Origin of the sequence: Cryobacterium glaciale, assembly GCF_004402535.1 — a bacterium.
Lineage (GTDB): Bacteria > Actinomycetota > Actinomycetes > Actinomycetales > Microbacteriaceae > Cryobacterium > Cryobacterium glaciale.
In genome coordinates this window covers 115,344-171,452 of record NZ_SOEY01000008.1, presented here as the reverse complement: position 1 = coordinate 171,452, position 56,109 = coordinate 115,344, and the positions used below count along the sequence as shown (strand labels likewise).

Here is a 56,109-nt window from a genome sequence, read left to right as displayed (position 1 = left end):
GGTGGGCCAGCGCGCTGTCCTTGAGATCGGCGTTGATCTGCTCGATGATCGCGTGCTGCCGGTGGGTTTGATCGGCTGTGACGGTGTCCAGGTCGCTGGTGGTGAAGAACGCGTGAAAGCGGTGCGTGTCGAAGAGGGTCGGCTGCCCTTCGCCCGCTTTCTGGTTCAGTTCGGGGATCCGCCGCACGATCAGACGGCCCTCGATGCGTTCCGCTTTCCGGCGTGAGCTGAACGCGGTGAAGGTGACTTCGGCGACCTCGGCGGACGAGATCCAGGCGCCGCTTTCCTCGTCTCGGATCGCGTCGGTGTAGTTAATCGTGGTCCACTGGTCGGCGCCGATCGTGGCGATCGCGCGCTTGACGGCGGGGTCCATCCGAGCGGTGATGGACACTTTCGCCCCAGCCCGATTCGCGGCGGCGACGACGGCGTGGCCATAGAACGCGCTGTCCGCGCGCAGCAGCACGACGCCGGTCGCCGTTTCGCTGCGGAGACGTTTCACGGTGGCGAGTACGTCACCGACGAATTTGCCCGCGCCGCGGGGAGAGCCCGTCGATCCTTTCCGCAGCCGAGATCCGATGATGATCGGTGCGGCCGTCGGTGTGGAGACGATGCCGATCAGAGCGTTCAGCCCGCGCACCCCGGAGTACCCGTAACCGGAACCTTGCTTCTGGTAGCCGTGGACTTCTTTGATGGTGTCGTCGATGTCGACCAGGGCGTAGTCGTTGATTCCCGCGACGATCGGGGTGTGGGCGGCGACGTTGACCAGCCACCGCCACGCGATGGAGTCGAGCTGACGGACGTGACCAAACGTGAACGCGCGGAGGAAGGACCCCAGCGTCGAGGGGGCGTACGTTCCGACGAAGAGTTTCTTCATGCCGCCGTGCCGCAGCAGCGCCATGTCATCAATGGAGTCGGCCCCGGCAAGCATCCCCGCGACCAACGCGGTGACTTTCAATCCGGCGTTCGCGCCGAAGTATCCGGGCAGGCTCAGCCGCGCATCAGAGAGCTCCCCAAGACCTGTTTTCACCGCCAAGGCCAGCGCGGGCACGAGCCCTACGGCCGACACGAGATTTGTGTCATCGAAGGTGGCTGACAAGCGCTTCGAAGTATGGAAAAGTTGCATCTACGAGATGCCTCTCGAATCGGTCGAAATGAACCCTAAGTAAGTTCTATTTTTCCTGATCCGACAGGCATTCTCGGTTTAACGCGCCGTCACCACCTCAACTCGACCGGTGGATCGAGGCTTAGTCAGCGCCCACGTCGTGCCGATGGTGCACGATGTCGTGCAGAAAGTAGGCCCCGAACGTCGCCACGGTGAACGACGGCCCGTCGCTGCGGCGGGCGGTGCGCTGGCGGGCATCCCCTGGTACGGCGGCGAAGCTCTCGGCCACGCTTGAAGCGGCTGCCACGAGCTCGCGTCCCACGGTCTGCGGATCCTGTAGGTCGTACCGCTCCGCGATCGCCGTGGCGTCCTGGTCCCAGTTCGCCAGCAGCGGGTCGTCGTCGTCGAGGATGAGGCGCAGGCGCTCGTCGAACAGGCGGCAGACGTCACGCACATGGGCCGCGTATTCGAGGGCTGACCAGGTGTGATCGTTCGGACGCACCGCAGCATCCGTTCGCGTCAGCACGACCGGCCAGGCTGCGGCGTTCGCGCGGATCAGGCCCGGCAGGCTCTCGAAGTCCACCTCGCTCGCCCGAAATCCACAGGCGGGGCAGGGGCGTTCGAGCACCCAGGTCCAGTCAGACGTGTCAGGAATAATCGGCATGGCTTCATGGTAGCAACCGCGATTTGCGCGCCGTCGGCCGATGGCGCGGCCGTCGTAGACGAACGCGCCACCCGGGCGCCGAAGCGACTACCGGGCGGCGCGTCGATGCCAGGTCGGGCTTAGCGCTTGCTGATCTTCCAGATGCCGTCAGCGAGCGCCTTGTCGGGGTGCTGCACGCTCACGAAGAGCTCCGTCGGGTTCTTACCGAAGTAGATGCCGGTCGTCTCGGCGCCCTGATCCGTCAGCGAAGCGAAGAGCTCAACGTTGATGGAGTTGCCGACCGTATTGGTGCGCGTGCTGGCCCGGTAGACATCGCTGAAGCTGTTGTCTTCGACGATCCACAGGGCGCCGTCGGGGCCCTCCGCCAGGTTGTCGGGGTTGTTGAATCCCGTGATTCCGGCGGCCTGGTTCTCGACCGGCACGTTGACCCCAGCCTGCACGAAGGTGCTGAGCGCGCTCTTCTGCAGGTCGATGGCGATGACGCGGTCTTCCGAGGTGTTGGCCACGTAGAGCGTGTGGTCGATGATCTCGACGTCTTCGGGGCGACCGAATTCGGTCGCGACGACCGCGTTCGACGCGACGTCGGCATCCACTTCGACCTGATTCTGGTCGAGGGCCACCCAAGTGAAGGCCCCGACCTTGTTCGCGAAGGTGCCCGCGTTCCAGAGTTGGTCGGCATCGACCAGCCCGGTCAGCTTGAGCGCGTAGAGCTGGCCCGCCGCGAGGTTGCCCTTCTGGGTGGGTACGAACTTGTAGATCGAGCCACCGTTGAGCTCGTCGATGACGTAGACGTTGCCGTCTTTGTCTATGTCGATGCCCTCGTGGCGCAACACGCCGAGCGCGATTCGCTCTTCGATCTTGACGACCTTGGTGAGGTCCTTCTTATCGAAGAACAGCTCGTAGACCTTGCCGCCCGCCGTCTCCTCGGTGATCAGCAGGGTGCCCCACGGCGTCCAGCGGATGCCATCCAGCCGGTTCCAGTCGGCTCGCTGGGCGATGACCGAGGTTGTGCCGGTCTTCAAATCGGTGACGGCCACAGCGCCGTTCGCGCCAACCTCGTAAGTGTTATACAGGTAGCGTCCGGCTTCGCGACCGGTCTCATTCTGGGTATTCATGTCGTGCAGGTCATCGACGCCGGGGTAAACGTCGAGCACGGTCTCGTCCTTCACCAGGGTCTGCGTGAAACCGGCCGGAACCAGGTACGGCACGGTCCAGTCGCTGCTGGCCTGACCGTAGGCGGATGCGGCGAGGGGCTCAAAGGCGAACGGGCCCTGACCGTGGTCGCTCGGACCCGCCGGAGGGCCGGCCGGATCTGCGTGGGCGGCCCCGCCGAGGCTGAGCAGCAGGGAGACGAATACAGCGCCAGTTGCAATCTTCTTGATCATGTCAATCTTTCTGAGTCGATGGCTGAGAACTCCTCGAGACTATTTGCCGTGGGTGAACAGTCGGCAACGCCCATCCCACGTTTTGGTGATCATCCCGGCGTGTCCATTTCGGCACCGAAGCCAGCTAGCGTTGTCACTGAGCACAAGGAGAATGATGACGGTACTCATTGCCGGATGCGGTGACCTCGGCACCGAGGTGGGCCTGCGGTTCGCGCGGCTGGGCCATACGGTGGTCGGGCTCCGCCGCAACGCGAGCGTCCTTCCGGCTGAGATCACCGGCCAATCCGTTGACCTCAGTACTACGAAGCCGGTCATTCCAGGCGATACCGAGTTCGTCGTCGTCGCCATCTCCGCCGGCAGCCCCACCGTCGACGCCTACCGCGCCGCCTACCTCGACGGCCTGGGAAACCTGCTCGACGCCCTCGCCACTCATGACGAGAACAGTGCCAACGTCACGCCCCACCGCGTGCTGCTGGTGTCATCCACGGCCGTCTACGACGTCAACGACGGCAGTCGGGTCGACGAGCAAACCCCCGCCAACCCCAAGCCGGGCACCGATTCCATCGTGCTTGACGCCGAGCGGATGCTCCACCAGCGTCTCCCCGCCGCCACCGTACTTCGCCTGGCCGGCATCTACGGCCCCGGGCGTGAACGGCTGATCAAGCAGGTACGAGGCGGCGCCGCGCTCTCCACCCAGTCACGCCACACCAACCGCATACACCGGGACGACGCAGCCGCCGCGATCGTTCACCTGCTGCTGCGCCCGGAACCGCCCGCACCGCTCTATCTCGGCGTCGACAACGCACCGGTGACGGCAAACGAGGTAGTGACCTTTCTCGCCGCCGAGCTCGGCCTGCCAGCACCGACTCTGAAGCCGACCCCGAAGCCAGCGCCGAGCGAGCCGGAATCCCACGAAAGCCAGCGTGGCGGTGACAAGCTCCTCAGCAACAAGCTCTTACGTCAAACCGGCTTTGTGTTCAGCTATCCAACGTATCGAGAGGGCTATCGTGCTCTTCTCTCCGGGCGAGGCACTCGGCACTCCTAGGCCCGTCTCTGCCGACAGACCTACGTTGTTGGCCCGGCCGGGGTGGCCTCGGAGTCCGATGCGATGATGACTGCCATCGAGGTCAACAACGACCCGAGCCGAGTCTGGTCTTCCGGCGTCACGTTGCGTGCGGCATGAGCGAAGAGCACTTGAAATTCGTTTTGGAGTCTCGCCGCAGTTACTTGCGCAGCCGGGGTCAGTTCCAACAGCAGGCTGCGCCGGTCGTGCGGGTGCGGCACGCGGGTAAGCATATTCAGAGCCACGAGGTGACTTGAAATCGCGGTCACGGCGCCCGTTGTCATCTCCAGGGACTTAGCGAGCAACTTCGGGGTGATGCTTCCAGCTTCGGCTACCCGCGACAGGGCTCGCAATTCACTGCTGGACACGCCGATCTCGGCCGCGACCTGACTGCGGTTGTGGTCCATAGCGCGAAGAAAAACGAGAGCCGGTATCGACAGGCACTCCTGGGTGCGTACCAAGTTGTTTGCGTCGTCCATGCATTCCTGACCTCTGGTCGTTATTGATTCCCCGCGCTGCAGGTCCGTGTTGGTGCCCGTATCAGGACTCTGTGTTTCGCCAGTGTATTGGAGCAATTAATTTCGAAAGCTTCTCACAACTTGAATAGTTAACTGTTTAAGTTACTTGCCGTATATTTGACAATCCGGTGAGTCCGTGGGCCCCCACCTGGGGCTCGCAGATCTGTGCGCCCATGAGCTCACCACAATGAAATGGATCAGCTAATGCAGAGCTACCGGTTGACGATCAATGGAGACTGGTTTTACCTGTCGAACGAGTACAACATCGCAGATTTAAAGGCGACCCTGGCCGCCGCGGTGCATAGCGGCGGTGGCTTCGTGGACATCGTCAGCTCCGTGCAGACCCACGTGTCCCTGCTGATCACGGCCTGTTCGGTAGTGAAGCTCGAGACCATCGTCGAGAAGGACCTGCCTGACGTCGCCGAAGGTGTTCCAACCGTCGGCCCGACCTACGTCGATGGTGACTATTGGCTCGACTGAGGGTTGCACTGCCGGCACGGGCGAATTCGCTGGCCTGCAGCCGCTGCTCGGGATTGTCGACAAATCGTTGATTTCGCGCCATTGACGAGAAGCGGGCACATGAGTAAATTCACGCGAACGGCATCCGCCCGTTTCGCGTACGTCTACTGAAAGGCAGTCTCATGAGTTTCCTCGGATTTCTCTTACTCGGTCTCATCGCCGGCGCTATTGCGAAGGCGATCTTGCCCGGCCGGCAAGGCGGGGGCTGGTTCATCACCCTGTTGCTCGGAGTCATCGGAGCTTTCCTTGGCGGATGGCTGGGCGGGCTCTTGTTCAACGTCAATCTGGGGGAGTTTTTCTCCTTGACGACCTGGATTCTCGCGATCGTCGGATCGCTCATCGTTCTCCTCATCTACGGCGCGATCACTAACCGTCGCAAGGCCTGACTCGCTCCCAAACCGCGAAATACAGCGCGCCGCCCATTTCGGGTGGCGTGCTGTTTTGTTCTCCGCCCAACAAGATTGCCCTAAACAACAAGATCAGGGCCACAATTAGCACCAATCCGAAGCAGATGGAGCTCCGAATACAAAGCAACCACGGGTTAGCCGTGAATCACCTAGGAGGCACCTGAAATGCGCACATCACCCAATCGCCTGATCGCCACCGTCTTCGGCGCGGTCTACGTTCTCGTCGGATTACTCGGCTTCGCCGTCACCGGCAGCGTCGGCTTCATCGCCACAGAGGGCGGATTACTTCTCGGCATTTTCGAGGTCAATCCACTGCACAACGTCGCGCACCTCTTGATCGGAGCAGCCCTGTTGCTAGCCGGACTCTCCAACGCCATGGCGGCCAAGGCCACCAACAGCACGATCGGTGCCGTCTACCTGCTCCTCGGCATCGTCGGATTTTTCATTGCGGGCACCTCGCTGAACATCCTGGCGCTCAACACGGCTGACCACTTCCTGCACCTCGCCAGCGCGATCGTGCTCCTCGGTGTCGGCCTGACCGCTGACAAGACTGTTCGCAGTCACGCGACGGTCTAAGCACCCCACTCCATCCCTTCGCAGCAGCAGATCCATCCAAGGAGCATCATGTCCCCGGTTCTTCGAACCTGGCTCGGCTTCGCCGCACTCGGCGCCGCCCTGATCCATCTGGCCGTGGGCGTGACCGCTCCGTTTCCCCTGTCGGTTCTCCTGGTCGGGTTCGGCATTGCTGAACTCGGCTGGGGAATCGCCACCCTTGCCGCGGGCCGCGTGATCGGGCCCCGCGTCGTCGTGGGCGCGGCTCTCATCCCGGTCTTCATCTGGGGCGCCACCGCAGCCCTCGGCAGTGGGCTCGGCATCACGAGTGCCCAGACCGGCCTGCCGCTGTACCCGATGGCCATGGCGTCATGGTTCAACGTTTTCCTGGCCGCCACGGTGGCCATCGCACTTCGGCATGCATCGAACGGGATCCCTACACCCGCCAGTGCATCAACACCCGGTGCCGCTGCACCCGGTGCCGCTGCACCCGGTGCCGCTGCACCCGGGGGCTGGCGTTTTCTCACCGGCCTCGTCGTCGGAGGGTTTCTACTCTCCGCACTGACCACTCCGGCCCTCGCCGCCACAGAGGTCGGCTCCCACGCGGTACCGCACGGTTCCCACGGAGTGACGGAGGTCACCGTGCCGGACTCGGACGGCCACGGGTCACATTAGAGTCCCTCGCAGAGCAGTCAGGCCGGGTCGGTCGCGCTCAGCCCCGACGCGTCGAGCCCTGCCAGATCGGCCACCGGCGGCACCACCTCAATGTTCATGAACCGTTTGACGTTTTCGTCAACGATGATGTCGCTCGGTCGCAGCGGGCGGGTCAGGTACAGCCCGTCCAGGCTGGTCAGCCGGCTCAGCGCCACGTAGGTCTGGCCGGGGCTGAACACCCGAGCGCCGAGGTCGACGATCGCCCGCTCGTAGGTGGCGCCCTGCGACTTGTGGATGGTGACCGCCCAGGCCAGTCGCAGCGGAAACTGCGTGAATTCCGCCACGACATCCCGGCTCAGCTTCTTGGTCGCGGCGTTGTAGGTGTACTTGTATTTCTCCCATACGGTCGGCTCGACCTCGTGCACGTCACCGTCGATGTCGACGAACACGGTCGAGGTGACCTTGGTCACCGTGCCGATACTGCCGTTCACCCAGCGCGGGCCACCGTCGAGTGGTGAATCGTTGCGTAAAAACATCACCTGCGCGCCCACTTTGAGCTCGAGCACCTCGTCAGCCGGAAACTGCTTGCCACCGAAATCCCCGGTGATATCGGCCTTCGCGGTGAGCGATTTGCCCGACAACCTTTTCAAAGCGGATGCGTTGATGCGGTTCACAGCATCATTGCGCGTCGCGAGGGTGATCACGCCCTCACTCGGCGGCGTGCGCGCACCGGCCCCGTTGAGCGCACCGCCAATCTCCGGGGTGACCTGCCCGTGGCGGACGGCGTTGAGCATGAGTTTGAAGTCGTTGTCGCGCTGGCGGTGAATCTCGGTGAGCTCGAAGATGCGCAGTTCGGCGTCACGCCAGACCTTCGCATCGAAGAACCACATCGAGCGATAGTGGTCGGCGAAATAGGCGCGCTCGTCGGGGCCGCCTGGCACCGGGGCCAGCTGGTACGGGTCGCCGAACAGCACGATCTGCACGCCGCCGAACACGTCGAACGGCCGCTGCCTGGCCTGACGCAGACTACGGTCGATGGCGTCCATGAGGTCGGCGTTGACCATGGAGACCTCGTCGATGACGAGGGTGTCGATGGTGTTCAGGAGCTTGCGCACCTGGTCGTTCTGGTCGATCGGGCTGTCGGCGATCACGCCGATCGGCAGGCGAAAGAGCGAGTGGATGGTCTGGCCGCCCACGTTCAGTGCGGCGACCCCGGTGGGAGCGGCGATCACGATCTGCTTGCTCGTGTTCCACGACAGGTGGTTCAGCAGGGTGGACTTACCCGTCCCGGCCCGTCCGGTGACGAAGACGTTCTGCTTCGTGCCCTCGATGGCCGCGAAGATCAGCGCCTGTTCTCGGCTGAGCGGAATCTCGGACACGGCACACTTTCTCTGGCAGGCGAATGCTGCACGGTGCTATCAACACTGGTGTTATTGACAGAGGGGACATCCCACTGTAACCGCCGGCAGCGCGCGTGGGGGCGGGACCGGGCACTGGCCCCCTGACCGGCGCACCCCCCCATACAATATTGAAGTGACCATTCCGGCCGAGCAGAAGCGGGCGAGCGGGCGCCGCGGCAGTATGCTCCGGGCCGTTCTCGCCATCGTGGTGGTCGCCGCGCTCCTCGCGGCCGGCCTCGTGGCCACGATCGGAGCCCTCAACCGCACGGTGTACAGCGCCGGCGGCTTTGCCCGGCAGTACCTCGACGCCCTGGCCCGCGGCGACACCGTTGGCGCCCTCGCCCTCGACGGCGTCATGCCCGACACAGCCGACCTCGCGGCCTGGGGACTGACCGACGAGGCGGCCCACGATCTGCCCAAGACGCTGCTGCGGGCATCCGTACTTGGCGGCCTCGACAATATTGAACTCGCGAGCGCGACCGCCACAGCAGCCACCGACGACGGAACCGCCCAGACCGTCGTGTTCGACTTCGATTTGAACGGCACCGCGTCGAGCATGGTCTTCACCGTCGAGCGCGCCGGCACGTTCGCGGGAGTTTTCCATGCCTGGCGGTTCACCGCCAGCCCCCTCGCGGTGCTGCAGGTCTCGGTACTGCACGAACGATCATTCACGGTCAACGGCCTCACCCTCGACACGCGCGCCCACAGCGCAGCGGATGCCCCAGCCACGTTCTCTACATCCGCCGCCTATCTCGCCTTCGCCCCGAACCGCTACGTGTTCGAGCACGAGTCGGCCATGCTCACCGCCAAGAAGGCCACGGTGCGCGTCACAACGGCCGGCCCGACCGCCGTCGAGGTCGACGCCGTGCCGAACGAGGCCATGGTGACCCAGGTGCAGTCGGAGTTGAACAAGTTCCTCGACGCGTGCGCCACCCAGACGGTACTGCAACCGACCAGCTGCCCGATGAGCTTTCCCGTCGATGACCGCATTGAGGGCGCACCAGCCTGGTCCATCACGGCGTATCCCCCCGTCACCCTGACCGCCGGCGACTTGTCATTCGAGATGGTCGCCACGGACGGGCTGGCCCATATCGTGGTCGAGGTGCAGTCCCTATTCGACGGTGACATCAACATCCGCGACGAAGACGTACCGTTCACGATGGGGCTCAGCGTTGTCGTGCAGGCGAGCGGCGCCCTGGCCATCCAGCTGCATTAGCGCCGTCCTAAAGGATTGATGGCAGAGATTCGATCAAGACTTCGAATCGTGCAGACGAGGCAGCAGATCTTCCAAGCAGAAGAACGCACCACGGCTTAATATATAGGGGATTCGGCTGGAACTCGTGGTTCCCAAGCGCCGAATTGTCCAATTTCTATTCAGTACTTTTCTTGAGTTTATCTCGCTTTTATGTTCGATTGCGGTAGAATTGGCGTCAAGGAGGCACTGGCGCCCATGTTCATGGAAAACCCTGACAGCACCGGCTCGAATGCCGCCATTGTGGCGGTGGAGCAGGCCAGGGATCTGTTGCTGGCGGCGTTGGGCGGGGTGTCGTTCGGGCTGCTCGGCGACGAAGAATCCCTGACCATGTTGCTCGCCCTGGAGAGTGTGGGCCGGGTCGTCGATGGAGCCCGGGTGCTCTCCACGACCGACGTGCTGCGCCGCTCCGAGTACTTCGATGCTTCAGCCGCGAAGAATGCCGCAGCTCAGGCCGCCGCTGTCCAGACTGCCGCTGTCCAGACTGCCTCTGTCCAGACTGTCGCGGCGGAGGTCGCCGGTGCGGAGTCAGGCAGGACGGAGTCAGGGAGCACGGAGTCAGTCATCCCTGAGGGCGCCACGCCGAGTGCGGCGGCTCTGGCCGCGCCGACGTTGGCGCGCCGGCTGGGCTGCCGCAGCGGCGTGGATCTGGTCTGCACCCTGGCCCGGCTTTCCCGCGCCGAGGTGCGCCAGCGTGCCGCGCTCGGCGAGAAAGCCGGCGAGCGGATGCTGCTCGGCCGGCCCCTCACCCCCACCTATCCTGTTCTCGGCGAAGCACTGCAGGGCGGAGCAGTCGGGGTGGAGCAGGCCCGCGTGATCGTGAAAGTGCTCGACGGCCTGCGCTCCTCCGTGCTGATCGAGGACCTCGACCGGGTCGAACGCTCCCTGGTCGCGAGCGGCTCCGGCGCGATCACCCCCGAAACCGAGGGCCTTCCCGGAGCTGGCATCGCCTTCGCGCCGGAGTTGCTGCGGCAGCAGGGCATTCAGTGGTGAATGGGCGTCAGCTAATGGGCCGGAATCTGGCACAACCGGCTTCTCGGAACTCCCAAGAATCGATCTCGCACCGCCCACGACCATGAGGACTCACTCATCTAGCCGGGGGTCTGCGCGTCGCGCTGGGCGATTCGGGCCAGGTTCGCGTTGTACGCAATCAGCTCGGCGTCCTCGTTGCGGTCGGCCTTGCGATCCAGCCTCTTGGTCACCTTGGTGTCGTCGCGGCTCCACATGATCGCGACGACGACGGCCAGCACGAAGGTCGGCAGTTCCCCGATTCCCCAGGCGACGCCGCCGCCCATCTGCTGGTCGGCGATGGCCGAGACGCCCCAGGTGCGGCCCATCGCGCCGTACCAGTCGGCCAGGAGCAGCCCGGTACCGCTCATCAGGGCGAGGCCGAAAAAGGCGTGGAACGCCATCGTCACGAGAAGCAACAGCAGGCGGAAGGCGTACGGCAGCCGGAACGGCACCGGGTCGATACCGATCAGGGACTGCACGAACAGGTAGCCGGTGATCAGAAAGTGCACGATCATCCACTGGTGTCCGATGTGGTCGGTCGTCGCCCAGCTGAAGATCGAAGTGTAGTAGAACACCCAGAGCGAGAGACCGAACAGAATGGCGGCGACGATCGGGTTGGCCACTATGCCGGCGAAGCGCGAGTGCACCGCGGTGAGGATCCACTCGCGCGCCCCGCGGCTGCCGTCCTGCCGCTTGGCGATGGCTCGCGCGGCGAGCGTCACCGGGGCGCCGGGCACGAGCATCAGGGGCACGAGCATGGTCAGCATCATGTGCATGAGCATGTGGGTGGAGAACAGGTACTTCTCGTACACGTTCACGCCACCGTTGGTGATGTAGAACAGGGTGAGCATGCCGAGAATCCAGAGCACGCTGCGGTAGACCGGCCAGGCGTCGCCGCGGCGGCGCAACCGCCAGACGCCGGCGAGGTAGAAGAAGATGCCGAACGCACAGAACAGAATCCAGGCGAGGTCGAAGTTCCACTCGGTGAAGTAGCGCGATAAGGTCAGCTCGGGCGGCAGGAGTTCACCGGTGAGAATCTGCGCCGGCGTGGACTGGGGGATCTCCGTCGCGACGACCTGGGACACCGGGGTCGCTGTGCGGGCCAGAGCGGCAGCAACGCCCGAGGCGAGGCCCATGAAGCCGAGCTCGGTCACGATGAGCCACCAGAACCAGCGGCCGCGTGCCTGGTCGCGACGCTGCATGCGTTTGATGAAGAATCGGCGCTGCAGCACGCCGAAGGCTCCGAGGGCGATCAGGGCGGTCACCTTGACCAGCACGAGGATGCCGTAGGGGCTGAACAGGTTGTCCCAGCTGCCGATGCGCAATTCGGCGCTGACATAGCCGGAGGCGGCGACCACGATGAAGGAGATCAGGGCGAGGGAGGAATAACGCCCGATCACCTGGCGGATGCGTTCGCCGTCGAGCTGGGTGCGCAGCACGACGATGGTGAGCAGGCCGCCGAGCCAGATCGCCGCGAAGACGAGGTGCAGGCCGAGGGCCGTGATGGCGGCGTTGTGCCCGGCAGCGCCCGCCGAGTGGCCCTGCTGGGCCATGGGCAGCAGCGAGGACAGGGCCAGCACCGTCACGAAGACCAACGCGGTCTGGTTGCGCACGGCAAAGCACAATACGGTGACGCCGGCGGCGATCAGGGTCGTCGCGAGCCAGGCCTGTCCAAGTTCGATCTGGCTGAAGAATTGCCCGACCGTGGCGCTGAACTGGTCGCTGATTCCGAAGGGCACGTTGGTGACCTGCAAAAATGTCAGAAAGCCCGTGACAGCGGAGGCGACGGCGAACAGTGCAGCGCTGGCGGCGGCGAAGTCCAGGGCCGTGCCGAATTCGCGTTCCTTGGGGCTGAGTGCGAACAGCGTGAGCACCAGGGCGCCGATGGTGCCGGCCGCTGCAATATTGACGACGAGCTTGGCGATTGGGAGTCCCCAGCGCACCACCGGTCCCGGGTCGGCCAGCAACTGGGCCGAGGCGCCACCGCCATAGGCCAGGGCAACAAGGGTGGACAACAGAGCGACCAGCAGCAGGGCTGCCGGTCCGAGAACGCGGACGAGACGGGGCACCCGCCCAGCTTATTCGCCCAGCCCTGGGCATCCGTCGCCAAACGGATGCGTCGAGACAGCAAAAGGGGCGCCGACCGTAGTCGACGCCCCTTCTTTACAGCAAAAGCTACTTGGCGGCAGCCTTGAGCTTGCTTCCGGCGGTCAGCTTGACGCGGTGGCCGGCAGCGATGGCGATCTCTTCGCCGGTCTGCGGGTTGCGGCCGGTGCGAGCGGCGGTTGCGGTGCGCTCGACGCCCAACCATCCCGGGATGGTGACCTTGCCGTCAGCGGCAACGGTCTCGGCCAGGGTTGCAAAGAATGCGTTCAGAACGCCGTCAACGGCGGCCTGGCTCTGTCCGGAGTCAGCGGCAACCTTGGCAACGAGCTCGGTCTTGTTCAGCGACTTGTCAGCCATTGAGTGTCCTCCTCGGACCTTCGTCTGTATAAACAGCGATATTCGTAATACGGATGCTCCTCGAGAGAGAAACCCCGATGGTCGGTTCGACCGAGTTGAAATCTAGCATTGATCCACCAAAATCCCCGGATTTACGGCGTTTTTAGGCCATTTCAGGGTAATTTCCCCTTCAGTGGCACCCGATTTTCGCTCTCCGCGAAACATCAGAGGAGCTACGGTGAACACCGCCCGAACACAAAACGGGATGCCGACCGAAGTCGACATCCCGTTTCTATAGTGCAGGGGCCGGTAAAACCGGCTTCCAGCAGGAGTTACCAGCTGGACTTGGTGATGCCGGGCAGCTCGCCGCGGTGCGCCATGTCGCGAAAACGAACGCGCGAGATGCCGAACTTGGAGAGGTGGCCACGGGGACGACCGTCAACGGCGTCACGGTTGCGCAGGCGCACCGGGCTCGCGTTGCGCGGCAGCTTCTGCAGGCCCTTACGAGCTGCTTCACGCGACTCGTCGGTGCCGGCCGGGTCAACCAGTGCCTTCTTGAGCTCAAGGCGCTTGACGGCGTAGCGCTCGACGATGACCTTGCGCTGGTTGTTCTTGGCAATCATGCTCTTCTTCGCCATGTTTAGCGCTCCTCACGGAAGTCAACGTGCTTACGGATGACCGGGTCGTACTTCTTGAGCACGAGACGGTCGGGGTCGTTACGGCGGTTCTTCTTGGTCACGTAGGTGTAACCGGTTCCAGCCGTGGAACGAAGCTTGATGATCGGACGTACGTCATGAGCCTTAGCCATTAGATCTTCACCCCACGAGCGAGAACGTCCTTGACGACGCTCTCGATACCACGCGCATCAATAACCTTGATGCCCTTTGCGGACAAGGTCAGTGTGACCTTGCGACGAAGCGACGGCACGTAGTACGTCTTCTTCTGAACGTTCGGGTCGAAACGACGCTTGGTGCGTCGGTGCGAGTGCGAAATGTTGTGTCCGAAGCCGGGAACAGCTCCGGTCACCTGGCATACAGATGCCATGGTTACCTCCATTACCGAAGGGCGAGTGCCCTTCCCAAGATCCCTTGTCGACGGGCACAACCCCACAGCAGCCCCGAGCGAACTCAAGGCCGGGAGAGAAACGCCCGCAGTGTACGCACACAGGCGTAGCAGCTACCTACGTTACTCGATGGCAGAGCGTCCTGCAAACTCGTCAGCGCATCAGCGCTGAATAGTTTACGAAGCGGATGCCGCGGCCAGGGCACTGCAGGCAGCGCACAGCCCGAAGACGTCCACGACATGCTCCGCCTGGGTGAACCCGTTCGCGGCGGCGACGTCGTTCGCCCACTGCTCGACGGCATGCGGTTCGATCTCGATCGTCAACCCGCAATTGCGACAGATCAGGTGGTGATGATGCTTGCTCGTGCTGCAGGCGCGATACAGGCTTTCACCCTCCGGCGACTGCAGCGAGTCCGCATCGCCCTTGGTCGCGAGGTCGGCGAGCGCCCGATAGACCGTGGCAAGGCCGATGGGAGATCCGGTCGCGTGCAGGGCGGAGTGCAGTGCCTGGGCGCTGACGAAGCCGTCGTTCGCGTCGAGGGCGCCACGCACGGCCTCGCGCTGCCAGGTGTTTCGCTTCATGACTTCAACCGTAGCGATGTTCGCGACGTCCGATTCGCATCCGCGGGGCCTGGGCCTCCTCCTGCGCGCACAAGCCGCCGCATCAGCAGGGCGAGCAGGAATAGCGCAGCCGCCGTGAGGGCGATCGCCGGGCCGGCCGCCACGTCGAGGGATCGCGAGAACAGCACGCCGGCCAGGCCGGACAGGGCACCGAGCAGGGGGGCAATGACGAACATCTGGGTCGTCGTGCGGGAGACGAGCCGGGCGGCCGCGGCGGGCGCGGCGATCAGGGCGATCGCGAGAATGGCTCCGACGGCCGGCATCGCGGTCACCACGGTGGCTGTGATCAGCACGAGGGTCAGCAGTTCGATGGGCCACTCCCGGTAGCCGGCCGCGCGAAAACCGTTCACGTCGAAGGTCGAGAACCTGATCTGCTTGCCGAGAAAGACGATGGCGAGCACCGCGAACACCAGCACGACGGCCACGAGCGTCACATCGCGTTCGGTCACCGTGAGAATGGACCCGACCAGATAGGAGTCGACCTTCACCGGCAAAGACGGGTTGAGCCCCTGCAACAGCACGCCGAGGGCGAATCCCGCGGTCAGCAGAATGCCGGAGGCCACCTGGTTGCCCTGCCGCTTGACGCGCCCGATCATGGTCATGACGCCCACGATGATCACACTCGCCAGCGCCGCGCCGAGGGGGATGCTCACTCCCAGGATGGCCGCGCCGACCGCTCCCGGAAAAGTCGCGTGGGTGAGGGCCTGGGCGAAAAAGGTGCGCTGCCGCAAGACCACGAGGGTGCCCACGAGGCCGCTGACCGCCCCGATCAATACCGCGGCCAGCAGTGCCTGCTCGAAGTAGCCCATCAGTGCGCCACCGCCACACGGCGTGCTCGGCGCGGACCGCCGGTCCGGTCCAGGGCCAGGCGCACGATCAGGGCCACCACGTAGCCCGCAACGAGCACGAGCACGACGGTGGCTCCGCTCGGCAGGTCGACGCCACCGTTCACCGAGGCGTCGTAGCCGAGCGCGAGCCCGACCCATGCCGCCAGGATCGCGAAGCCGGCGGCGACCGGAAAGAGCAGCCACAGGCGATTGGTCACTAGACGCGCGACCGCGCCGGGCACGATCAGCACGGCGAGCACGAGCAGATTGCCCACGGCACTGCTCGCGGCCACCACGACGAGGGCGATGGCGACATTGAGTAGAACGTCGAGCACGAGCGGGCGGTATCCGGCTGCCCGGCTGCCTTCGAGGTCGAAGGCTCGAAAGACCTGCTCCTTGAGGGTGGACCCCACGATGATCAACGCGATCAGGCAGACCACGACGGTCTGATTGACCTCGGCCGGGCTCACGGTCAACAGGCGTCCGAACAGCAGGGCATCGAGCTGACCGACATAATTTGTTTCCCGTGAAACCACGATGATTCCCACGCTGAACATGGCGGTGAACACAATGGCGATGGCGGCGTCCGAGGTGACCGCGCGTTTGACGATCACTGTCAGCACGACGGCGGCGATGAGGGCCGCCACCATGGCACCCACGAACAGGCCGTCGCGGCCGCCCCAGACGAATCCGATGGCCACCCCGGGAAAGACCGCGTGGGTCAGTCCGTCGCTGATGAACTCGAGCCCGCGCAGGTTGACGAGCACACCGACGAGCCCGGCGACCAGGCTGAGCACAACGAGCACGAGCAGCGCCCGCGCCATGAACGGCAGGTCGAAGGCGGTGAACAGCATGGCCAGGTCCATTCAGTGACCTCCGTGGCCCGGAACGACGATGGTGTGCTCGTCCATCTCCACACCGACCGACCCGAAGGCCTGCTGCACGTTCGCCAGAGTCAGCACCGTGTCGCGCGGCCCGAACGCCACCTGCGCCCCGTTGAGCAGCAGCACGCTCTCGCACACGGCACGAGCCAGATCAAGGTCGTGCGTCGAGACCAGCACTGCAACACCCTGCTTCTTGAGCCGTTTCACGGTGTCAATGAGGGCATCCCGGTTGACCTGGTCCAGACCGTTGAACGGCTCATCCAGCAATAACAAGCGCGGGGCGGATGCGACGGCGCGCGCGAGCAGACCGCGTTGCTGCTGGCCGCCCGACAGCTCACCGAAGCGAGTCTTCGCGCGGTTGCCCAGGCCGACGGTCTCCAGCGCCTCGGCGACTGCCCGGCGATCGGCTTTGGCTGGCATGCGCCACCAGCCGAGCGAGCGGTAACGGCCCATCATGACGACCTGCTCGAGCGAGACCGGAAAGTTCGGGTCGAGCTGGTCGGTCTGCGGCACGTAACCGATGTAGCCGGCCGGAGCCGGCCATTGCCCGAGCACCTCGACGTCACCCGCCGTGCGGGCGATGAGCCCGAGAATACCCTTGAGCAGGGTGGACTTGCCCGAACCGTTGGGGCCGATCAGGGCAACGGCCTGGCCGGGCAGCACCGTGAAGTCGATCCCGGTGAGCGCGGGCTCAGCATCGTACGCGAACGACGCCGCCGCCACTCGGAGAGCGGCGGCAGCGTTCGCTGTGGATGGTACTTGAGAAGTGTTCTCGATCACGGGTTAACTATTGCAGGTCGGCGGGCAGCGCAGAGGGCGTGACGCCCCATGATTCGAGCATGAGCGTTGCATTGTGCAGCTGCGCCCTGATGTAGGTGTCGCCCGAGCTCCCCTCGGGTCCGAGGGAGTCGACGTAGAGGGCATCATCGCCGGAGTAGACGGTGACGCCGGCCTCGGTCGCGATCGTCCCAGCGGTTTTGGGGCTGAACGATGCCTCGGAGAAGACGGCCGTGACGCCGGTCGCTCTGATGGCTGCCACAAGGGTGTCGATCTCAGCGGCGCTCGGCTCGGCGTTGTCGTCGAAGCTTGGAATCACCGAGCCGACGTAGTCGATGTGGTACGCCGCGGTGAAGTAGCCGAGGGCGTCATGGTTACTCACGAGCAGACGGTCGGTCTCCGGCACGGTCTCGACATTGGTGCGGATCCACTCGTCGAGGGCGCTGAGCTGGGCCGTATACGCCGTCGCATTGGATTCGAAGGTCGTCGCGTTGCCCTCGTCGGCGGCCGTGAGACCGTCGGTGATCGTCGCGACGATGGTCTCGGCGTTCTGCACGTTCGTCCAGATGTGCGGGTCGCCGCCCTCTTGGGCGTGCTCCTCCTCAGCGGCGTCCGTGTCGGCATCAGCTTCTTCGTCGGCATGCTCGTCGCCGGCGCCGACCTCCGAAATGGTGATGCCCTCGTCGGCATCGATCGTGACGCCATCGAAGCCGGATGCGGCGATGGCGTCGTCGAGCCACTCTTCGAGGCCGACACCGTTGATCACGAGCACGTCGGCAGCGCCGAGCGCGGTCAGGTCGGCCGCGGATGGGTCGTAGCTGTGGGCGCTCTGGTTCGGCTGGATGAGCTGGGTCAGGTCGACACCGCTGGAGTCACCGATGACGTTGCGGGTGAAGTCGGCGACCTGGGTGGTCGTCGCGACGACTTTGAGGTCGCCACCCCCGTCGGCGCTCGCTGTGGTACCGGCCGTGCACCCCGACAGAGCTAGAGTGGCTGACCCGAGGAGTGCGGGAACAATAAAAAATCTTTTGTGCATTCCTCGACACTATCCTTGCTGATAATGATTGTCAAAACCATTAGCAGGGATTGCGCTACTCGAGCAGCAGTGCGGGCTCCTCGATGATGCTCGCGACATCAGCGAGAAAACGGCTCGCGACATCACCGTCGACGACGCGATGGTCAAAGCTTGCACCGATCGTGGTCACGTACCGTACCCGCACCTCACCGTCGACGACCCACGGCTTCTGCTTGATCGTGCCGAGGGCCACGATTCCGGCTTCGGGCGAGTTGAGGATGGGGGTTCCGGTGTCCATGCCGAACACACCGATATTGGTGATCGTGATCGTGCCGTTGCTCATCTCGGCCGGGCTGGTCTTGCCGTCGCGCGCCGTCATGGTGAGCTTCTCGAGGGCCGCGGCGAGTTCGAGCAGGCTCATATCCTGCGCTTCCTTGATGTTCGGCACGATCAGCCCGCGCGGGGTCGCCGCGGCGATCCCGAGGTTCACGTAGTGCCTCACTATGATCTCCTCATCGGTGAAGGTGGAGTTCACCGTGGGGTTGCGTCGCACCGCCCAGATCATGGCCTTGGCCATGATCAACAGCGGCGACACCCGAATTCCGGCAAAGTCGGTGGAGGCCTTGAGCCGCTTGACGAATTCCATGGTGCGGGTGGCATCGACGTCGACAAACAGGCTCACGTGCGGCGCGGTGAAAGCGCTCTTGACCATCGCCTGCGCTATGGCCTTGCGCACGCCCTTCACCGGAATGTGTTCGTCGCGATCGACCGGCCATTCCGGGGTCGCGATGTTGCGGAACACGCTGGCCTGGGTCGCACCGCGCAGCACGTCTTCGCGGGTCACGTCGCCGACCGGCCCGGTCGCCGTAACGAGCGACAGGTCGACGCCGAGGTCCTTGGCCAGCTTGCGAATGGGCGGCTTCGCCATGACCGGTCCAGCGGATGCCGCGCGCCGGGTCGGTTCCAGCGGTTCGGTGCGCGCACGCACCGGGGCCTGCGGGGCCAGGGTCTCGTGGGCGATCGTCGCGCCGGTGTGCCGGCGACGACGCGTGGGCATCGTGGCCGCGGCGCCGCGGCCGACGAGCACCGGCTCGGGGGCCTCGTCGCTGATGCTGCTGCTCGTGTCCGTTGCCAGGGTGGCGGCGGCATCCGCTGGCGGAGCGGCCGCCGGCTGGTCTGCACCCGCGGTGGCGTCGGAATTGATCGTGATGATGAGCGTGCCGACGTCAACGGTGGTTCCGGCAGCGACCAGGATTTCCCCGACCACGCCGACGAACGGAGACGGCAGCTCGACGAGCGATTTGGCCGTTTCGATCTCGACCAGCACCTGGTTGATCGTCACGGTATCGCCGGGGGCGACCTTCCACTCGACGATCTCGGCCTCGGTCAGGCCTTCGCCCACGTCGGGGAGAGTGAACTTCATCGCGTTCATGCTGTGCCTTTCCTGCTGCTGGTGGAAGTGAGAATGATCAGTAGGCGAGAACGCGGTCGACGGCTTCGAGCACCCGGTCGGGGCTCGGCAGAAAGTGTGTCTCGACGGCGGCAGGGGGGAACGGCGTGTCAAAGCCGGAGACCCGCAGCACGGGAGCTTCGAGCGTGTAGAACGACCGCTCGGCGACCGTGGCGGCGATCTCGCTGCCGACGCTCACGAAGCCGGGGGCTTCCTGGGCCACGACGAGGCGGCCGGTTTTCTGCACGGAACCGAGAACAGGTCCGTAGTCGATCGGGGAGATCGAACGCAGGTCGATGACCTCGAGGCTGATGCCCTCGGCGGCGGCGAGGTCGGCGGCCTGTAACAGCACGCTCACCATGGCGCCGTGGCCCACGACGGTTACGTCGAGACCGGCCCGCACCACGCGGCTCGCGTGCAGGGGCGTCCCGCTCTCGCCAAAGCGCACCTCGCCCTTGGGCCAGTAACGGCTCTTCGGCTCGAAGAAGATCACCGGGTCGTCACTGGCGATGGCTTCCTGCATCATCCAGTAGGCGTCGTGCGGGTTGGACGGACTCACCACGCGCAGGCCCGGGGTGTGCGCGAAGTACGCCTCGGGGCTTTCCTGGTGATGCTCGACCGAGCCGATGTGTCCGCCGTAGGGAATGCGGATGACGACCGGCATGATGAGCCCGCCCTCGTGGCGGTTGCGCATGCGGGCCAGCTGGCTGGTGATCTGGTCGAAGCCGGGAAAAACGAATCCGTCGAACTGAATCTCGCACACCGGTCGAAACCCGCGCATGGCCAGGCCGATGGCCGTGCCGATGATGCCGGATTCGGCGAGCGGCGTGTCGAGCACCCGCTTGTCACCGAACTCGGCGATGAGTCCCTCGGTAACTCGAAATACTCCGCCGAGCGGGCCGATGTCCTCACCCATCAGCAGCACTCGGGGGTCGTCCAGCATTGCGCGGCGCAGCCCGGCATTCAGGGCCTTCGTCATTGGCAGTGAAGCGGATGCAACGCTCGTGTCGGTTGCGGCGATCATCAGTTCTTACCCTCGTCAAAAGACGCTTCATAGCGTGCCAGCCAGGCTTTTTGCTCAGCCACGAGCGGATGCGGTTCGGCGTAGACGTTGTCGAAGATCACCGATTGCTCCGGGCCGGTGACCTCGAGCGCCCGTCGGCGGGTGTCGGCGGCGAAGTCGGCCGCCTCCTCTTCGACGGAGTCGAGGAACTGCTGTTCGATGCCCCGGCTTTGCAGGTAGCTGCGAAAGCGCACGATCGGGTCGCGGGCCACCCAGTAGGCGAGTTCATCGGGATCGCGATACTTGGTGGGGTCGTCGGCGGTGGTGTGGGCGCCGACCCGGTAGGTGAGCGCCTCGATCAGCGACGGGCCAAGGCCGGCGCGGGCGTCATCCATCGACTTTGCCGTGACGGCGAAGCTCGCGAGTACGTCGTTGCCGTCGACCTGTGTGCCGGGCATGCCGAAGCCGCCGGCGCGCAGGTAGAGCGGAGTTCGGGACTGCCGTGCCACGGGCACCGAGATAGCCCAGTGGTTGTTTTGCAGAAAGAACACCTGCGGCGTCTGGTAGCTCGCTGCGAACACGAGCGCCTCGTTGGCGTCACCCTGCGACGAGGCACCGTCGCCGTAGTAAACGATGACGGCCTGATCGGTTTCCGGGTTGCCGGTCGCGGTCGAGCCGTCGAGTTGCATCCCCATGGCATAACCGGTCGAGTGCAGCGTCTGCGCGGCGAGAACCAGGGTGTACAGGTGAAAGTTTCCGTGTTCTTCGGGCACCCAGCCCCCGAGGGTGACCCCGCGCAGCATCCGCAGGATGTCGACGACGTCGAGACCGCGAATCATGCCAACGACGTGCTCCCGGTAGGACGGAAACACGTGGTCCTGCAATCGTGTGGCGTAGGCGGACCCGACCTGGGCCGCTTCCTGCCCGTGGCTCGGCACCCAGAGGGCGAGCTGGCCCTGACGCTGCAGGTTGGCTGCCTCGGTGTCGAACCTGCGTACCACGACCATGTCGCGGTAAAAACGGCGGTGATCAGCCTCGGTGAGTCGATCGAGGTAGGGCAGGTACTCTTCGGCGGCGGCGTTCGGTTCGAACGCCCCGTTCGGCGAGATCATGCGCACGCAGGTCTCGGCCCCATCGAGGCCAAATTCCACACCGGCCGAGGAGGGCACTGCAGCAGTGCGCACGTCAGAAGCTGGTGCGGTCGAGTCGTTTCGGGTGGCTGACACCGTACTAACCTATCTGCCGAGCCGGGTGATCGGCGGGAAGGGCACCGACAAGATCCGCGCTCATAAGTAGGAGTGTCGCCACAGCCTCCTCCTCCCCGATCGAGACCCGAATACCCTCGGGCGGGAAGGGGCGCACGACGAGGCCGGCCGCGCCCAGCGCCTCCGCCACGCTCGTCGTTTCAGCCCCGGTGGGCAGCCAGAGAAAATTTCCCTGGGGCGCGGGGATGCTCCAGCCCTGGCGGGTGAGCGCCTGCCAGGTCGCATCGCGGCGCGCGGCGATGCTCCGAACCCGGGCGAGCAACTCCTTCTCGGCCTCGAGCGAGGCGATCGCGGCGGCGGCTGCCTGCGCGGTCACCGAGAGAGGGATCGCGGTGGATCGGGCGGCATTCAGAATGTCCACCGCGCCGAGCGCATAACCGACCCGCAGGCCAGCGAGCCCGTAGGCCTTCGAAAAGGTGCGCAGAACGACCAGATTCGGGTATCGGGCCAGCAGGGGCGGCCCGTTCACGGCATCCGTCTGGGTGACGAACTCGATATATGCCTCGTCGAGAATGACCAGCAGGTCGGTCGGGACGACGGCCATGAAGGCCTCGAATTCGTCCTTCGTGACGATGGTGCCGGTCGGGTTGTTCGGCGAGCAGACGATGACCACCCGGGTGTGGTCGCTGATGGCTGCGGCCATTTCGGGCAGGTCATGGCCGTGATCGGTGCGGTTCGCAACGCGCACGCTCGTCGCGCCGGCGACCGTCACGAGGGAGGGGTACGCCTCGAACGACCGCCAGGAGTAGAGCACTTCATCGCCAGGGCCGGCGGCGGCAAGAATGAGCTGGGCCAGCAGCGCCACCGAGCCGGAGCCTATGTGCACCTGGTCGACGTTCACGCTGTACTTGGCGGCGAGGCGTTCTCGCAGGGCGAGTGCTGAGGCGTCCGGGTAGCGGTTGTACGCCGTTTCGGCCGTGACCGCCGCGACGACCCCGGGCAGCGGGTCGAATGGGTTCTCATTGCTGGAGAGCTTGAAGGCACTGGCATCAGCCGGTTTTCCCTGCTTATAAGCCGGGAGGGCGATGATCTCCGGACGCAGGCGGACGGAGGGTCGGTCTGAGAGGCTCACCCGGTGAGTCTACGCCCGGATATATTCGCAATAACGAATGAATGTTCGCGTGGCTTTCGCCCGCCGCGAGCCGGTGAGATAGTAGGGGCATGGCCAGATTCCTGATCCAACTGATCGTCAATGCGGTAGCCCTGTGGCTCACCGCCCTACTCGTGACAGGGGTGCACGTGACGCCCTACGCGCCCGATGCGAGTGCGAGCGTGCTCACTTATCTGCTCATCGCGCTGATCTTCGGGTTCGTCAACACCGTTGTCGGCGGCGTGCTGCGCGTCGTCGCATTTCCGCTCTACATTCTGACGCTCGGCCTGTTCGCACTGATCGTCAACGGTCTGCTGCTCTTACTCGTGGCCTGGCTCTCCGGGTTCCTCGGCTTCGGCCTGGTCATCGACGGTTTCTGGTGGGGCGTGCTCGGCGCCCTGGCACTCGGCATCATCTCCTGGCTGCTCGGCCTTATTCTGCGCCCGGTCACTGCCCGCGACTGATCCGGCCGGTACCGATCCGGCCGGTACTACTGCGGCACGGGTCGCTCCGGCAAACGGATGCCGCGCCACAAGAATGCCTCGCCCGGCGCGCTCCCGAGAGCTCCGGTCACGGTGTCTCGAAAGCCCTGCAGGGTTGTTTCTGGTGACGCGTCGATGAGGCGGGCCGTCTCGCGATAGGTATCAAGATGGTGAGCCGGTAGAACCTCCCCCTCAGGGAGTGGAGCAGAGACGAAAGCCTCACGGCGCACGGTTACCCGGTCGTCAGAATCAATCAGGCTGGCCCCGCCGGACGCGGTCACTATATCGTCCGTATGCTCGACCGTGAGGGTGGCGACGCCGGGCGGCACTGGCATGGGCGATTCCGGTGCCCCCAGGGTCACGACCGCCCGCACATCAAACGCCCCGGAGGCTGCTACCTGGGTGGCAATCAGCCCGCCTTGTGAATGTCCGGCGAGCACCACGGGGTCCCCGGACGTGATGCCGGCGGCGTCCATTGCCTGCATCACGGCTTCGTATGACCCCGAGTTCTGCCTGGCCATCGCGGAAACGTTGGCGGTGAGGTCCCACGGTTCCGTCATGGCGACGGAGTCCCAGTCAACCGTTCCTCCGACATAGACGGCCCAGGACCAATGTCCAGGCGTGCCATATCTCTCGATCCGCACCTGTGGCTGCCCCTCGACGGCTTTCGGAATATTCGCGGCGAGGTCGCCTACCCCCGCCGGTGGTCGGGCTGGTATCGGCGCACCCACTGCGGCCACCCTCACCGGCCCTTCCCGAAAGCGCCCGCCGCTGCGCCCCAAAGCCAGCACGCCAAGCGCCGTGCCGGATGCCCCGGTCAGGCCCAGGCCGGAGTTACCAAGCGCCAGGGCCACCGGGAAGGGCATTCCGTAGCCGCCCGCGACGACCTCGTCGAGGGAGGAGACGGTCAACTTCGTCAGCAGAACCACCGACGGATTGGTGAGAAGCCGGGGGTCGAGAGCCTGCGGCCTGCGTGTACTGCCCCCGGCCCAGGACTGCCAGGCCAGGGCTGCTTTGGCCGCGGGCCCCGCGGCGAGGAGGAGAACCAAATTGCGAAACAGCCCCAGGTCGTAGCCGACCTTTGCGCTCCCGAGCAGTGCTAGTTGCATCGCCGCACGTTCTGTCCGGCCGTAACGTTCGGCGGCATCCATGAGACTCACGACGAGATCGCCACTGCGCTGTTCGAGATGGCCGAGCGCTGCCTCTGCCCAGTGCAGCGGCAGGTCGGTTTCCTGGGAGGCCCGGTTGCGGGGTCCGTCCGAGTCCAGTGCACGGATACTCGCGACCCTGGACTTCCACTCACCGGCCTGGATGTGTGTGTAGCGCAGTATTGCAGCCTGAGCCAGGACCACGTCGGTCGCCACGACGGTCGTTCCCCCCACCGAAACCGTCAGGTCACCTCCCCCTGCCCCATCACGTGGCTCGATCATTGTTCAGCTTCCAACTGACGAATAGTGCGCTCTATTTGTTCCTGCGCCTCAGTGAGGTAGACCAGCACGCGTCGCAATTCATGCACGATCTCCTGAATCCGATCGCGATAGGCGCGCTGCGCGCCACCGCGCCAGAACTCACTGGGATCCAAACCGGCAAGTCGACGTTGCACCTCCCGGATATCCTCGGTGAGCCCGAGAAGTCGCCGCCGCTGGGACCTCAGCGCTGCCAGGTGCTCGGTGTGGCCCGGCGAACCGAGCCAGTCCAGATCCTCCATGACACCTCCCGGTCACGGCCGATCGTCGCAGGAACGCGAGCTCGGCGACCGCACTGCGCGCAATCTGTGCGCAGACGCTGAATACTGGGCGTGTGGAGAAGGCGAATCTGCTCCACAATGGGAGGCATGTCCTTCGCGTCACTCACCCCCGATGAGTCGATGCCGTTTCGGATCATTTTTGTCTGCACCGGAAACATCTGTCGATCGCCCATGGCCGAGGTCGTGCTGCGTGACCTCGTGACCAAGCTGGGACTTGGTCGTCTTATTGCAACCAGCTCGGCCGGCACCGGGGACTGGCATGTGGGTGAGCAGGCTGACGGTCGCACGATCACTGCCCTGGCCAAGCGCGGCTACGACGGCAGTCACCACCGGGCCCGCCAGTTTGATCCGCTCTGGTTCACCGAGCACGACCTCGTCGTGGTACTCGACCGCAGCCAGGAGCGTATTCTGCGCAACTGGGCACTCGAGGATCGCGATCGCGCCAAGGTGCGCCTGCTACTGAGCTTTGACGCCGAGCAAGCCGCCCTGTTCGACGTGCCAGACCCCTACTATTCCGACGATGCGTTGTTTGACGCCGTATTAGGCATGATTGAGAGGGCAAGTCACGCACTTGTGAAACAACTCGCACCCGCAATTCGACAGGGAGTCCGATGAGTCACCTACCCGTACAGGTTCTGAGCCCGCTAGATGGCCGCTACCGAGCCGCCGTTTCCGATCTGGGCGAGTTCCTGTCCGAGGCCGGCCTCAACCGCGCCCGGGTGCGCGTGGAGGTGGAGTGGCTGATCACCCTCACCGACCGTAGCCTGTTTGGCTCCGCACCCCTCACCTCCGAGCAGAAGCTCTCCCTGCGCGCCCTGGTCACCGACTTCGGCCAGGCCGAGATCGACGAACTGGCCGAACTCGAGGCCACCACCCGCCACGACGTGAAGGCCGTCGAATACCTCGTGCGTCGACGGCTGGGCACGCTCGGCCTCGACCACATCGGTGAACTCACCCACTTCGCCGCGACCAGCGAAGACATCAACAACCTGTCCTACGCCCTGACCGTGCGTGACGCCGTGCAGACCGTCTGGCTGCCGAAGCTGCGCCTGGTCATCGAGGCGCTGCGCAGCAACGCACTCGAATTTCGAGCGGATGCGATGCTCGCCCGCACCCACGGGCAGCCCGCGACGCCGACCACCATGGGCAAAGAACTCGCCGTGTTCGTCTACCGCCTGGAGCGCGTCGTCGCCCAGATCCAGGCCGGCGAGTACCTGGGCAAGTTCAGCGGCGCCACCGGCACCTTCGCCGCCCACGTGGCCGCCGAGCCTTCCGTCGACTGGCCCGCCGTCTCGCGCGAATTCGTCGAGGGCCTCGGCCTCGGCTGGAACCCTCTCACCACCCAGATCGAATCGCACGACTGGCAGGCAGAGCTGTACTCGCGCGCGGCGCACGCGAATCGCATTCTGCACAACCTGGCCACCGACATCTGGACCTACATCTCCATCGGCTATTTCCGCCAGATTCCGCAGGCCGGCGCCACCGGCTCGTCCACGATGCCGCACAAGATCAACCCGATTCGCTTCGAAAATGCCGAAGCGAACCTCGAATTGTCCTGCGCCATCCTGGACTCGCTCGCTGCCACCCTCGTGACCAGTCGACTGCAGCGCGACCTCACCGACTCCACAACCCAGCGCAACATCGGTGTTGGCTTCGGGCACTCGCTGCTGGCCCTCGACAACATTCTGCGCGGCCTCGGCGAGATCGACATTGACCGTGCCCTCCTCGCGAGCGACCTCGACTCAAACTGGGAGATTCTGGGTGAGGCGATCCAGACCGTGATTCGCGCGGAGGCCTCGGCCGGGCGCTCGTCGATCGCGGATCCCTACGCGCTACTCAAGGAGCTGACCCGCGGCAAGCGCATCACGAGCACCGACCTGGCGACCTTCGTCTCCGCCCTCGACATCGGCGCCGCAGCCAAGACCCGGCTTCTGGCACTCACGCCGGCGACCTACGTCGGGCTGGCCGACCCGTTGGTTGACTACCTGCCCTGATCTGCGTTGAATGAATAGGCATCTTCGTCGGTATCGTCGAAGGTGCTTTTTCATTCAGACGGGCTAGTGACCGTTCTGCTCGTCGAGGTCAGTCTGCTCCGACGCGTTCGGCTTCATTCCCAGCACGAGCATGGCGATCACCACGAGTGCCACGATGAACGTCACACCGAGCCCGATGGCCGAGAGCATCAGCTCGCGGGTGGTGACCAGAATCGTCACCCCGACGAACAGGGCCATCCCCGCGGAGATGGCGAGCAATTCTGCCGGTTTCAACCGATCGGATCTGCTGGGCTGATGCGCCGAGTTGGGGGTACCAGGAGTCTTAGGGGTCACAGGGAGTCCGAATCATTGGGTGCGGTGTTCACACGTGCGGTGTTCACACGTGCGGTGTTCGCGGGTGTCGCGTTCAAGGATGTGCTGCGGCGCTGGCGGGGAGCATCCCACTTGAGGGAGAGCCCGGCGATGGGCAGGAAGACAGCAAGAAAGACCAGATAGGCGCCGAATAATCCGACCGAGACGACCGGGTTCGGCGGCAGCAGCAGCAGGAGCAGGGCGAGTACCGCCGTGCCGATCCCGGTGAACAGCCAGTCCTTGGCGGGCGCCGGCCGTCTACGCAGTCGGATTCCGGCATAGATTTCGAGAAACCCGGTGACGGCTCCCCACACACTCACTACGAACAAGAAGAACCCGTGGCCACCGGCGTGAAAGCCCAGGGCCAGGCCACCGGCGACCATGCTCACGATGCCGTGGATGAGGAACAGGCTGCGGTCGGCGGACACGGTCAGGGCACGTCGACCGGTCACAACGAGCAGGATTCCGCTAGCTAGGGCAAATGCGCCGAACACGATCAGGCCAAACTGGGCGGAGTGATCGCGGTTGAAGGTGATGATCACGGCGGGTATCACGGCGATCAGGGCGCGCCCGACGGCCACGGACCAATACCCGGGGCCGACGTTTGATGGTGCCTGGGCGTTCGCCACGCACGACCTCTTTCGTTGCAAAATTTATCAGGCCTAGTCTACGCGGCGACCCACCCGCGCATCTGCGAGCCGCCTGCATGCACGACTCGTGCGGATTACCCGCCTGCCACCATGTCGGCGAACCGGGAGTAGTGGCCGTGGAAGGCGACAGTGACGGTGCGGGTCGGACCGTTACGGTGTTTGGCCACGATGAGGTCGGCCTCACCGGCGCGAGGGTTGTCCTTCTCGTACGCGCTTTCGCGGTGCAGCAGAATGACCATGTCGGCGTCCTGCTCGAGCGAACCCGACTCACGAAGGTCGGAGATGGCCGGCATCTTGTCGGCGCGCTGCTCCGGCCCACGGTTTAGCTGGGAGAGCGCGATGACCGGAACCTGCAGTTCCTTGGCGAGCAACTTGAGCGCCCGCGAGAACTCACTGACCTCCTGCTGACGTGACTCGACCTTCTTACCGCTGGTCATCAGCTGCAGATAATCGATGATGACCATTTTGAGCCCGACGCGCTGCTTGAGCCGACGGCACTTGGCGCGGATCTCCACGAGGGTCATGTTCGGGCTGTCGTCGATGTAGAGCGGCGCATCGTTGATGCGCCCGCGCGTGGCGGCGATCGTGGTCCAGTCACGGGCCTCAACTGTTCCCTTGCGCATACTCTGCAGGGGAACGGATGCCTCGGCCGCGAGCAGGCGCATCGCAATTTCACTGCGCCCCATTTCGAGTGAGAAGAAGATGCTCGGCATGTTGTGGTGAATGGATGCCGACCGCGCGAAGTCGAGGGCGAGCGTGGACTTACCCAGCGCCGGGCGAGCCGCCACGATGATGAGCTGGCCGCCGTGAAACCCGTTGGTGAGTTCGTCGAGGTCGGCAAAGCCCGTGGGGACGCCGCTCATCTGGCCGTCTTTGAGCTTGGCGGCCTCAATTTCTTCGATGGCCGCTGTCACGGCGTCGGTGAGTGGAACGTAATCTTCGGTCTGGGTGCCACCGGTGACGGAATAAATCTCGGCCTGGGCGGTGTTCACGAGGTCGAGCACCTCACCCTCGGCGGCATAGCCCATTTGGGCGATGCGCGTGCCAGCCTCGACGAGGCGGCGCAGGAGTGCACGTTCGGCCACGATGGTCGAGTAGAAGCCCGCATTGGCCGCAGTGGGCACCAGGCTCGTCAGGGTGTGCAGGTAGTCGGCACCGCCGGCCCGGGAAAGTTCGCCGACCTTGGTGAGCTCGTCGGTGACCGTGATGACGTCGGTCGGCTCACCCTGGGCGTACAGCGAGAGGATCGCATCGAAGATGATCTCGTGCTTGGGGATATAAAAGTCTCCGCCGCGCACGGTTTCGACGACGTCGGCGACCGCGTCTTTGCTGAGCATCATTCCACCGAGGGCGCTCTGTTCGGCCAGGAGGTCGTGGGGCAGCGCTCGCTCCGACTTCCAGGCTTCAGCGGGTCGCTCGGCACGGTCGATACCGCCGCGGGCCGACGAACCGTACTCGTTTGATGCTGGCTGGTTGGCCAGGCCCAGGTGAGCGATCGACACTCGGCACCTCTTTCTCTGTCGTGCTTTATAGGTGTATCAGGACCCACCGACACGGGACGTGACGCACCAGCCGAAGCGAGATGCCGGTACTCGAACACCCTAGGGAGCCAGCAACACCCGTCACAAGCGCCCCTGTGGATAACTCTGTGGAAAATCTGCGCGAAACGCCGTGGAGATTGTGCAGAACCTGTGCACTCACCTGTGGACAAACATAAATTATTGGCAAAAAAAAGCATTTTGATCAGGACTTTAAGTTTTGCACACGGGTGTGAATAAAGTAACCTCAAGCAACCCTTGAACCTTGTCGACAGGAATGCTCACCTGTGCACAAAAGCGGCGGGTCAATGCCCCAAAAAGGGCTCTTAACGCCCCATAGCGGGGGGTTCCTATCGGAACCCCCCGCTATGGGAGCAGGAAAAGCGACCGGCCGCACAGCACCGGGCCTACTGGAGTGCGTTGTTACTTGGCGGCGACGACCACGAGGGTAATCGTGGCGCTGAGCTCGTCGCGAAGACGAACCGTTGCCGTGTGCTCACCGGTCAGCTTGATGGCGGTGAGTTCGATCTTGCGCTTGTCGACCGTGCCGAGACCGGCGGCTGCGACGGCGTTGGCCACATCCGTGGTCTTGACCGAACCGAACAGGCGTCCGCCGGCGCCGGCCTTGACGACCAGGGTGACCTTGGTGTTCTCAAGCTTGACCTTGAGCGCCTCAGCCTCTTCGAAGGTGGCGTGCTCGCGGGCTGCGCGGGCTGCCTTGATCTGCTCGATCTGCTTCTCGCCACCGCGGGTCCACGCAACAGCGAAGCCCTTGGGAACGAGGTAGTTTCGAGCAAACCCGTTCTTGACGTCTACGACGTCGCCGGGTGCACCGAGGCCGGAGACCTCATGCGTCAGAATCAATTTCGACATTTGGTTTCCTTACCGGCCTGAGCCTGCGTAGGGCAGCAAAGCCATTTCGCGGGCGTTCTTGACGGCACGGGCGATGAGGCGCTGTTCCTGAACGGAAACGCCTGTGATGCGACGGGCGCGGATCTTTCCACGCTCGGAGATGAACTTGCGCAGGGTGGGGACATCTTTGTAATCGATGACACCAACCCGAATCGACTTCGCGGGAGCGGCATTCTTGCCACCCTTAGCTCCGCGAAGCGGCTTGCGGCGGTCGCCGCTCGACTTTCCAGCCATGATTTCCTTACTTTCTAAAAAAAGGTTTTAGCTACGCGCCAGGCGTGGCTTAGAAGGGGGTCTCGTCGCTGAAGTTGCCTGGACTGTTCCAGACGTCTCCACCAGATGCTGCGGGCGACGCAGTCTTGGCGGGGGCGCTGGGTGCCCACGGCTCATCATTGCCCTGGCCGCCTGCAGCGGGAGCGCCGCTGCGGGGGCCGGACGACTGCGCGCGAGTGAGGGAAGCGGTGGCGTAGCGCAGCGAAGGACCAATTTCATCGATCTCGAGCTCCATGCTCGTGCGCTTTTCACCTTCCTTCGTCTCATACGAACGCTGCTTGAGACGCCCGGAAGCGATGACACGCGACCCCTTGGTCAATGAACCTGCCACGTGTTCGGCGAATTCACGCCAAACGCTCGCACGCAGGAACAGCGCGTCCCCATCTTTCCACTCGTTAGCCGCACGATCGAACGTGCGCGGAGTGGAGGCGATGGTGAAGTTGGCAACCGCCAGCCCGTTCTGCGTGTAACGCAGCTCCGGATCGCTGGTGAGGTTGCCCACCACGGTGATTACGGTCTCGCCAGCCATGGGCTACTTGTCGCTAGCCTTGTCGGCAACAGCGGCCGGAGCCGGAGTGGCCTTGGCAGCAGCAGGCTTGGCACCAGCAACCTTCGCAGCCGGAACCGCGGTGGAAGCGGCTGCAACGGTCGCAGCGGCCTCTACCTTGGCAGCAACCGGAGCGGCGGCGGCCGGAGCCTCGACTGCCTCGGTGGCGGCAACGACGGGCTTGGCAGCAGCGGCAACCTTCGCAGCCGGAGCGGCAGCGGCTGCAGCAGCAGCGTCAGCCTTGGCAGCGATAACCTTGGGGTTGGCAGCCTTGCGGGCGGCCTTCTCTGCGGCCAGCTTCGTGGCGACGACGACCTGGGCGATGCCCTCTTCGGCGCGGAGCACCTTGGTGCGCATGACGGCCTCGGACAGGCTCAGCTGGCGGTCGAGCTCGACCGTTGCTGAGGCGTTCGCGGTGAAGTCAACGACGGCGTAAATGCCTTCGGTCTTCTTGTTGATCTCGTATGCGAGACGACGACGACCCCAAACATCAACCTTGTCAATGGTGCCACCATCGTTGCGAACAACGTTGAGGAACTTGTCAAGGCTGGGAGCTACGGTGCGCTCATCGATCTCGGGATCGAGGATAACCATAAGTTCGTACTGATGCATGACTAACCCACCTCCTTCGGACTAAAACGGCTACAGACTTTCTGTAACAGGAGGGTTGTGCATGTGCTGAACGCGGAGGCCGGGAATCCGGCACGCAGGCAACCTGCCCAGACTACCGGATGCCGAGTCCATGCGCCAGTCCATGCGCCAGTCGAACGTGTGGGGCTATTCGGTCAGGGTGGCGTTGGCGGCTTCCTGCGCGGCGCGCACGCCCTGGCCTGCGGGTGTACGCCCGAGGAAGACTTCGTCGAGCAGCGGGCGCATGGCGTTCTCGGCGGCCGGCCAGCCGGCTCCCCGCGGCGCCGGCGCCGTTCCGGCGGCCAACACATCGTAGAACGGGCTGATATCGACCTTCTCGGCCGCCCAATATTCCGCGTACGCCGGCTGCGCTGCGAGCACGGCGGGTGAAGCAGCGCCGGAGGCTCCGATGAACTCGGATCCCGCTGCGCTTCCGAGCCATTCCAACACCCGCTGGGTTTCGGCCGGATGCGCAGACGCCGCATTGCCGGCGGCCGCGATGCCGTCAACATTGCTGATCGCTCCGACGGGACCGCTCGGCAGTTGCACCACCCCCCAATCGAAGTTCGCCCCGGCACTCACGTTGGCGAGGTTGTAGACACCACTCTGAAACAGAGCCATCTTGCCCTGCAGGAACTGCTCGCGACTGAAATCGCCGTTGCTGTTCGTATCCGCGGCCGACGGGGCGACCTGCCACTTGTTCATGAGGTCGATGAGGTACTGGAATGAAGCGATTCCGGCGTCGGACGCGAAGGCGTACTGGTTGGACGCGTCTTGAAACTGGGCACCATTAGAGGCCAGATAGTTGAGCACCATCGCCTGCAGATCGTAGCCGGCGTTGTAGCCGTATTGGCTGAGGTTGGACCCGTCGAAATCGGCACTGTCAGCCGTATTGCCGTTGTAGTCCTTGGTGAGTTTCTGCAGTACCGCAATGAGCGTGTCATCTTGTCCGGCGGGATCCCAGGTCAGTGCGGACACGTCATCGGGGGTCAGGCCGGCGTCACCGAGCAGGTCGGCGTTGTAATACACAGCGATGCCGGGATCGGCGAGCTGGGGCACTCCCCAGAGCACGGCGTTGCGGGTGTACTGGGCTGTCACGGCTGCGGACCAGTCGGCCTGGGCATCCGCTGGAAGGGCGGTCGTGATGTTGAGCAGCGCTCCCGCGTCGGCGTACGCGGGATAGCTGCCGCCGTCGACCCAGAAGACATCGGGCGCGCCGTCACCGGCCACGTCGGTGCGCAGCTTCTCGAAGTAGTCGTCCCAGGGCACGATCTCGACGTCGACCTGAATGTCGGGGTTGTCCTTCTCGAAGGCGGCAAAGGACTTCTCGTAGGCGGCGGCAACCGGTTCGTCCCAGAGCCGCACGGTGACGCGTGCGGCCTCGCCGGGCCCATCAGAGTCGGAAGGGTTCAGCGCGGCAACGGCACCGATGATAGCGAGCAGCACGGCGGCAGCGCCGGCGGCAATGACGGTGGAACGCTTGGCCATGATGTCCTCTGTTGACGGTTCGAACGTGTTCCCCAAGGGACCAGCCTACGCAGAACCCGCGATGGTGATCGACCGCACGAAGCTGCGCTGGAACATGAGAAACAAGACAAGCAGCGGAACCAGAGCGAGCGTGGTGGCCGCCATGACGAGAGTCCAATTGCCGTTGAACTGGCTCTGGAGGCTCGCGGTGGCGACCGTCACGACCCGCCATTCGGTACCGGTCGTCACCACAAGCGGCCACATGAAACTGTTCCAGTGGCTCACGATCGTGATGAGGGTCAGGGTGGCGATAATCGGCCGGGACAGCGGCACCACGATTTCGACCAGCACGTCGAGGGTATTCGCCCCGTCGAGCCGGGCGGCATCGATGAGCTCCTGGGGAATTCCGCGAAAATATTCGCGCAACAAAAAAATCGCGTAGGGGGAGGCGAATGCGAACGGCAGTACGAGGCTCCAGAACGAGTTGCGCAGCCCGACCTCCGTCATCATGAGGTACAGCGGCACGACGAGCACGACCGGCGGGATCATCAGGGTCGACAGATACACCCAGAACAGCACCTGACGACCGGGAAAATCGACCCGGGCGAAGGCGTAGGCGGCGAGGATCGAGCAGATCAGCTGCCCGACCAGAATCAGCACGGCCGCGAGCACCGTGATCAGGATGGCGCGACCGAATTGCGCCGGCCCGTTCAGGAGCAGCGCAAAATTCTCCAGGGTGAAGGGGTCAGGCCAGGTCAGCGCCGACTGCTGCGCAAACTGCTCCCGCGTCTTGAATGCGGTCAGGATGCTCAGCAGGAATGGGCCGAGGGTGAACAGGGCGCCGAGCAGCAGCACCAGGTAGACAGCCGCCGTGGCAGAGAATCTAGTCCATTTCATAGGTGACCCTCCGACGAAAATAGAGCTGCTGGGCGAGGGTGATGACGACCAGGATGACCAGCAGGACGACGGCCATGACGGCCGCCCGGCCGAGGTCGAAGGCATCGAAAGCTTCGTAGTAGATGCGCGCAGCCACGACATCCGTTGATCGCGCCGGGCCGCCCTGGGTGAGCGCGTACACCTGGTCGAAGACCTGAAAGGCCGAAATGACGGTGGTGACGAGCACGAAGAACATGGTCGGACGCAGCAGTGGCAGCTTGATGTGCCAGAAGACCTTCACCGCGCCCGCACCGTCGATGCGGGCCGCCTCGAGAATCTGCCCTGGGATGTTGAGCAGCCCGGCCATGAAGAACAGCGTGACGTAGCCGACATTGGTCCAGATCACGACGGCGGCCACCGCCGGCAGCGCCAGGGCGGGGTCGCTGAGCCACTCGACGCGGTGGCCGAGCAGGGTATTGAGGGCTCCGTCGGTGGGCGCGAGAATCCACTTCCAGACGACCCCGAGAGCGAGCGGGGCGCAAATCCACGGCAGAACGTAGACGGTGCGAAACCAGGCTGACCCCGGCAGGCCCCGGGTAAGCAGGGTCGCCGCGCCGAGCCCGATCAGGGTTTGAATCGGAACCACGAGCAGCACGAAGATGAGCGTGACCACCAGGGAGTTGCCGAAGACGCCATCGCTAAGTACCGATCGGTAGTTGTCAAGGCCGACGAAGCTGATCGGGCCGATCAGATCCCAGCTCTGAAAGCTGAGCCAGAGCACGACGAGCACCGGAAGCAGGAGAAAGCAGACCACGCCGAACAAGCTGGGAGCGAGCAGGGCGTAGCCGGTGATCGCACTGCGTCGACGCAGGCTGCCCCTACTGCGCACGCTCCGCCCACCACTCAACCAAGCGGCGGGTGGCCTCCTGCTCGCCGAGCGGGCCGTCGTCAAGCCGCTGCTCGAGCAGATACCGGTAGGCCTCACCCACCTCGCGCCCCGGCTTCACGCCGAGCACGTCCATGATCTGTTCGCCGTCAAGGTCGGGGCGCACGGCTCCGAGCTCTTCCTGCTCGTTCAGCGCGGCAATGCGCTGTTCGAGGTCGTCATAGGCGAAGCCGAGCCGGTCGGCCTTGCGCCGGTTGCGGGTCGTGACGTCGGCGCGGGTCAAAATGTGCAGTCGCTCCAACTGGTCACCGGCGTCGCGCACATAGCGGCGCACGGCCGAGTCGGTCCAGGCCCCCTCGGTGTAGCCGAAGAACCGCAGGTGCAGCTCGATCAGCCGGCAGACGGCGTTGATGGTGTCATTGTCGAAGCGCAGGGCGCGCAGTCTCTTCTTCGCGAGCTTCGCACCGACCACGTCGTGGTGGTAAAAGCTCACGACTCCACCCGCTTCAAGTTTGCGGGTGGCCGGCTTGCCAATGTCGTGCAGCAGGGCGGCGAGACGCACGATCAGGTCGGGTGCCTCGAGGTTGCCGCGGTCCGTCTCGTAACCGATGGCCTGTTCCAGCACGGTGAGGGTGTGCTGGTAGACGTCCTTGTGGTGGTGGTGCTCGTCGATTTCCAATTGCAGGCCGGGGATCTCGGGGAGAACGATCTCGGCGAGGCCCGATTCCATCAGCACTTCAATGCCGGCGCGCGGGTTCTTCGAGACCAGCAGTTTCGATAGTTCGTCGCCGATACGCTCGGCCGACACGATACGGATGCTGTCCCGCATCTTCTCCATGGCCAGTGCGGTGTCCAGATCCAGCGTGAAACCGAGCTGGCCGGTGAACCGGGCCGCGCGCAGCATCCGCAGCGGGTCATCTCCGAACGACACTTCCGGAGTGCTCGGCGTGCGCAGGCGCTGGGCGAGCAGGTCGTCGATTCCGCCGGACGGGTCGACCAGCGTCAGTTGGGGCAGCCGCAGGGCCATCGCGTTGACGGTGAAGTCCCGGCGCAGCAGATCGGGCGTAAGGTCGCGTCCGAACACGACGTCGGGCTTGCGAGTGGTGCCGTCGTAGCTGTCGGCTCGATAGGTGGTGATCTCCACGGTCTCGCCGGCCAGGCTGGCACCGATCGTGCCATAGGCCCGACCGATATCCCACTGGGCTTCGGAGAGTGGTTTGACGAGTGCGAGGATCTGGTCCGGTGTCGCATCCGTCGTGAAGTCCAGGTCGTGGAGCGGACGATTCAGGAACGCATCGCGCACCGGGCCGCCGACCAGGGCCAGCTCGTGGCCGGCCGCCGCAAATGCGTTCGCCAGACGGGATACCGTGGGAGTGGCAGCCAGGTCGCCCAGTCGTGCGAGGGCTGCCGCGACGCTCTGCATATGCCCCATATTAGTTGCCATCGGGGGGCGCGCAGTCGCGGTGCAGGCGGCTCTAGGCTGGCACGCCGTAGAATCCACCTATGGTGGCCGATTCAGATTCCGCGCATCGGCCCGCGCTCTCGGCTGCCGCGTGCAGTGCCGTGCGCCCGGTCCGGCGCATGCAGGGGCGACGGAGTTTGCGACCGTTCACGGCATTTCTCGTCGGATTCCTGACCCTGGCGTCGCTGGTTTTCGCCCCGTCCCAATCCCTCGGACCGGCCAGCGCGGAAACCGAGAACGGCACCGCCCCAAGCGCCACGACTCCCGCTGACACGGTCGGCGTCACCGTTTCTCCGCGCGAATCTTCCGAGCTGTCTCCCGGCCAGGACCTGCTGCTGACGGTGACCGTTCACAACAACACCGACGCGGCTATTCCCCTCGGCCGAGTCGATGTCTACCTGGCGCAACTGGCACTGACCACCCGCGCTGCGCTTGACGGCTGGCTGCGACCCGACGCTGATACGAATTCCGGCGACCAGCTGGTGAGCGTGCCGACGGCGGGAATCATTCCGGCCGGTGCCAGTACGACCATCAGCGTCACGGTTCCGGCTGATTCCGTCGGATTGACCGACCAGAACGCGTGGGGAGCCCGGGGAATCGCCGCAATTCTCAGCGCGGATGACGTGGTTCGGGCGGAGGGCCGCGGCACGTTCGTCTGGTCGCAGGGCAGCGCGATCACCCCGGTCGCTCTCGCAACCATCCTGCCGATCACGACCCCGGCCAGCGCGACCGGCCTGATCACCGCCAAGGCGCTCGAGTCTTACACGAGTTCGGTCGGTCTGCTCTCTCGCCAACTGGATGCCGCGACCGATGCGCCGACGGCAACGATCGCGATCGATCCGCAGATCATCGCCTCTATTCGTGTGCTCGGCAGCGCGGCTCCCGCGTCGGCGCTCGCCTGGCTGGATCGCCTGGCCGGATCGAGCAATGACATCTTCCCGCTCAGCTACGCGGATGCCGACATCGCGTTGCAGGCGCAGGCCGGTGCCGCGACCCTGCTCGCGCCGACATCCTTCGACCCGGCCATCGATGCGAGCCTGTTCGTGGTGCCCTCGAATTCGCCGATCCCGGAGACGACCGCTGATCCGACCAATGTGCCCACGGTGACGTCGCGCACGACGGCTACCACCACACCGTCACCGACACCGACGCCAGCGCTGGAGCCGGGCCAGACGGTCATTCCCAGCACGAGCGACCTACTCGCCTGGAATTACACGAGCACCGCGATCGGCTGGCCGGCCGCCGGGCAGGTGGCGCGCACCGACCTCGACGTGTTCGCCGCGAGTGGCCTGACCACCACCATCCTCTCCAGCGGCAACGTGGAGCAATCAGACGTCTTCACGCCGAATACCGCCGTCACCCTCCCGACCGGGCTGGGCCTGGTCAGTGACAGCCCTCTCTCGGCCGCCATCCGTGCCGCCGCCGCAGCCACGACCGACGAGGAATGGCGGGTGAACGTCGCCGAGGCAGCCTCCCTCCTGGCTATCGTCTCCGCCGAGAACCCGGATTCGGCGCGCACCCTGTTGGTCACATTCGACCGCAGTAGTCCTACGGCCGTGACCCGGATCGGCCAAACCCTCGCAGCCCTCGACGGGGCAACCTGGTCGAATGCATCCTCGCTGCAGTCCGCCCTGGCCGCCACCCCGGCAACCACCGTGAGCTTCCAGGACGAAACCATCGACAGCAACCGGGTCACCCTCGCCCGATCATTGCTGGAGCGCGAGGGTGCAATCGCCGAGTTCGCGACGATCCTGACCGATCCGGTGGCCATTACCGCCCCGGCGCGACTAGATCTGCTGGCGCTCCTGGACACGACCTGGGATTCACAGACGTCGGCCTGGGAAGACCAGGTTCGTACCAGCCTCGCCGCTTCCTTCGACCTGATGCATGCCGTGACCGTGACCACCCGTGGGCCCATCATCGTGGTGGGGAGCAAGGTCGACCTGCGCATCACGCTCAACAACGCCCTCGACCAGGCCGTTACCGTGCGCACCGAGATCGTGCCGTCCAATGGACGCCTCGTCGTCGGTGAGACCCTCGAGACCATTATTCAATCCAACTCCGCACAGGCCGTGTCGGTGCCGCTCAGCGCCGCCGTCGGCAACGGCGACGTCGTGTTGCGGGTCACGTTATTCACCCTGAACGGCACCCCGCTCGGCCAGCCGGCCCCCATCGATGTCAGCGTGCGTGCCGACTGGGAAGGAGTCGGCGCGAGCATCTTCGCGATCCTCGTCATCGGCTTCTTTGGATTCGGTATCTGGCGCAATATCGTGCGCCGACGCCGGGAACGCGCCGCTGAGGCATCCGCTGCTGCAGTTGAAACGGCGTTACCGGCGGCGGAGCCCGATGTCTGACACCGTGACCGGCACCGGCGGAATCGGTCGAGCCAGCGCATTCCTGGCCTCCGGCACGATCGTGTCGCGCATTCTCGGCTTCGTGAAGGTCATCGTTCTGGCCGCCATCATCGGCCAGTTCGGCGCCGCTGCCGACACCTTCGCGATCGCCAATCAGCTGCCCAATACCATTTATGTAATCGTGGCCGGCGGAATCCTGACGGCCGTTCTGGTTCCGCAAATCGTTCGTGCCAGCCTGCACGCCGACGGCGGCACGGCCTACATCAACAAGCTGCTCACGCTCGCCCTGGTCGTGCTGTTCACGGCGACCCTCGTCGCTACCCTGCTGGCCCCGACCATCACCGGGTTCATCGGCTTGAACCTCCCCCAGAACGAGAAGGCACTGGCCGTGGCATTCGCCTACTGGTGCCTTCCGCAAATGTTCTTCTATGGGCTGTACACCCTGCTCGGCGAAGTCCTCAATGCCCGCAAATCCTTCGGACCGTTCACCTGGGTACCTGTGCTCAACAACCTGGTGGCCATCGTCGGACTGATCGTCTTCGCGACGCTGTTCAGCCCCGATCCGTTCGGTGATCGATCGGCTGCCGAGATCACGTCGGCCATGGTCGCCGTGCTGGGAGGCAGTGCGACCCTCGGCGTGATCACCCAGGCCGTTGTGCTGTTCTATTTCTGGCGTCGCATCGGTCTGCGCTACCGCCCGGACTTCCATTTTCGGGGCGTCGGTCTCGGGGCCGCCGGCAAAATGGCGAGCTGGACCTTCGGCATGCTGCTGCTCACTACTTTCGCGGGCATTGTCGAAACGCAGGTCGTGACGCTGGCCCACGGTAAGGCATCCGTGGCCGTTCTCGCCACCGCCTGGTTGATCTTCATGCTGCCGCACTCCGTGATTACCGTGTCGGTCGCGACGGCGTACTTCACCCGCATGAGCGAACATGCCGCGTTGGGTAATTGGTCCCTGGTCAGAACGGATGCCTCGAGCGCGATTCGCGGAACGTCGCTGGTGATCGTGCTCGCTGCAGCCGTCATCGCGGTCTGCGCGTACCCCTTTGCGGCCGTCTTCGTGGCACCATTCGAGCAGGTGCAGTCCATCGGCAACGTCATCATCGCGTTCATCCTCGGACTGGTGCCGTTCTGCGTGTTGTTCGTTCTGCAGCGCACCTTTTACGCCCTCGGTGACACGCGTACACCGTTCTTTTTCACACTGTTCCAGGTCGTTCTGCTGATCTGCGCCGTGCTGGCCTGCGCGTGGCTGCCCACGGACTGGATTGCCGTTGGCATCGCCGGTTCGATCACGGTGACCGGTACGCTGCAGGCCATCCTGGCCGCCCTGCTTCTGCGCCATCGAATGCACGGTATCGACGGGCGACGCATTCTGCGCAGCCTCGTGAGATATCTGGTCGCCGTCATCATTCCCCTGGCCGCCGGCCTGACCCTCATGATCATCCTGGGGGGCAATGTGGAGGGCGGATTCGCCGTGTCCTCAAGACTCACAGCCATGGTCTCCATGGTCCTGATCGGTGTGGTCATGGCCGCGAGCTACTTCGGCCTGCTGCTGCTCATGCGCAGTGACGAGCTCACAGCGTTCCTCACGCCCTTGCGGGCGCGCTTTCGCCGCTGAGTACCTCGATGGGCACAGCTGCCCGCAGCGGCGGGGTGACGGCCGCGCCCGTTCTGTGCTCGGCCAGGTTCCGTGGCTGTGCGGCAGCTCCAAAGCTGGGAGGGCCCGGAATAGCATCCGATTAGGATGTGTTGTATCGAAACGTGAGTCGGGATTTTGCCCGTCTTGCCCACCACTGCAAGGAGCGTGCGCGTGCGTCAGATCATCATCATCGGTTCCGGACCGGCCGGCTACACCGCGGCGATCTATGCCGCCAGGGCCAATCTCAAGCCGCTCCTGATCGCCAGCTCGGTAGAGGCCGGCGGTGAATTGATGAACACGACCGACGTTGAGAATTTTCCAGGTTTCCCGGAGGGCGTGCAGGGGCCCGACCTGATGACCAAGATGCAGGAACAAGCCGAGCGTTTCGGCACCGAGGTCGTCTATGACGACGTCGAGTCGGTCGATCTGACCGGCCCCATCAAGACGGTAACCCTCGGCAACGGCGACGTGGAGCAGGCCCTCGCAGTCATCTTCGCCACCGGGTCGGCCTACCGCAAACTCGGCCTGAGCGACGAAGAACGTCTCTCGGGTCGCGGTGTCTCCTGGTGTGCCACCTGCGACGGTTTCTTCTTCAAGGGCAAGGAAATTGCCGTCATCGGCGGCGGAGACTCCGCCATGGAGGAAGCGACTTTCCTCACCCGGTTCGCCTCCAAGGTGCACGTCATTCACCGCAAGGGTGAGCTTCGCGCCTCCAAAATCATGCAGGAGCGCGCCTTCGCCAATGACAAGATCGAGTTCACCTGGAACTCGGAGGTCGTCGGCATCACCGGTGCCGAAGCTGTCGACGGTCTCACCCTGCGCGACACCGTCTCTGGTGTCGAGAGCAGCCTTCCCGTTGGCGGCGTGTTCGTAGCGATCGGCAACGACCCGCGCACGCACCTCGTTCACCAGCAGCTCAACCTCACCCCGGAGGGCACCATCGCCGTCGCCGGCCGGTCATCGCTCACCAGTCAGGCCGGCGTCTTCGCCGCTGGTGACGTGATCGACTCCAGCTACCGTCAGGCCATCACCGCGGCCGGCTCCGGCTGCGCGGCCGCTCTCGACGCAGAACACTACCTCAGCACCCTTCCCCCCGCTTTGCTGGCCCAGGCCGGCGACACCGAACTCGTTTCAGTCAACTAAGGAGCACCGAATGACCGCACGATCCGTCACCGAAGCCAACTTCGATCAGGAAGTCATCAACAACGAGAAGACCGTTCTGGTAGACTTCTGGGCCGAATGGTGTGGTCCCTGCCGCGCCGTCAGCCCGATTCTCGACCAGATCGCGGCCGAAAACGCCGACAAGCTCGACATCGTCAAGCTCAACGTCGACGAGCACCCGGCCCTGGCCGCCAAGTACCAGATCACCTCTATCCCCGCGATGAAGGTCTTCCAGAAGGGCGAGGTCGTCAAAACCGTCATCGGCGCCAAGCCGAAGCCGCAGCTCGAAAAGGACCTGGCCGACTACCTCGTCTAACCAGCGCCCGCACGTGAAACCCGCCCGGTGTGAACCGGGCGGGTTTTTTCGTGCCCGGTGCCACCCCATACGATGAAGACGACAGCAGAACGGATGCGACGTGACAAATCAGGGTTCCCCCCAGGCCGTTAGCAAGCAAAGCGGCAACAACCTCGACCCGTGGTATCACCACTACGCCGAGCGAGCCGCCGGACTCAAGGCTTCGGAAGTGCGCGCCCTCTTCGCCGTGGCCTCCCGCCCGGAGGTTGTCTCCCTCGCCGGCGGCATGCCGTACGTCGCAGCCCTGCCCCAGGACCTCGTCATAAATGCCATGGACCGCGTTATGCGTGAGAAGGGTTCCACCGCCCTTCAATATGGCTCTGGTCAGGGAGTTCCCCTGCTGCGCGAGCAGATTCTCGACGTTATGGCCCTCGAAGGGATCAAGGCCAACGCCGACGACGTCGTAGTCACCACCGGCTCCCAGCACGCCCTCGAACTGGTGAGCAAGTTGTTTTTGAACCCCGGCGACGTCGTGATCTCTGAGGGACCGAGCTACGTCACCGCCATGGTCATCTTCAAGTCGTATCAGGCCGAGGTCGACCACGTGCCGATGGACGAGAACGGACTGATCCCGGCCGCCCTGATCGAGCACATCGCGGCCCTCAAGGCCGCCGGACGCACCATTAAATTCCTCTACACGATCCCCAGTTTTCACAATCCGGCCGGCGTCACCCTCAGCTGGGAACGTCGCCTGGAGATTCTCGAAATCTGCCGCTCCAACAACATTTTGGTTCTCGAAGACAACCCCTATGGACTGCTCTATTTCGACAAACCGGCACCGGATGCCATCCGCTCGCTCGAACGCGACGGCGTCGTCTACCTGGGGACCTTCTCCAAGACCCTCGCGCCCGGTTTTCGGGTCGGCTGGGCGCTCGCCCCGCATGCGATCCGCGAGAAACTTGTGCTGGCGAACGAGGCCGCCGTGCTGTCCCCCAGCTCCTTCACGCAGATGGTCATCTCGGAATACCTCTCCACCGCCGATTGGAAGGGACAGATCCGTACCTTCCGCGGCGTGTATCACGAGCGTAAGAACGCCATGCTCGCCGCGCTCGATGAATACCTCCCCGACCTCACCTGGACCAACCCCGCCGGCGGCTTCTACGTCTGGGTGACGCTGCCCGAACAGCTCGACTCCAAGGCCATGCTGCCTCGGGCGGTCAAGGAACTCGTCGCGTACACGCCCGGCACCGCCTTCTACGCCGATGGCGACGGACGGCAGAATATGCGCCTGGCCTTCTGTTATCCCACTCCCGACAACATTCGGGTCGGCATCCGTCGTCTCGCCACGGTGATTCGCGGCGAGCTCGATCTGCTCGACACCTTTGCCGGTACCGGCTCGCTCGGCGCCGTTCCTGACCGACCAGGGGCCACGAATCAGCGGTACGCCGGCCCGCCGGCCAATATCTCGTGACTCCATCGCCTCGATTCGTCTCCTTTCACCCAATCAGTTAGGAAAATACCTGATCATGAGCGAATTAACTCATCTAAAGATTGTCATCCTGGCCGGGGGGATCTCGCACGAACGAGACGTTTCGTTGCGCTCAGGGCGCCGGGTAGCGGATGCCCTCACCGACGCGGGCCACTCCGTCACCGTACTCGACCCCGGCTCCAACCTGCTCACCACCCTCAGCCAGCAAGCTCCCGACCTAATCTGGCCCACCCTGCACGGCGCTACCGGCGAGGATGGCGCGCTGCTCTCCCTGCTTGTGACCACCGGAATCCCCTTTCTCGGGTCACGCGGCCCGGCCGCCGCCCTGGCCTGGAACAAGGCCACCGCCAAGGAGCTCGTGCTGCGGGCCGGCATCGCCACTCCCCCAGCCATTGCGCTATCAACCGAGACGTTTCGGGACCTCGGCGCCACGAGCGTTCTCGAGCACTTGATCGGCGCGATAGGCTTACCCCTCGTCGTCAAGCCGGCCCAGGGCGGATCCTCACAGGGCGTCACCATCGTACGCACCCCCGCCGACCTGCCCCGGGCCATGGTAGAGGCGTACACCTACGCCAATACCGCCCTCGTCGAGGCGTATGTCGAGGGCACCGAGGTCACCGTGGCAATTATCGACACGGGCGACGGCGCCACCGCCCTCCCCATTGTGGAAATTGTTCCCGTTGATGGCGTGTACAGCTTCGAGGCGCGCTACAACGCCGGCGAAACCGACTTCTACACGCCAGCCCGCCTCACCGACGAGGTGGCGGAGTCCGTTTCGGACGCAGCCTTGGCCATCCACGCACTTCTGGGGCTGCGCCACCTGAGCCGCATCGACCTCATCGTCGACGCTGCCGGCACCCCCTGGTTCCTGGAGGCCAACGTGCTGCCCGGCCTAACCGAGACATCCCTGGTACCGCAGGCAATCGAAGCTGATGGCCAGACCCTCAGCGCCACCTACTCCGCCCTGGCCTCCCACGCCCTGGCAACCCAGTAGCCCGTTTCACGTGAAACATTATCGCAAGTGTTTCACGTGAAACATGGCCACCTCACCTCCCGAAGGTTCCTCATGGGAAAGCGATAACGCTCTCGGTAGCCGCGATAAGCGCAGCCGTCGATCGAGGAGCGAGCTTGCGAGCGATCGAGATCCAGACCTCACGAACCAACAAGTCTCGATCGCTCGTTCCTCGCGCCTCGACCAGCGAGACGTGCAGGATGCGCGGGCTCCGCAGCACCGAGCGACGGCTACCGACGTGCTCGATCAGCAGAGCCGGCCGATCGAGGCGCGAGCTTGCGAGCGATCGAGATCCGGATGTTTCACGTGAAACACCATGGTCTCGACCGGCTCGATCAACGATCAGAGCAACCAATCAGCTGGCGCTAAAGCCAGGTTCTCCGAGCACCGTCAGGATGCGGTTGAGATCTCCGATGGTTGCGAAATCCACTGTGATCTGGCCTTTTCGTGCACCAAGGTTGATCTTGACGCGAGTATCGAGACGATCGCCGAGGTGTTCTGCGATCTCATCAAGGTGTCCCTGGCGTCGTCCGGGAAGCGGCTTGGCTTTCGCGAGCTTGGGCACCGCTGTGGCTGCAGCCTCGGCCGCGCGCACGGAAAAGTCTTCTTCGACGATTTTGTCGGCCAGCCGCAACATGCCGGCCAGGTCACCCACCGACAGAATCGCCCGAGCGTGCCCGGCCGACAGAACACCCGCAGCCACGCGCAGCTGCACCGGCTCCGGTAGTTTGAGCAGACGCAGCGTGTTGGTGATCTGCGGGCGCGACCGCCCGATGCGGGCCGCGAGTTCCTCCTGCGTGATCCCGAAGTCAGCGAGCAGCTGCTGATACGCGGAAGCCTCTTCGAGCGGGTTCAGCTGAGCACGGTGAAGGTTCTCCAGCAGCGCGTCGCGCAGCATGTCAACGTCAGCAGTTTCGCGCACGACCGCCGGAATGGTGTCGAGCCCGACTTCCTTGGTCGCGCGCAGCCGACGCTCACCCATGACGAGCTCATATTTACCCGGCTCATCGGCCAGCGGCCGCACGACGATCGGTTGCAGCACGCCGACCTCGCGAATGCTGTGCACAAGCTCGGCGAGGTCATCCTCGTCGAAAATCGTGCGCGGCTGGGCCCGGTTGGGAACGATGTCCTGCGGGTTCAGGTGCGCCAGGCGGGCACCGGGCACCGGGACGAGCTCGGGGGAGGAGGCATCCGCTGCAATCGCCACACCGCGAGGAAAGAAGACGTCGACCGGGCGGGGCGCCGAAGCATCGTCCTGTACCGGGATAAGTGCACCGATGCCGCGGCCCAGGCCAGTTCTCTTCGCCATTATTTCTTTTCTCCTAATTGGGTCTTTTCTCCTTTTTGGGCCTGATCTCCCGTGCCGGGAGCCCCACGATGGGCCATTTCTGCTGCTGCTTCGAGGTAGGAGAGCGATCCCGCGGAGTTGAGGTCGTAGCTCACGACGCTCTGACCGTAGCTCGGGGCCTCAGAAACGCGCACAGAGCGCGGAATCGCGGTATTCAGCACCTCTTTGGGAAAGTGATCACGTACTTCCTTGGCTACCTGCGTTGCCAAATTGGTGCGGCTGTCGTACATGGTCAACAGAATCGTCGACACGACGAGGTCGGGGTTCAGGTGCTTCTCGATCAGGGCGATGTTCTTGAGCAGCTGGCTCAGCCCCTCGAGCGCGTAATACTCGCACTGGATCGGAATGAGAACCTCACGCGCCGCAACGAACGCGTTGATGGTCAGCAGCCCGAGCGAAGGCGGACAGTCAATGAAGACGTAGTCGTACGGCTCGGCCATCTCGCCCAGATAGAGATCGAGCGCGCGGCGCAGTCGCTGTTCCCGCGCCACGAGTGAGACCAGTTCAATCTCGGCACCAGCGAGGTGGATGGTGGCTGGCACACAGAAAAGGGCTCCGAATTCGGGGCTTTTCTGCACGACCTCGGACATGGGCATGTCGTTGATGATGACGTCGTAGACACTCGGCGTCTCGGCGCGGTGCTCCACCCCCAGGGCGGTGGAAGCGTTGCCCTGCGGGTCGAGGTCGATGACCAAGACGCGAGCTCCCTGCCGAGCGAGGGCTGCAGCAAGGTTGACGGCAGTCGTGGTCTTGCCGACCCCGCCCTTCTGGTTGGAGATCGTCAGCACACGGGTCTTGTCTGGTTTGGGCAGTTCGCCGGCCGCAATGACCTGGCGGCGTCGCGTGAGTTCAGCGATCTCGCGGGCGAGCGGCGTTGTACCGTCGAACCCTGCCGCCTTGCCCGTGCGCTGATCTTCAGCAGGATGTTTCACGTGAAACCTTTACGTTCGACGGTTGATGAGCCACCCGAAAGGGACCCCCGAACACCAAATCTGGTGACATTCGGGACTAGTCCACTGTAGCCCGGATGACCCGGGTTGCCTCTGGCAGCACGCCCACGCCGAGGGTAATGACCTCGACATCACGCAGACGATATTTGCGAATAGGCTTCGCTGCGGCGTCGACTTCACGCTGGGCGCCCTCACCCTTCATGAGAATGAGCTCGCCACCGGTCCGCAGCAGCGGCGCGGTCAAGGGAATGAGCTTGCTGAACGCACTCACCGCGCGGGCCGTAACCTTATCGAGCGGATGCGCCAGCCGCGCTTCCTCCGCACGCGCCCGCACCACGGTCACATTGTCGAGGTGCAGCGCAGCAACCTGATCATGCAGCCAGGCCACCCGGCGCTCCATCGGTTCGATCAGGACGAAGTTCACGTCGGGCCGGGCGATGGCCAGGACCAGGCCGGGCAGGCCAGCGCCGGAACCCACATCACCGACGAGGCCCGGACGCAGCAGTGGCGCTACAATGGCGCAGTTGAGAATGTGGCGAGACCAGAGCCGGGGGAGTTCCAGCGGTCCAATCAATCCCAGAATTTCGCCCTGATCAGCCAAATTGTTCGTGAAAGACCGAATGACGTCGATCTGGGAACCGAAGAGTTGGGCAGCGGCAGCCGGTTCGGCCTCCAGCTTCAACGGGTCGATGGCAACCGAATCGGACTCGACCTGTTCTGGGGTCGCGGGCTCAGATTTGTTCAAGACTGAACGGATTGGTTCCGGCGTGGCAGATTCCGACATGACCAGCGAAACTACGCTGCGGTAATGACGGTGTGGCGGTCGCGACCCTCGCCGGAGGACTCGGACCGGTAGCCGCCGCTCGCGGCGACGATGTCATGCACAAGCTTGCGCTCGTAGGAGGACATGGCTGGCAGGTCAGCTTCGCTGGCGCCGGCGATGATCCGCTCTATGGCCCGCGCCACGAGGGTGGCCAGCTCAGCTTCGCGCGCCTCGCGGGACCCGCCAATGTCGAGGATCAGGCGTGAGAACGAGCCCGTCTTGTTCTGCACGGCGAGGCGTGTCAGCTCCTGCAGGGCGTTGACCGTTTCCGGCTTGGAGAGCACGCGCAGGTTGTCGGCGTCGGAGGCCTTGACCGAGAGGTACGCTCGGCCGTTTCGGGCATCGATGTCGATGTCACCGTCCAGGTCGCAGATATCGAGAAATTCTTCGATGTAGTCTGCGGCGATGTCGCCTTCGCGTTCGAGCTGGTCGGTCGTGAGGGGGATCTCGACGACGCTGCCCGTCTCCGGAGCGGTGGGGGAGGCATCCGTCGTGGCGGGGGCAGTGGGAACTGCGCTGTCAGCAGAGACGGTATTGGTCTCGGTGCTGACCTCGGTGAGGCCGGTCTTGTCCGTCACGGTGATCTCCACTACTTCTTCGGGCCGGTTTGCTTCTTGGCGCGGGCCTTACCGACCGGCTGCTGACGCTGCACGGGCTTGACGGGCTCCTCAACCACAATGATGTCACCATCGGTCGCAATGAGCTTGCCCTTGCGGGCCATACGCTCTTCGCGCGCCTTGGCCGCCTCACTCCCGGGTGTCGGCATGTTTCGGATCACGAGGAACTGCTGAATCATGGTCCAGAAGTTGGAGGTGAGCCAGTAGAACATGACGCCGAGAGGGAATGCCACTCCGGAGAAGGCGAAGACGAGGGGGAGCAGGTAGAGCATGATGCGCTGCTGCTTGAACATGGGGCTCGCCTTGGTCTCCGGCGACATGTTCTTGGAGACGATCTGCAGCTGAGTGATGAACTGAGACGCGGTCATCAGCACGACCATGGTGGCGGCGATGATCATGACAGTGCCGTTGAACGGGTCACCGGCGGTCCACAGCGACCACTGCGAGGCAAAGGTGTCGTGCAGCGGGGCATTGCCGAATAGCTTGGCGTTGCCGAAGCTCTCGGCCAGGCTCTGGTCGAGCGGGCCGACGCCGCGGGTGGAACGCTGGGCGTCATTGAGTACCGAGAACAGGGCGAAGAAGATCGGCATCTGCAGCAACAGCGGCAGGCAGGAGCTCAGCGGGTTGGTACCCGTCTTCTTGTACATGGCCATGGTCTCGCGGGACATGGCCTCGCGCGAGAATTGGTCTTTCTTACCCTTGTACTTGTCCTGGATCTTCTTGAGCTGCGGAGCGACCTCGAGCATCTTGCGCTGGCTCTTGATCTGTCGCACGAAGATGGGAATGAGGGCGGCACGCACCACCAGCACGAGCCCCACGATGGAGAGCACCCACGTGATGCCGTCGTTGTACCCCATTCCGACCTGGGAAAACAGCCAGTGGAAGGCCACGAGCAGCAACTCGACCACCCATTTCAGAGGCCAGAGGATCGTACCTATGAGGTCCATACTGTGGGTTAGCCCTTTCCGTGGCTGGGTGCGACGACAAAACCGAACGACGTCACTCGAAAGCGACGTTTCTTTTTGAGAGGTACATCATCGATGCCGCCTTCAGACCACGGATGACAGTGGCTCAATCTGCGGGCAGCAAGGGCGCAGCCCCACGCTAGTCCGTGTTCCTGTACGGCCCCCAGTGCGTAGGCCGAACAGGACGGGTAAAACCTGCAGACGTCTCCATACAGCGGAGAAATAACGGCTCGATACACGCGAAGAACCAGCACACCCACGTTGCGGGGCAGCAAAATGCTCGTCGCGAGTATCGGGTTCATCGGCCCGCACTGCCCTTTCGCGCTGGTTGCGGGCGAGAAAGTAAACGTTGGACCTCTTCGTGCAGCGTCTGCCACGCGGCATCGCGCGCCGTCGGCAAAGCACGGATCACGACATCCGTTCCCGGAGGTAGCAGGGAGAGCAGTCCGAACGTGACCGCCTTGAGACGGCGGCGAACGAGATTGCGCCGCACGGCGTTACCCACATTCTTCGCGACAATGAAGCCGAAACGAACCGGAGTACCGACGGGCCCCGAGGGCTCGACAGCACTTTTTCGTACATAAAGAACGGTGTGCGCACCAACGATCCGCACACCGCGCCGAACGACGCCCTGGTAGTCACTGCCGCTCGTGATGCGATTTACGTGAGCGAGCACAAGAACCTGACGACCACGAGAACCTACGCGGAAAGTTCGGTGCGACCCTTGCGACGGCGAGCACCGAGGATGGCGCGGCCCGCACGGGTGCGCATGCGCAGACGGAAGCCGTGCACCTTGGCGCGACGACGGTTGTTCGGTTGGAAGGTTCTCTTGCTCATAGTTCAATCTCCACGTATTTGAATCACCGCTGGCCAAATTCCCCTCGGCCAGAACAGCAGCGCGCACAGAAGTTGGAAGCCCGCGGGATGGGGTCAACTGATTAAAACTACGGCCTCGGCCAGCTCTGGTCAAACTCAGGCCCCGAATCGGCGGAATCTCCACAATAATGACTCCAACGCAGATTCCAAACGGAGAAGGCAAAATCACTGGTGAATTCGCCTCTCTGAGCGGGATTGACTACCGTAAAGACAAGTTATCCACAGGTTGGTGACCCCAACCTGAGAATTAGGTCGGTTTTATACACAAGCGGTGGATAACTTTAACGCTGAGCTTGACCCTGCCGTGAAACCCGCGCCGCACGGCCCGCATAACGGTGGGTGCGCCGACGTCCCACACCGACCTCGCACGCACTTACGCCCGCGGCCCGATAGTAAAAACCCGAAATACACAGATTGTAGGAACAATGGCAGACGTTGAAGCGCCGATAGCCGAGACCTGGCGGTCCGTTTTGACCACGTTGGAATCCGACGCCACGATCACACCCATGCTCTACGGGTTTCTCAGTCTGGTCGAGCCGAAAGGCATCGCCGCTGGCACCTTCTACCTCGAGGTGCCCAACGAGTTCACGGCCAGCATGCTCAACCAGCGGATGCGGGTTCCCCTCCTCACAGCGATGGGGCAGCTCGATGAGGCCACCGCCGTCTCGACGTTCTATGTGGTCGTCAACCCCGAACTCGAGCAGGAATCCCTGCGTCCGGTGCAGCAGACGTTGACATCGCCCGACATCGTCACGCCCGCACCGCCGCAATCGGTGTTCGAAGGTGCTGTCCCCGCCCAGCCGCACGAAACCAGGCTCAACCCCAAGTACAGTTTCGACAACTTCGTGATCGGACAGTCCAACCGGTTCGCGCATGCCGCAGCCGTGGCCGTGGCGGAAGCGCCGGCCAAGGCCTACAACCCGCTCTTCATCTACGGGTCATCGGGCCTCGGCAAAACTCACCTTCTACATGCCATCGGCCATTACGCCATGAGCTTGTATCCAGGCATCCGGGTGCGGTACGTCAGTTCCGAAGAGTTCACCAACGATTTCATCAATTCCATTGCGAACAACCGCGGTTCCGCCTTCCAGGCGCGCTATCGGAACATCGACATCCTGATGATCGATGACATCCAGTTTCTGCAGAACAAGGCGGAGACCCAGGAAGCCTTCTTCCACACCTTCAATACCCTGCACGACCACAACAAGCAGGTCGTCATCACCAGCGACCTGCCCCCCAAACACCTCACCGGCTTCGAAGACCGCATGCGCAGCCGTTTCGAGTGGGGACTCATCACGGATGTCCAGGCTCCCGACCTCGAGACCCGCATCGCCATTCTCCGCAAAAAAGCCCAGAGCGAAAAACTGCAGGTGCCGCACGACATTCTCGAGTTCATGGCGTCAAAGGTCTCGTCGAATATTCGTGAACTCGAAGGAACTCTCATCCGAGTCACGGCTTTTGCAAGCCTCAATCGCACGCCGGTCGACATGGATCTGGTGCAGACGGTTTTGAAAGATCTCATCACCCTCGACGAGGACAACGTGATCGCGCCGGTCGACATCATTACGAACACGGCCAATTACTTCAAGCTGTCGGTCGACGATCTCTACGGGTCCAGTCGATCACAGGCCATTGCTACGGCTCGGCAAATCGCGATGTACCTGTGCCGTGAACTAACCAACCTGTCCCTGCCCAAGATCGGGCAGCTGTTTGGTAACCGCGATCACACGACCGTGATGTACGCGAACAAGAAGATTAGTGAGCTCATGAAGGAACGCCGGTCGATCTACAACCAAGTTACTGAGCTGACCAACCGAATCAAGCAGGACCACCGCTACAAGTAAGAACCACCGGCTCCATTTCGGTGAATTTTTCGGCCCCTCGGGAAGCTTTGACGAGTTTTGACCCGGAGGGGCCGAATTTTTTTTAGTTTTCACACCTGTGGATAACCCTGTGGAATTAACTCACACAACGTGGCCGTTCCTGTAGAAACTTTGGGCCGGCCTGTAGAAACGTGTAATTGCACGGAGTTCGCCGTGCTCAAACGAATGACAAACTTCCACAGCTCGCCCACAACTTACAAATGTGTAGTTCCCAGTGCCTGAGCGGTTTTCACAGAGTTATCCACAGTTTCCACAACGGTTAAGAAGATTAACAAGAATTCCTTAACTGGATCTAGCCGACAACCTTGACGAGCAGGTCCCTCGAACCAGCACGGTACCGAACCGGTCCGTGACAACAGCTAGCATTGAGGCCCACCCATCCGCCCGTCCAACGCAAGGACTATTTCGTGAGATTTCAGGCAAATCGGGATGTCTTCAGCGAAGCAGTGTCCTTCGCCGTCAAACTTCTGCCCCAACGCACGACCCTGCCGATTCTGAGTGGTGTCCTCATCGAAGCCACCGCAACGGGCTTGATCCTCTCGTCCTTCGACTACGAGGTCTCGGCTCAGACCGAGATCGTAGCCGAGGTGGAAGAAACCGGAAAAGTCCTCGTCTCCGGCCGACTGCTCGCCGAAATTGCCAGCCGCCTCCCCAACGCACCGGTGCGCTTTTCCACCGAAAACTCGCGGATCAAGGTCAGCTGTGGTTCAGCCAGCTTCACCCTGCTATCCATGCCCGTTGAGGAATATCCGAGCATTCCAGTCGTCAGTACCCAGTCCGGCCTCATACCGGCTGAAGATTTCGCCGCAGCCGTCGCCCAGGTCGCCGTCGCCGCGTCGCGGGACGATGTCACTCCCGTCATCACCGGCGTGCAGCTCGAAGTCACCGAAAATAGCCTGAGCCTCGTCGCCACCGACCGCTATCGCGTCGCCGTTCGTGAGATCGATTGGGACCCGGGAACCAACACCACCGACGGTGAAACAGGAACGATAACGGCCCTCGTACCGGCGCGGACCCTGCAGGAAGTCGGCAAGACCTTCGGTCACAGCGGAACCATCTCCGTCTCCATCACCAACAGCGACGACCGAGAACTGATCGCGTTCACCGCCAATAAGAAGACCGTCACCTCGCTGCTCATTAAGGGCAATTTTCCCCCGGTCCGCCGTTTGTTCCCCGCCACCGTTGACAACTATGCGGTCATGAACACCGCCGAACTGATCGAAGCGACCCGACGCGTGCAGCTCGTGCTGGAGCGCGAAGCGGCACTGCGATTCACCTTCGCCGTCGACGGGGTCACCCTGGAAGCGGTTGGCTCCGAGCAGGCGCAGGCCACGGAAACCATTGACGCCATCCTCTCCGGCACCGAAACCGTGGTCTCGCTCAAGCCACAGTTTCTGCTCGACGGGCTCAGCGCCGTGCACTCGGAGTTCGTGCGCATCTCGTTCACCAAGACGGAAAATCCGAACAAACCAGGCCCGGTTTTGATCACCAGCCAGACCTCGCGCGAGCAGGCCGGAGCGGACAGCTACAAATACCTGCTTCAGCCCAACCTGCTGCTGCGTTAACGCCGGTGCGGGTTACCCACCTCTCGCTGACCGACTTTCGCAACTATGCGACGGCCGAGGTCGGGTTCGTTCCGGGCCCGAACCTCATCGTCGGTCGTAACGGGCAAGGCAAGACCAACCTGGTCGAGGCGCTCGGCTTTCTCAGCACGCTGAGTTCACACCGTGTTTCCAATGACAAAGCCATGATCCGGGCCGGCCAGGACGCCGGCATTATTCGGGCCCGGCTGGAATACAACGACCGGGATATTCTGGCTGAGGTGCAGTTGAACCGCACCGGACAGAACCGGGCGCAGGTCAATCGATCGGTCATCAAGCCCCGCGATCTGCCGCGGTATTTCTCGAGCGTGGTGTTCGCCCCTGAGGACCTCGCCCTGGTGCGTGGCGATCCCTCTGGTCGGCGCAAGTTTCTTGATCAGCTCCTGGTTCTGCGCACCCCGCGCCTAGCCGCCGTGCTCAGCGATTATGACCGGGTGCTCAAACAGCGCAACACCCTGCTGAAGTCAGTGCGGGCATCCGGTGTGCGTGGCAACCAGCTCTCGACGCTCGATATCTGGGACGAACGGCTGGTGGAGTTCGGTTCGGAGATCATCGACGAACGAGCCAAGCTCGTGCAGCAGCTCGGTGAACCGCTGCGCGCGGCCTATCGGGCAGTGGTGGATGAGGACCACGGGCCGGCCCTGGTCGCGAGTCTCAGTATCCTCGGCGCTGACGAGGATGCCGATCTTAGCGTGGATAATTCTGCAGCGTCCACGGCGGCAGCCGGTTCAGTGGAGTCCACTACCAACGAGATCTTTCGCGCCGCGCTGGCCGGACTGCGCAAACGGGAACTGGAACGAGGCATCACCCTCGCCGGACCGCACCGCGACGACCTGGTCTTCATGCTCAACTCCCTGCCGGCCAAAGGGTATGCCAGCCACGGGGAATCGTGGTCGTTCGCGCTGTCGTTGAAACTCGCATCCGCTGCGCTGTTGCGTCAGGATTCAGCCGTTGGCGACCCGGTCCTGATTCTCGATGACGTCTTCGCGGAACTCGATCTGGACCGTCGGGCCCGGTTGGCCTCTGCCATTGGATCGTTCGAACAGGTACTGATCACGGCCGCCGTACTTGAAGATGTTCCGAAAGCCCTCGTGGCTAATACCATTCACATTCACAATGGTCAGGTTCAGACCGGAATGGTCGGAAATGGCTGACGACGATGTTCCACGTGAAACAACCGAGCCACACGTTTCACTGGAATCCACTACCAGCGAAGCCGCGAATGTCTACCTGCGCTTCAAGAGCATCTTCGGCGATCCGCATGCCCGACGCTCACGCGGCCGCAAACGAATTACGCCGGTGGCCGGTTCAAGTGTTCCCTTCGGAATCGGGCGCGACCCGCATGGTCTCGGCGACACGATCAACTCGCTCACCATGCAGCTCGGGTGGAACTCACCGTTGGCCCAATCTGAACTTCTCGCATCGTGGGCCGAGCTGGCCGGGGAAGAAACCGCCAACCATTCCACCCCCGCCGGCATCGATGACGGCGTACTCACCGTGCACTGCGAATCCACCGCCTGGGCCACGCAGCTGCGGCTGATGCGCAATGTCATCATGGAACACATTGCGAATCGGTACCCGGATGCGGGAATTCAATCAATTCGATTCCAGGGGCCCAACGCGCCGTCCTGGAAAAAGGGTCCCAGATCAATTCCAGGGCGTGGTCCGCGCGATACCTACGGGTGACCCAACATTTAAGGTCACCCCCTTGAACAAAACGCGTCAAACGGCGATTATGGCCAGTTGGTCTCCCCCCGTTTGGTAGACTGAATGGTCGCCCGTGCGATGGTCAGGAGCCTAATTTCAGATGACAGTTGAACCGACGCCCGAACGCACGTCCCCAGAAATATCCCCAATCAAGGCGGAGCGGGAGCCGGAGCACGAATATGGTGCCGATGACATCCAGGTGCTCGAGGGCCTGGAAGCCGTTCGCAAGCGACCCGGAATGTACATCGGATCCACCGGACCGCGCGGATTGCACCACCTCGTCTACGAGATCGTGGACAACTCCGTCGACGAGGCTCTCGCTGGACACTGCGACACCATTGACATTCGTATTCTCGCGGACGGCGCGATCCGCGTCGAAGACAACGGCCGAGGCATTCCCGTCGACATCCACAAGGCCGAGGGACGGTCGACCGTTGAGGTCGTACTGACCGTGCTGCACGCCGGCGGTAAGTTCGGCGGCGGCGGCTATTCCGTTTCCGGCGGACTACACGGTGTCGGAAGCTCCGTTGTCAACGCCCTGTCGAGCCGCCTCGAGGTAGAGGTTCGCCGACAGGGATTCATCTGGCGACAGAGCTTCGCCAACGGTGTTC

Annotated in this window: 60 protein-coding genes and 1 pseudogene (2 of these 61 running past the window's edge); 21 read left to right on the top strand and 40 right to left on the bottom strand. The window is 63.7% G+C overall.

Annotated features, from left to right (window positions below; genetic code table 11):
• The 3 genes from E3O06_RS05610 to E3O06_RS05600 form a co-directional block, all read right to left on the bottom strand.
• Positions 1-1,123 carry the 5' portion of an IS1380 family transposase gene (locus E3O06_RS05610; protein ID WP_134501989.1) on the bottom strand. 272 nt of this gene lie to the left of the window's left edge, so only the first 1,123 of its 1,395 coding nucleotides appear in the window; its start codon is at positions 1,121-1,123; its stop codon lies off the left edge, out of view.
• 121 nt (positions 1,124-1,244) lie between these two features.
• Positions 1,245-1,766 carry a DinB family protein gene (locus E3O06_RS05605; protein WP_134501988.1) on the bottom strand — a complete coding sequence of 174 codons (522 nt, stop codon included), beginning with the start codon at positions 1,764-1,766 and terminating at the stop codon, positions 1,245-1,247.
• Positions 1,767-1,885: 119 nt separating this feature from the next.
• Positions 1,886-3,151, bottom strand: a complete 1,266-nt coding sequence (locus E3O06_RS05600; RefSeq protein WP_134501987.1) for an alkaline phosphatase PhoX — start codon at positions 3,149-3,151, stop codon at positions 1,886-1,888.
• A 154-nt stretch (positions 3,152-3,305) separates the two neighbouring features.
• Here E3O06_RS05600 and E3O06_RS05595 point away from each other — a divergent pair, with 154 nt between their 5' ends.
• Positions 3,306-4,196: a Rossmann-fold NAD(P)-binding domain-containing protein gene (locus E3O06_RS05595; protein WP_134501986.1), complete on the top strand. Its 891-nt coding sequence runs from the start codon at positions 3,306-3,308 to the stop codon at positions 4,194-4,196.
• 20 nt (positions 4,197-4,216) lie between these two features.
• On the opposite strand, the gene E3O06_RS05590 is transcribed toward E3O06_RS05595, so the two are convergent.
• Entirely contained in the window at positions 4,217-4,693 is a 477-nt protein-coding gene (locus E3O06_RS05590) for a MarR family winged helix-turn-helix transcriptional regulator (protein WP_134501985.1), read from the bottom strand.
• 231 nt (positions 4,694-4,924) lie between these two features.
• Between E3O06_RS05590 and E3O06_RS05585 the strand changes: the two genes are divergently transcribed.
• The 4 genes from E3O06_RS05585 to E3O06_RS05570 all read left to right on the top strand — a co-directional run bounded on the left by E3O06_RS05585 (position 4,925) and on the right by E3O06_RS05570 (position 6,885).
• The gene (locus tag E3O06_RS05585; RefSeq protein ID WP_134501984.1) at positions 4,925-5,212 is read left to right on the top strand and encodes a hypothetical protein; all 288 of its coding nucleotides are present in this window, start codon (positions 4,925-4,927) and stop codon (positions 5,210-5,212) included.
• 161 nt (positions 5,213-5,373) lie between these two features.
• Complete coding sequence (locus tag E3O06_RS05580) at positions 5,374-5,637, top strand: GlsB/YeaQ/YmgE family stress response membrane protein (protein WP_134501983.1); 264 nt, start codon at positions 5,374-5,376, stop codon at positions 5,635-5,637.
• Positions 5,638-5,823: 186 nt separating this feature from the next.
• Positions 5,824-6,234, top strand: a complete 411-nt coding sequence (locus tag E3O06_RS05575; protein WP_134501982.1) for a DUF4383 domain-containing protein — start codon at positions 5,824-5,826, stop codon at positions 6,232-6,234.
• Positions 6,235-6,282: 48 nt separating this feature from the next.
• Positions 6,283-6,885 carry a hypothetical protein gene (locus E3O06_RS05570; protein WP_134501981.1) on the top strand — a complete coding sequence of 201 codons (603 nt, stop codon included), beginning with the start codon at positions 6,283-6,285 and terminating at the stop codon, positions 6,883-6,885.
• 17 nt (positions 6,886-6,902) lie between these two features.
• Here the strand turns inward: E3O06_RS05570 and E3O06_RS05565 are convergent, their stop codons facing one another.
• Positions 6,903-8,243: an ATP-dependent DNA helicase gene (locus E3O06_RS05565; RefSeq protein ID WP_134501980.1), complete on the bottom strand. Its 1,341-nt coding sequence runs from the start codon at positions 8,241-8,243 to the stop codon at positions 6,903-6,905.
• A gap of 154 nt (positions 8,244-8,397) precedes the next feature.
• On the opposite strand from E3O06_RS05565, the gene E3O06_RS05560 reads away from it, so the two are divergent.
• Complete coding sequence (locus E3O06_RS05560) at positions 8,398-9,480, top strand: hypothetical protein (protein ID WP_134501979.1); 1,083 nt, start codon at positions 8,398-8,400, stop codon at positions 9,478-9,480.
• A gap of 234 nt (positions 9,481-9,714) precedes the next feature.
• Positions 9,715-10,509 carry a DUF222 domain-containing protein gene (locus tag E3O06_RS05555; protein WP_166788113.1) on the top strand — a complete coding sequence of 265 codons (795 nt, stop codon included), beginning with the start codon at positions 9,715-9,717 and terminating at the stop codon, positions 10,507-10,509.
• A 98-nt stretch (positions 10,510-10,607) separates the two neighbouring features.
• Here the strand turns inward: E3O06_RS05555 and E3O06_RS05550 are convergent, their stop codons facing one another.
• The 14 genes from E3O06_RS05550 to E3O06_RS05485 form a co-directional block, all read right to left on the bottom strand.
• A complete protein-coding gene (locus E3O06_RS05550) occupies positions 10,608-12,596 on the bottom strand; it encodes a bifunctional copper resistance protein CopD/cytochrome c oxidase assembly protein (protein WP_134501977.1) in 1,989 nt (662 codons plus the stop codon).
• Between the two features lie 106 nt (positions 12,597-12,702).
• Complete coding sequence (locus E3O06_RS05545) at positions 12,703-12,990, bottom strand: HU family DNA-binding protein (RefSeq protein ID WP_035835256.1); 288 nt, start codon at positions 12,988-12,990, stop codon at positions 12,703-12,705.
• A 311-nt stretch (positions 12,991-13,301) separates the two neighbouring features.
• Positions 13,302-13,607, bottom strand: a complete 306-nt coding sequence (rpsN, locus tag E3O06_RS05540; RefSeq protein ID WP_092110538.1) for a 30S ribosomal protein S14 — start codon at positions 13,605-13,607, stop codon at positions 13,302-13,304.
• Positions 13,608-13,609: 2 nt separating this feature from the next.
• A complete protein-coding gene (rpmG, locus tag E3O06_RS05535; RefSeq protein ID WP_035880539.1) occupies positions 13,610-13,777 on the bottom strand; it encodes a 50S ribosomal protein L33 in 168 nt (55 codons plus the stop codon).
• On the bottom strand, positions 13,777-14,013 hold the full coding sequence (gene rpmB, locus E3O06_RS05530) for a 50S ribosomal protein L28 (RefSeq protein WP_035835252.1): 237 nt from the start codon (positions 14,011-14,013) through the stop codon (positions 13,777-13,779). The genes rpmG and rpmB overlap by 1 nt, the downstream gene beginning before the upstream one ends.
• A 195-nt stretch (positions 14,014-14,208) precedes the next feature.
• Positions 14,209-14,613, bottom strand: a complete 405-nt coding sequence (locus E3O06_RS05525) for a Fur family transcriptional regulator (protein ID WP_092110539.1) — start codon at positions 14,611-14,613, stop codon at positions 14,209-14,211.
• Positions 14,610-15,461, bottom strand: a complete 852-nt coding sequence (locus E3O06_RS05520; protein WP_134501976.1) for a metal ABC transporter permease — start codon at positions 15,459-15,461, stop codon at positions 14,610-14,612. The genes E3O06_RS05525 and E3O06_RS05520 overlap by 4 nt, the downstream gene beginning before the upstream one ends.
• Positions 15,461-16,345: a metal ABC transporter permease gene (locus E3O06_RS05515; RefSeq protein WP_092110543.1), complete on the bottom strand. Its 885-nt coding sequence runs from the start codon at positions 16,343-16,345 to the stop codon at positions 15,461-15,463. Before E3O06_RS05515 ends, E3O06_RS05520 begins: the two co-directional genes overlap by 1 nt.
• Positions 16,346-17,143, bottom strand: a complete 798-nt coding sequence (locus E3O06_RS05510) for a metal ABC transporter ATP-binding protein (RefSeq protein WP_241979890.1) — start codon at positions 17,141-17,143, stop codon at positions 16,346-16,348.
• A 7-nt stretch (positions 17,144-17,150) separates the two neighbouring features.
• Entirely contained in the window at positions 17,151-18,176 is a 1,026-nt protein-coding gene (locus E3O06_RS05505; RefSeq protein ID WP_134501975.1) for a metal ABC transporter substrate-binding protein, read from the bottom strand.
• 55 nt (positions 18,177-18,231) lie between these two features.
• On the bottom strand, positions 18,232-19,587 hold the full coding sequence (locus E3O06_RS05500) for a dihydrolipoamide acetyltransferase family protein (RefSeq protein ID WP_134501974.1): 1,356 nt from the start codon (positions 19,585-19,587) through the stop codon (positions 18,232-18,234).
• A gap of 37 nt (positions 19,588-19,624) precedes the next feature.
• Positions 19,625-20,629 (bottom strand): alpha-ketoacid dehydrogenase subunit beta, encoded by a 1,005-nt coding sequence (locus E3O06_RS05495; RefSeq protein ID WP_134501973.1) that lies wholly within the window; start codon positions 20,627-20,629, stop codon positions 19,625-19,627.
• Positions 20,629-21,720, bottom strand: coding sequence for a thiamine pyrophosphate-dependent dehydrogenase E1 component subunit alpha (locus E3O06_RS05490; RefSeq protein ID WP_134502170.1), 1,092 nt, complete (start codon positions 21,718-21,720; stop codon positions 20,629-20,631). Before E3O06_RS05490 ends, E3O06_RS05495 begins: the two co-directional genes overlap by 1 nt.
• Before the next feature lie 118 nt (positions 21,721-21,838).
• A complete protein-coding gene (locus E3O06_RS05485) occupies positions 21,839-22,945 on the bottom strand; it encodes a histidinol-phosphate transaminase (RefSeq protein WP_134501972.1) in 1,107 nt (368 codons plus the stop codon).
• Positions 22,946-23,034: 89 nt separating this feature from the next.
• On the opposite strand from E3O06_RS05485, the gene E3O06_RS05480 reads away from it, so the two are divergent.
• The gene (locus tag E3O06_RS05480) at positions 23,035-23,427 is read left to right on the top strand and encodes a phage holin family protein (protein WP_134501971.1); all 393 of its coding nucleotides are present in this window, start codon (positions 23,035-23,037) and stop codon (positions 23,425-23,427) included.
• A gap of 26 nt (positions 23,428-23,453) precedes the next feature.
• Here the strand turns inward: E3O06_RS05480 and E3O06_RS05475 are convergent, their stop codons facing one another.
• On the bottom strand, positions 23,454-24,875 hold the full coding sequence (locus E3O06_RS05475; RefSeq protein ID WP_134501970.1) for a lipase family protein: 1,422 nt from the start codon (positions 24,873-24,875) through the stop codon (positions 23,454-23,456).
• Complete coding sequence (locus E3O06_RS05470; protein WP_134501969.1) at positions 24,872-25,153, bottom strand: hypothetical protein; 282 nt, start codon at positions 25,151-25,153, stop codon at positions 24,872-24,874. The genes E3O06_RS05475 and E3O06_RS05470 overlap by 4 nt, the downstream gene beginning before the upstream one ends.
• 126 nt (positions 25,154-25,279) lie before the next feature.
• Between E3O06_RS05470 and E3O06_RS05465 the strand changes: the two genes are divergently transcribed.
• Together E3O06_RS05465 and purB are read left to right on the top strand one after the other, a co-directional pair.
• Positions 25,280-25,807, top strand: a complete 528-nt coding sequence (locus tag E3O06_RS05465; protein ID WP_134501968.1) for a low molecular weight protein-tyrosine-phosphatase — start codon at positions 25,280-25,282, stop codon at positions 25,805-25,807.
• The gene (purB, locus tag E3O06_RS05460; RefSeq protein WP_134501967.1) at positions 25,804-27,186 is read left to right on the top strand and encodes an adenylosuccinate lyase; all 1,383 of its coding nucleotides are present in this window, start codon (positions 25,804-25,806) and stop codon (positions 27,184-27,186) included. The genes E3O06_RS05465 and purB overlap by 4 nt, the downstream gene beginning before the upstream one ends.
• Before the next feature lie 63 nt (positions 27,187-27,249).
• On the opposite strand, the gene E3O06_RS05455 is transcribed toward purB, so the two are convergent.
• The 11 genes and pseudogenes from E3O06_RS05455 to E3O06_RS05400 all read right to left on the bottom strand — a co-directional run bounded on the left by E3O06_RS05455 (position 27,250) and on the right by E3O06_RS05400 (position 36,739).
• Positions 27,250-27,459, bottom strand: a complete 210-nt coding sequence (locus E3O06_RS05455) for a hypothetical protein (protein ID WP_241979889.1) — start codon at positions 27,457-27,459, stop codon at positions 27,250-27,252.
• Positions 27,460-27,515: 56 nt separating this feature from the next.
• The gene (locus E3O06_RS05450) at positions 27,516-28,166 is read right to left on the bottom strand and encodes a DUF308 domain-containing protein (RefSeq protein WP_134501965.1); all 651 of its coding nucleotides are present in this window, start codon (positions 28,164-28,166) and stop codon (positions 27,516-27,518) included.
• A 95-nt stretch (positions 28,167-28,261) separates the two neighbouring features.
• Positions 28,262-29,689 carry a replicative DNA helicase gene (dnaB, locus tag E3O06_RS05445; protein WP_134501964.1) on the bottom strand — a complete coding sequence of 476 codons (1,428 nt, stop codon included), beginning with the start codon at positions 29,687-29,689 and terminating at the stop codon, positions 28,262-28,264.
• Positions 29,690-30,148: 459 nt separating this feature from the next.
• Entirely contained in the window at positions 30,149-30,598 is a 450-nt protein-coding gene (rplI, locus tag E3O06_RS05440; protein WP_092110565.1) for a 50S ribosomal protein L9, read from the bottom strand.
• 9 nt (positions 30,599-30,607) lie between these two features.
• Positions 30,608-30,871, bottom strand: a complete 264-nt coding sequence (rpsR, locus tag E3O06_RS05435) for a 30S ribosomal protein S18 (protein ID WP_035835236.1) — start codon at positions 30,869-30,871, stop codon at positions 30,608-30,610.
• 49 nt (positions 30,872-30,920) lie between these two features.
• Positions 30,921-31,439 carry a single-stranded DNA-binding protein gene (locus tag E3O06_RS05430; RefSeq protein ID WP_092110566.1) on the bottom strand — a complete coding sequence of 173 codons (519 nt, stop codon included), beginning with the start codon at positions 31,437-31,439 and terminating at the stop codon, positions 30,921-30,923.
• A gap of 261 nt (positions 31,440-31,700) precedes the next feature.
• Positions 31,701-32,069 (bottom strand): annotated as a pseudogene (gene rpsF / locus E3O06_RS05420) (30S ribosomal protein S6); the annotation flags it as partial.
• A 165-nt stretch (positions 32,070-32,234) separates the two neighbouring features.
• Positions 32,235-33,611: an ABC transporter substrate-binding protein gene (locus E3O06_RS05415; RefSeq protein WP_241979888.1), complete on the bottom strand. Its 1,377-nt coding sequence runs from the start codon at positions 33,609-33,611 to the stop codon at positions 32,235-32,237.
• Positions 33,612-33,620: 9 nt separating this feature from the next.
• Positions 33,621-34,451, bottom strand: coding sequence for a carbohydrate ABC transporter permease (locus E3O06_RS05410; protein WP_134501963.1), 831 nt, complete (start codon positions 34,449-34,451; stop codon positions 33,621-33,623).
• Positions 34,438-35,319 (bottom strand): carbohydrate ABC transporter permease, encoded by an 882-nt coding sequence (locus tag E3O06_RS05405; RefSeq protein WP_241979886.1) that lies wholly within the window; start codon positions 35,317-35,319, stop codon positions 34,438-34,440. Before E3O06_RS05405 ends, E3O06_RS05410 begins: the two co-directional genes overlap by 14 nt.
• Positions 35,309-36,739, bottom strand: a complete 1,431-nt coding sequence (locus tag E3O06_RS05400) for a CCA tRNA nucleotidyltransferase (protein ID WP_134501961.1) — start codon at positions 36,737-36,739, stop codon at positions 35,309-35,311. Before E3O06_RS05400 ends, E3O06_RS05405 begins: the two co-directional genes overlap by 11 nt.
• 80 nt (positions 36,740-36,819) lie before the next feature.
• Between E3O06_RS05400 and E3O06_RS05395 the strand changes: the two genes are divergently transcribed.
• The 6 genes from E3O06_RS05395 (at position 36,820) to E3O06_RS05370 (ending at position 44,710) form a co-directional block, all read left to right on the top strand.
• Positions 36,820-39,132: a DUF6049 family protein gene (locus E3O06_RS05395; RefSeq protein WP_134501960.1), complete on the top strand. Its 2,313-nt coding sequence runs from the start codon at positions 36,820-36,822 to the stop codon at positions 39,130-39,132.
• Entirely contained in the window at positions 39,125-40,750 is a 1,626-nt protein-coding gene (gene murJ / locus E3O06_RS05390) for a murein biosynthesis integral membrane protein MurJ (protein WP_134501959.1), read from the top strand. Before E3O06_RS05395 ends, murJ begins: the two co-directional genes overlap by 8 nt.
• A 192-nt stretch (positions 40,751-40,942) precedes the next feature.
• Positions 40,943-41,914, top strand: coding sequence for a thioredoxin-disulfide reductase (gene trxB, locus E3O06_RS05385; protein ID WP_134501958.1), 972 nt, complete (start codon positions 40,943-40,945; stop codon positions 41,912-41,914).
• A gap of 10 nt (positions 41,915-41,924) precedes the next feature.
• Positions 41,925-42,248, top strand: coding sequence for a thioredoxin (gene trxA, locus E3O06_RS05380; protein WP_092110604.1), 324 nt, complete (start codon positions 41,925-41,927; stop codon positions 42,246-42,248).
• A 100-nt stretch (positions 42,249-42,348) separates the two neighbouring features.
• A complete protein-coding gene (locus tag E3O06_RS05375; RefSeq protein WP_134501957.1) occupies positions 42,349-43,698 on the top strand; it encodes an aminotransferase-like domain-containing protein in 1,350 nt (449 codons plus the stop codon).
• A gap of 55 nt (positions 43,699-43,753) precedes the next feature.
• Positions 43,754-44,710 carry a D-alanine--D-alanine ligase family protein gene (locus E3O06_RS05370; protein ID WP_134501956.1) on the top strand — a complete coding sequence of 319 codons (957 nt, stop codon included), beginning with the start codon at positions 43,754-43,756 and terminating at the stop codon, positions 44,708-44,710.
• Between the two features lie 373 nt (positions 44,711-45,083).
• Here the strand turns inward: E3O06_RS05370 and E3O06_RS05365 are convergent, their stop codons facing one another.
• The 8 genes from E3O06_RS05365 to rpmH form a co-directional block, all read right to left on the bottom strand.
• Entirely contained in the window at positions 45,084-46,037 is a 954-nt protein-coding gene (locus tag E3O06_RS05365) for a ParB/RepB/Spo0J family partition protein (RefSeq protein ID WP_166788112.1), read from the bottom strand.
• Complete coding sequence (locus E3O06_RS05360; RefSeq protein WP_134501954.1) at positions 46,037-47,008, bottom strand: ParA family protein; 972 nt, start codon at positions 47,006-47,008, stop codon at positions 46,037-46,039. The genes E3O06_RS05365 and E3O06_RS05360 overlap by 1 nt, the downstream gene beginning before the upstream one ends.
• Positions 47,009-47,084: 76 nt before the next feature.
• Positions 47,085-47,717 (bottom strand): 16S rRNA (guanine(527)-N(7))-methyltransferase RsmG, encoded by a 633-nt coding sequence (gene rsmG, locus E3O06_RS05355; protein WP_241979930.1) that lies wholly within the window; start codon positions 47,715-47,717, stop codon positions 47,085-47,087.
• A gap of 104 nt (positions 47,718-47,821) precedes the next feature.
• Positions 47,822-48,295 (bottom strand): Jag family protein, encoded by a 474-nt coding sequence (locus E3O06_RS05350; RefSeq protein ID WP_134502168.1) that lies wholly within the window; start codon positions 48,293-48,295, stop codon positions 47,822-47,824.
• Positions 48,296-48,438: 143 nt separating this feature from the next.
• The gene (yidC, locus tag E3O06_RS05345; RefSeq protein ID WP_134501952.1) at positions 48,439-49,413 is read right to left on the bottom strand and encodes a membrane protein insertase YidC; all 975 of its coding nucleotides are present in this window, start codon (positions 49,411-49,413) and stop codon (positions 48,439-48,441) included.
• A gap of 8 nt (positions 49,414-49,421) precedes the next feature.
• The gene (gene yidD, locus E3O06_RS05340) at positions 49,422-49,733 is read right to left on the bottom strand and encodes a membrane protein insertion efficiency factor YidD (RefSeq protein WP_134501951.1); all 312 of its coding nucleotides are present in this window, start codon (positions 49,731-49,733) and stop codon (positions 49,422-49,424) included.
• Positions 49,730-50,107, bottom strand: a complete 378-nt coding sequence (gene rnpA / locus E3O06_RS05335) for a ribonuclease P protein component (protein ID WP_134501950.1) — start codon at positions 50,105-50,107, stop codon at positions 49,730-49,732. The genes yidD and rnpA overlap by 4 nt, the downstream gene beginning before the upstream one ends.
• A gap of 23 nt (positions 50,108-50,130) precedes the next feature.
• Positions 50,131-50,268 carry a 50S ribosomal protein L34 gene (rpmH, locus tag E3O06_RS05330; protein ID WP_010204566.1) on the bottom strand — a complete coding sequence of 46 codons (138 nt, stop codon included), beginning with the start codon at positions 50,266-50,268 and terminating at the stop codon, positions 50,131-50,133.
• Positions 50,269-50,732: 464 nt separating this feature from the next.
• Between rpmH and dnaA the strand changes: the two genes are divergently transcribed.
• The 5 genes from dnaA to gyrB all read left to right on the top strand — a co-directional run.
• Entirely contained in the window at positions 50,733-52,151 is a 1,419-nt protein-coding gene (gene dnaA, locus E3O06_RS05325) for a chromosomal replication initiator protein DnaA (protein WP_134501949.1), read from the top strand.
• Between the two features lie 446 nt (positions 52,152-52,597).
• Positions 52,598-53,755, top strand: a complete 1,158-nt coding sequence (gene dnaN, locus E3O06_RS05320; RefSeq protein WP_134501948.1) for a DNA polymerase III subunit beta — start codon at positions 52,598-52,600, stop codon at positions 53,753-53,755.
• Between the two features lie 5 nt (positions 53,756-53,760).
• Entirely contained in the window at positions 53,761-54,945 is a 1,185-nt protein-coding gene (gene recF, locus E3O06_RS05315) for a DNA replication/repair protein RecF (protein ID WP_134501947.1), read from the top strand.
• Entirely contained in the window at positions 54,938-55,477 is a 540-nt protein-coding gene (locus E3O06_RS05310; RefSeq protein WP_134501946.1) for a DciA family protein, read from the top strand. The genes recF and E3O06_RS05310 overlap by 8 nt, the downstream gene beginning before the upstream one ends.
• A 121-nt stretch (positions 55,478-55,598) precedes the next feature.
• On the top strand, positions 55,599-56,109 hold the 5' portion of the coding sequence (gene gyrB / locus E3O06_RS05305) for a DNA topoisomerase (ATP-hydrolyzing) subunit B (protein WP_134501945.1). It continues 1,508 nt past the right edge of the window; 511 of the gene's 2,019 nt are visible here — the first part of the coding sequence; it begins with the start codon at positions 55,599-55,601; its stop codon lies beyond the right edge, outside the window.

Excerpts from the sequence above, each read along its gene's own strand:
- E3O06_RS05605 (WP_134501988.1), bottom strand. The coding sequence starts at position 1,766 with ATGCCGATTATTCCTGACACGTCTGACTGGACCTGGGTGCTCGAACGC.
- E3O06_RS05600 (WP_134501987.1), bottom strand. The coding sequence starts at position 3,151 with ATGATCAAGAAGATTGCAACTGGCGCTGTATTCGTCTCCCTGCTGCTC.
- E3O06_RS05595 (WP_134501986.1), top strand. The coding sequence starts at position 3,306 with ATGACGGTACTCATTGCCGGATGCGGTGACCTCGGCACCGAGGTGGGC.
- E3O06_RS05590 (WP_134501985.1), bottom strand. The coding sequence starts at position 4,693 with ATGGACGACGCAAACAACTTGGTACGCACCCAGGAGTGCCTGTCGATA.
- E3O06_RS05585 (WP_134501984.1), top strand. The coding sequence starts at position 4,925 with ATGGATCAGCTAATGCAGAGCTACCGGTTGACGATCAATGGAGACTGG.
- E3O06_RS05580 (WP_134501983.1), top strand. The coding sequence starts at position 5,374 with ATGAGTTTCCTCGGATTTCTCTTACTCGGTCTCATCGCCGGCGCTATT.
- E3O06_RS05575 (WP_134501982.1), top strand. The coding sequence starts at position 5,824 with ATGCGCACATCACCCAATCGCCTGATCGCCACCGTCTTCGGCGCGGTC.
- E3O06_RS05570 (WP_134501981.1), top strand. The coding sequence starts at position 6,283 with ATGTCCCCGGTTCTTCGAACCTGGCTCGGCTTCGCCGCACTCGGCGCC.
- E3O06_RS05555 (WP_166788113.1), top strand. The coding sequence starts at position 9,715 with ATGTTCATGGAAAACCCTGACAGCACCGGCTCGAATGCCGCCATTGTG.
- E3O06_RS05545 (WP_035835256.1), bottom strand. The coding sequence starts at position 12,990 with ATGGCTGACAAGTCGCTGAACAAGACCGAGCTCGTTGCCAAGGTTGCC.
- rpsN (WP_092110538.1), bottom strand. The coding sequence starts at position 13,607 with ATGGCGAAGAAGAGCATGATTGCCAAGAACAACCAGCGCAAGGTCATC.
- rpmG (WP_035880539.1), bottom strand. The coding sequence starts at position 13,777 with ATGGCTAAGGCTCATGACGTACGTCCGATCATCAAGCTTCGTTCCACG.
- rpmB (WP_035835252.1), bottom strand. The coding sequence starts at position 14,013 with ATGGCATCTGTATGCCAGGTGACCGGAGCTGTTCCCGGCTTCGGACAC.
- E3O06_RS05525 (WP_092110539.1), bottom strand. The coding sequence starts at position 14,613 with ATGAAGCGAAACACCTGGCAGCGCGAGGCCGTGCGTGGCGCCCTCGAC.
- E3O06_RS05520 (WP_134501976.1), bottom strand. The coding sequence starts at position 15,461 with ATGGGCTACTTCGAGCAGGCACTGCTGGCCGCGGTATTGATCGGGGCG.
- E3O06_RS05515 (WP_092110543.1), bottom strand. The coding sequence starts at position 16,345 with ATGGACCTGGCCATGCTGTTCACCGCCTTCGACCTGCCGTTCATGGCG.
- E3O06_RS05505 (WP_134501975.1), bottom strand. The coding sequence starts at position 18,176 with ATGCACAAAAGATTTTTTATTGTTCCCGCACTCCTCGGGTCAGCCACT.
- E3O06_RS05500 (WP_134501974.1), bottom strand. The coding sequence starts at position 19,587 with ATGAACGCGATGAAGTTCACTCTCCCCGACGTGGGCGAAGGCCTGACC.
- E3O06_RS05495 (WP_134501973.1), bottom strand. The coding sequence starts at position 20,629 with ATGATCGCCGCAACCGACACGAGCGTTGCATCCGCTTCACTGCCAATG.
- E3O06_RS05490 (WP_134502170.1), bottom strand. The coding sequence starts at position 21,720 with ATGATCTCGCCGAACGGGGCGTTCGAACCGAACGCCGCCGCCGAAGAG.
- E3O06_RS05480 (WP_134501971.1), top strand. The coding sequence starts at position 23,035 with ATGGCCAGATTCCTGATCCAACTGATCGTCAATGCGGTAGCCCTGTGG.
- E3O06_RS05475 (WP_134501970.1), bottom strand. The coding sequence starts at position 24,875 with ATGATCGAGCCACGTGATGGGGCAGGGGGAGGTGACCTGACGGTTTCG.
- E3O06_RS05470 (WP_134501969.1), bottom strand. The coding sequence starts at position 25,153 with ATGGAGGATCTGGACTGGCTCGGTTCGCCGGGCCACACCGAGCACCTG.
- E3O06_RS05465 (WP_134501968.1), top strand. The coding sequence starts at position 25,280 with ATGTCCTTCGCGTCACTCACCCCCGATGAGTCGATGCCGTTTCGGATC.
- purB (WP_134501967.1), top strand. The coding sequence starts at position 25,804 with ATGAGTCACCTACCCGTACAGGTTCTGAGCCCGCTAGATGGCCGCTAC.
- rplI (WP_092110565.1), bottom strand. The coding sequence starts at position 30,598 with ATGTCGAAATTGATTCTGACGCATGAGGTCTCCGGCCTCGGTGCACCC.
- rpsR (WP_035835236.1), bottom strand. The coding sequence starts at position 30,871 with ATGGCTGGAAAGTCGAGCGGCGACCGCCGCAAGCCGCTTCGCGGAGCT.
- E3O06_RS05430 (WP_092110566.1), bottom strand. The coding sequence starts at position 31,439 with ATGGCTGGCGAGACCGTAATCACCGTGGTGGGCAACCTCACCAGCGAT.
- E3O06_RS05410 (WP_134501963.1), bottom strand. The coding sequence starts at position 34,451 with ATGAAATGGACTAGATTCTCTGCCACGGCGGCTGTCTACCTGGTGCTG.
- E3O06_RS05400 (WP_134501961.1), bottom strand. The coding sequence starts at position 36,739 with ATGCAGAGCGTCGCGGCAGCCCTCGCACGACTGGGCGACCTGGCTGCC.
- E3O06_RS05395 (WP_134501960.1), top strand. The coding sequence starts at position 36,820 with ATGGTGGCCGATTCAGATTCCGCGCATCGGCCCGCGCTCTCGGCTGCC.
- murJ (WP_134501959.1), top strand. The coding sequence starts at position 39,125 with ATGTCTGACACCGTGACCGGCACCGGCGGAATCGGTCGAGCCAGCGCA.
- trxA (WP_092110604.1), top strand. The coding sequence starts at position 41,925 with ATGACCGCACGATCCGTCACCGAAGCCAACTTCGATCAGGAAGTCATC.
- E3O06_RS05370 (WP_134501956.1), top strand. The coding sequence starts at position 43,754 with ATGAGCGAATTAACTCATCTAAAGATTGTCATCCTGGCCGGGGGGATC.
- E3O06_RS05365 (WP_166788112.1), bottom strand. The coding sequence starts at position 46,037 with ATGGCGAAGAGAACTGGCCTGGGCCGCGGCATCGGTGCACTTATCCCG.
- yidC (WP_134501952.1), bottom strand. The coding sequence starts at position 49,413 with ATGGACCTCATAGGTACGATCCTCTGGCCTCTGAAATGGGTGGTCGAG.
- yidD (WP_134501951.1), bottom strand. The coding sequence starts at position 49,733 with ATGAACCCGATACTCGCGACGAGCATTTTGCTGCCCCGCAACGTGGGT.
- rpmH (WP_010204566.1), bottom strand. The coding sequence starts at position 50,268 with ATGAGCAAGAGAACCTTCCAACCGAACAACCGTCGTCGCGCCAAGGTG.
- dnaA (WP_134501949.1), top strand. The coding sequence starts at position 50,733 with ATGGCAGACGTTGAAGCGCCGATAGCCGAGACCTGGCGGTCCGTTTTG.
- E3O06_RS05310 (WP_134501946.1), top strand. The coding sequence starts at position 54,938 with ATGGCTGACGACGATGTTCCACGTGAAACAACCGAGCCACACGTTTCA.